Source organism: Streptomyces pseudovenezuelae (genome assembly GCF_001513955.1).
Lineage (GTDB): Bacteria > Actinomycetota > Actinomycetes > Streptomycetales > Streptomycetaceae > Streptomyces > Streptomyces pseudovenezuelae.
In genome coordinates, this window is sequence record NZ_KQ948152.1 from 436,776 (window position 1) to 479,465 (window position 42,690).

Consider the following 42,690-nt stretch of genomic DNA (forward strand, 5'->3'; position numbering starts at 1 on the left):
AGCGTCGAAGGGACTTGACCGACGGGTCGCGTGCGTCGGCGCTCCGGACGCGGCTTGCGGCGGGGCCGGGCAGGCGGGGGCGGGAAGGTGGGCGTGGCCGAGGTGCGGGCGGTTGCAGGGCGCCGGAGGTTCGCTGGCGAGGGTCGAAGGGGGGTGACGGGGCGCGTGGATGGATGTGCGGGCCGCGGCCACGGATAGGCCGGCAGATGGGGCTTGGGCGGGCGGGGCGTCTCGGGGGCGCGGGAGGGGTGCTGGCGAGAGCCGACGGGGTTGATGGGGGTGTGCATCAGCTCTCCGGCTGAGGCCTGCGTTAAGGCCGGGCATGCCGGCTTCAAAAAGAGGGGCGCCGGAGTTTCGCCGGCGAGGGCCGAGGGGGATGACGGGGGCGCGCATGGACGCTCCGGCTGCGGTCTGCAGCGAGGCGGGGCGGATGCGGGTCGGTGAGATGGGTGTGGTTGGTCGTGGTGCGGGTGGTTGCGAGGGAGCAGAAGGGCGCTGACGGGGGCTGATGGGGGCGTGCGTCGGCGCTCCGGCCGTGGTGTGCGGCGAGGCCGCGCAGGTGGGGTTCGGGAAGAGGAACCTTGCCGAGGCGCGGGCGGTGGCGGTGACCCCTGATGGGGGCCGCAAGGGGTAGTGCGCAACGAAGGTTCGCCTGGTCCCGTGGAACGCAACGATCTTGCGAGTGCGTGCAAGGTTGCTGCATTACGGCTGTGACCTCCGGGCTCATAGGGTGCTTCGCTGTACTCACCTGCAACGACGAAGGAGTCAGCGCGTGCTCGACCAAGGCGCACCCCCGCAACAGCGCACCCCACAGGCGACGGGGCTCGGCGCGCGCCTCATGCGGCGCAAGCCGGTGGAACGCCTCGTCGCCGAGGGCGGCCAGGGCGAGGGAGGGGCCCTCAGGCGCTCGCTCGGACTGTGGCAGCTGACGATGATCAGCATCGGTGCCACCCTCGGCACCGGCATCTTCGTCGTCCTCGGCGAGGCGGTCCCCAAGGCAGGCCCGGCCGTCACCCTGTCCTTCGTGATCGCAGGCCTCACCGCACTCTTCTCGGCCCTCTCCTACGCCGAGCTCGCGGGCACCATCCCGGTCGCCGGGTCCTCGTACTCGTACGCGTACGCAACCATGGGCGAACTGATCGCCTGGATCTGCGGCTGGTGCCTGGTCCTGGAGTACGGCGTCTCGGTCGCCGCCGTGGCCGTCGGCTGGGGCGAGTACCTCAACGAGCTGCTCGACGGGACCATCGGCGTCACCATCCCGGACGCGCTGTCCGCCCCGCCCGGCGACGGCGGCGTCTTCAACCTGCCGGCGCTCATAGTCGTCCTGCTCGCCATGGCCTTCCTGCTGGGCGGTGCCCGCGAGTCGGCCCGCGCCAACACCGTCATGGTGGTCGTGAAGATGGCCGCGCTGGTGCTGTTCTGCGCGATCGGGATCCAGGGCTTCCGCTCGGGCAACTACGAGCACTTCATGCCGCTCGGGATGGCGGGCGTGAGCGCGGCCGGTGCCACGCTCTTCTTCTCGTACATCGGCTTCGACGCCGCCTCCACCGCCGGTGAGGAGGCGAAGAACGCCCAGCGCGACCTGCCCCGGGCGATCATGCTGTCGCTGGTCATCGTGACCGCGCTGTACGTCCTGGTCGCCGCCGTCGCGGTCGGCGCCAAGCCCTGGCAGCACTTCAACGACTCGGAGGCCGCGCTCGCCCAGATCATGCGCGAGGTCACCGGACAGAGCTTCTGGGGCACCCTGCTGGCGTTCTGCGCGGTCATCGCCATCGCGAGCGTCGTCCTGACCGTCCTCTACGGCCAGACCCGCATCCTCTTCGCGATGTCCCGGGACGGACTGGTGCCGAAGGTGTTCGCCCGGGTCCACCCGAAGACCGGCGCGCCCCGCGCCAACACGGTGATCGTCTCCCTGTTCTGCGGGGTGCTGGCCGCGGCGATCCCGCTCGGTCAGCTCGCCGACGCCACCAGCATCGGCACGCTCTTCGCCTTCGCGCTGGTCAACATCGCCGTCGTGGTGCTGCGCCGGACCCGCCCCGACATGCCCCGCACCTTCCGGGTCCCGCTCTCGCCGGTCTTCCCGGCGCTGGGCTTCGGCTTCTGCGTGTGGATGATGGGCAGCCTGTCCACCGTCACCTGGGTGGTCTTCGGGGTCTGGATGGCAGTCGGGCTCGTGTTCTACTTCGGGTACGGCCATCGCCGTTCCCGACTCGCAACACCCGAAAGCTGATCCACCCACCGTGCTGAACGATCTCGACGAACGCATCGTGCACGCCCTCGCCGAGGACGCCCGCCGCTCCTACGCGGACATCGGGCAGATCGTCGGCCTGTCCGCGCCCGCCGTGAAACGGCGTGTGGACCGGCTGCGTGCCACCGGAGCCATCACCGGATTCACCGTACGGGTGGACCCGGCCGCCCTCGGCTGGGAGACCGAGGGGTTCGTCGAGATCTACTGCCGGCGCAACACCTCCCCGGAGACCATCCAGCGGGGCCTGGAGCGCTACCAGGAGGTCGTGGCCGCCTCCACCGTCACCGGCGAGGCGGACGCGGTCGTGCAGGTCTTCGCCTCCGACATGCGGCACTTCGAGCGCGTCCTGGAGCGGATCGCGGGCGAGCCGTTCGTGGAGCGGACCAAGTCGGTGCTGGTCCTCTCGCCCCTGCTGCGCCGCTTCTCCTCGGGCTCGCCTACCTGACCTCCTCGGCGCGGCGGCGGACCGCCGCGAGCAGCCGTCGTACGGAGAGCGCGTGCCCGTGCGTACCGATCACGAGCAGCCGGTAGAGGGTGCCGACCGGCCCCGGGAACCGTGCCCGGGTCTCGGCCCGCAGCCGGGTCCGACCGGGGCCGGCCCCGTCGAGGCGGAAGACCAGGGCGTACGTCGAGAAGTAGTGGCGGCCCACCAGGACGAGCTCCCGGCCCGGGGCGGCGGACTGCACACGGAAGCCGGGGTAGGCCGAGCCCTCGGCCAGGGGGCGCGGTCCGGCGGCCGTGCGGTCCGGGCAGCCCACCAGACGGGCGTATCCGGCGAGGCGTCCCCCGGAGAAGGAGCGGTCCAGGACCTCGCCGATGCCCTGCCACACGGTGCGGGCGTCCGCCGCCACGATCTCGGTGTGCTCGTCCACGTGCGGGAGGCTGCTGATCTCCATGAGGATCCCCTTCAGTCGGCCGTTTTTCTGGCCAGCGCGTTGTTCCCGATCGAGTTGTGCACGCTGAAGCTCACCGCGTCCGAACGGTAGCGGTCGTCCGACCACTCCACCGGCCGGCCCTCACGGGTCGTGGTCACCCGGCGGACCCGCAGCAGCGGGCTCGTGCGGCGGACGCCCAGCAGCTCCGCGTCCTGCGCTCCCGCCGCCACCGCGTCGATGACGTGCTCCCCGTAGGCGAACACCAACCCCGTGTCGTCGTACAGGCGTTGAGTGACCGAGGGGCACCCGGGCTCGATCGCCTCGACGGTCGGGGAGATCCAGTCGGCGTACACCGTCCGCTCCAGCAGTACCGGTTCGCCGTCCAGCCCGCGCACCCGTAGGACGTGCAACACCGGTGTGCCGACGGCGAGTTGGAGGCGAACCGAGTCCTCCTTGGTGGCCGGACGGTACTCCTGTGCGACCACCTGGCCCGTCGCCTCACGCCCCATCGCCCGGGCCCACTCGGCGAAGCTGCGCAGTTCGGCGAAGCTCTGACTGCGGCGGCTGGCGAGGACCACGCGGCGGGCGCCCTGCCGGGAGCCGATGAGCCCCTCGGCCGTCAGCGTCGCGACCGCCTGGCGGACCGTGCCGCGTGAGACGCCGTAGTGGGCCGCGAGCTCCGTCTCTGCGGGCAGCAGGCTGCCGACGGTGTACTCCTCGCGGTCGATCGCCCGGCGCAGTTCGTCGGCGATCTCCTCGTGTCGCGCCCCCATGCTTCCCCTCTGAGTCGGTCACTGTGCACAGCGTGACCAGCGTAGTCGACAACCAGAGCGGCTCGAATGAGCCCTGATTGTGCGGGAATTCAGGGGTCGGTGTTTCGCCAGTGTTTACGAACAGGACACCAGCGGCAGCCTTACTGAGGCCAACTTGTTCAGACAAGTTCTCTCCCTCTTGACTCCCGTATGGCTCCTGCACCCTCGCGCGTCCCCTGGAGAAGCCGTGACCGTGTCCCTGCCGAGAACCGCCGCCCTCGGTGCTCTCGCCACCCTCGCCGCCCTCACCCTGAGCGCCTGTGGCGCAGCCCCCGACACCGCGTCGACCACCGCCGACGGCAAGAACGCCGCCACCGCCACCTCCGCCGCCGACTTCGGCGGCATGGACAAGCTGGTCGCCGCGGCCAAGAAGGAGGGCACGCTCAACGCCATCGCGCTGCCCCGCGACTGGGCCAACTACGGGGCCCTCATCGACGGCTTCCAGAAGAAGTACGGCATCAAGATCTCCGTCGAGAACCCCGACGGTTCCAGCCAGGACGAGATCAACGCCGTGACCTCGCGGAAGGGGCAGAACCGGGCGCCCGACGTCCTCGACCTCGGCAGCTCCTTCGCGATCAGCGCCGCCCAGCAGGGCCTTCTCGCGCCCTACAAGGTGGCCTCGTACGGCGACCTCCCCACCGGGCAGAAGGACCCGCAGGCCCGCTGGTACAACGACTACGGCGGCTACATCTCCATCGGCTGCGACGCCAAGCGGGTCAAGACCTGCCCCACCACCTTCGCCGACCTGCTCAAGCCGCAGTACAAGGGCCAGGTCGCCCTCAACGGCAACCCCACCAAGTCCGGTTCGGCCTTCGGCGGTGTCTACGCGGCCGCACTCGCGAACGGCGGCTCCTTCGACGACATCCAGCCCGGCCTCGACTTCTTCGCCAAGCTGAAGAAGAACGGCAACTACACGCCCGTCGAGTCGACCCCGGCCACCGTCGAGAAGGGCGAGACGCCGATCAGCATCGACTGGGACTACCTGAACGCCGGGTACGCCGACGAGTTCAAGTCCAAGGGCGTCGACTGGAAGGTCACCGTCCCGAGCGACGGCCAGTTCTCGCAGTACTACTCCCAGGCCGTCAACAAGGACGCCCCGCACCCGGCGGCCGCCCGCCTGTGGCAGGAGTACCTCTACAGCGCCGAGGGCCAGAACCTCTGGCTCAAGGGGTACGCCCGCCCGGCCCTGATGACCGCGATGGACAAGGCCGGCACCCTCGACAAGACCGCCGCCGCCAAGCTGCCCGAGGTCACCGGCACGCCCAAGTTCCCGACCGAGGCCCAGCAGGACAAGGCCAAGACGGTCCTCGGACAGGGCTGGGCGAAGGCCGTCTCCGGATGACGGCCACCGCCGTACGAGTGGACACGGCGCCCGCCGCCCAGGTGAGGCGGCGGCGCCGGTCCCTCGGCTGGGTCGCGGTCGTCCCACTGCTCGCGTTCGTCGCGGTAGCCTTCGGGCTGCCCGCCCTCGCCATGCTCGACGGCGCCTTCACCGCCAAGGACCCGGCCACCGGGGCGACTTCGTACACCCTCGGCAACCTGACGACCTCCCTCAAGGGCGCCTACCTCACCGCACTGCTCGGCAGCGTGAAGCTGTCGGCCGTGTCCGCCGCCCTCGGCACCCTGGTCGGACTGCCGCTCGCCCAGGCCGTGGTGTCCTCCCGCTTCCGCGCCCTGCGCGAGGCCGTGCTCACCGCGTCCGGGGTCCTCGCCAACTTCGGCGGTGTCCCCTTGGCCTTCGCCTTCGTCGCCACGCTCGGCAACGCCGGTGTGCTGACCCGGCACCTCGGCCTCACCGACCAGGGCTGGGACCTCTACAGCTTCTGGGGCCTGGTCATCGTCTACCTGTACTTCCTGATCCCGCTCATGGTGCTCACCGTCACCCCCGCCCTGGACGGGCTGCGCGTCCAGTGGCGCGAGGCCGCGCAGAACAACGGGGCGACGACCGTGCAGTACTGGCGTTTCGTCGCCCTGCCCGTCCTGCTGCCCACCCTGCTCGGCGGTTTCGTGCTGCTCTTCGGCAGCGCCTTCGCCGCGTACGCCACCGCCGCCGCGATGGTGGGCAGCTCGATCCCGCTGGTCACCCTGCAGATCGCCGACGCCATCTCCGGCAACGTGCTCGTCGGACAGGAGAACGTGGCGCTCGCCCTCAGCCTCGACATGGTCCTGGTCGCCGGCCTGGTCATGGCCGTGTACCTGCCCCTGCAGCGAAGGAGCGCCCGATGGCTCGCCTGAACCTGTGGCGGTGGGGCGTGCTCGGCCTCGCCGGGCTGTACTTCCTGGTGCCGCTCGCCGCGTCCGTCGTCTTCACCGTCGACGTGCCCGGCCAGGGCATCACCTTCGACGCCTACACCCGGATCTTCGCCACCGACGGCTTCGTCTCCAGCCTGCTGCTCTCGCTGGAACTGGCCCTCGCCACCATCGCCGTGGTGCTGCTGCTGATGGTGCCCGCCATGGTCGCGCTGCGGCTCGGGGCGCCCCGCCTGCGGCCGGTCGTCGAGGTGGTGTGCTCGTTGCCCCTGGTCGTCCCGCCGATCGCCTTCGTCGCCGGCATCGGCACGGTCCTCAAGTGGGGGCCCGACCACCTCTCGCGCACCCCGCTGTTCGAGACCTTCGTGGCGATCCAGAACCCCGACTTCCCGTTCGTCCTGGTCCTGGCCTACGTCGTGATGGCGCTGCCCTTCGTGTACCGGGCGCTGGACGCCGGCCTGCGCGCGGTCGACGTCCGCACTCTCGTCGAGGCCGCCCGCAGCTGCGGTGCCGGCTGGCCGCAGGCCCTCATGCAGGCCGTACTGCCGAATCTGCGGGGCGCCCTCCTCAACGCCTCCTTCCTCACCCTGGCCCTGGTGCTCGGCGAGTTCACCGTGGCCCAGCTGTTGGGCTTCCGGCCGTTCGCCGTGTGGATCGTCAACGTCAGCGGCTCGCAGGCCCAGTTGTCCGTCGCCGTGTCCGTGCTCAGCCTGCTCGTGACGTGGGTGCTGCTCCTCGTCCTGGCCGGCTTCGGCGGCCGTACCCGTCCTACCTCCCGGGGATGACCCATGCCTGAAACAGCTGCCACCGTCGAATTCCGGGGACTGAGGCGGGAGTTCGGTCCGACCGTCGCCCTCGACGGACTGGACCTGACCGCCCGGCCGGGCGAACTGCTCGCCCTGCTCGGCCCGTCCGGCTGCGGCAAGACCACCGCCCTCCGGATGCTCGCCGGCTTCGAACACCCCGACTCCGGCGAGGTGCTGGTCGACGGCGAGGACGTGACCCGGGTGCCGGCCCACCGCCGGGACGCCGGGATGGTCTTCCAGTCCTACAGCCTCTTCCCGCACCTCGACGCGCTCGACAACGTGGCCTTCGGACTGCGGATGCGCAAGGTCCGTACAGTCGAACGACGTGCCAGGGCCGCCGAGTTGCTGGACCTCGTGGGGCTCGCCGACAAGGGCGGCCGGTTCCCGCACCAGCTCTCCGGCGGCCAGCAGCAGCGGGTCGCGCTGGCCCGCGCGCTCGCCCTGCGCCCCCGCGTGCTCCTCCTCGACGAACCCCTCTCCGCGCTGGACGCCAAGGTGCGGCTCAGCCTCCGCGAGGAGATCCGCCGCCTCCAGCAGGAACTCGGCATCACCACCCTGTTCGTCACCCACGACCAGGAGGAGGCCCTGTCCATGGCCGACCGGGTCGCCGTGATGCACGCCGGCCGGCTCGAACAGTGCGCGCCCCCCAGCGAGTTGTACGGCCGTCCCGCGACCGCCTTCGTCGCCGAGTTCGTGGGCACGATGAGCCGGATCCCGGGCCGGATCGCCCAGGACACGGTCGACGTGCTCGGACAGCGGCTGCCGGTCGACGGCCCGGTGCCGTCCGCCACCGAGGTCGACGTGCTGGTGCGGCCGGAGGCCGTGCGCGTGCGCGCCGAGACCGACGGGAAGTCCCGCGTGGTCGCCACGTCCTTCCTGGGCGCGGCCGTCCGTGTCACCGTCCGGCTGGCCGACGGCACCGAGGTCAAGGCCGACCTGCCCGCGCACGAGGCCGCCGGGCTCACCGCCGGTGCCGTGGTGGGCGTGTCACTGCCCGAGCGGCCGGTGCTGGTGGCGGAACGCACCCGCTGATCCCCTCGTACGACTCCCCCCACACGAAAGAGAGAACCGTGACTCGACTCCCGCTCCAGGCCGTCCTGTTCGACATGGACGGCACGCTCGTCGACACCGAGCGGCTGTGGTGGGAGGCGGTGGAGCAGGTCGCCGGGCGCACCCTGACCGAGGCGGACCGGCCGGACGTGCTCGGCCGTCCGGTCGAGCACACGGCCGCCTGGCTGGCCGCGGCCACGGGCGTCCCGGCCGCCGGCCTCGCCGAGACCCTGCACCGGGAGTTCGCGGACCGCGTCCGCACCGGTGTCGTGCCCCGCCCCGGCGCGCTCGACCTGCTGGACGCCCTCGCACGGAAGCGGATCCCCACCGCCCTGGTGACCGCGTCCCCCCGCTCCGTCGCCGACACCGTCCTGGAGGCCCTGGGCGGCGCGAGCCGCTTCGCCGTCTCCGTCACCGCGGACGACACCGAGCACACCAAGCCCGCGCCCGACCCCTATCTCGCCGCCTGCCGCGCGCTCGGCGTGGACCCCTCGGGATGCGTGGCCGTCGAGGACACGGAGACCGGCGTGCGCTCCGCCGAGGCGGCCGGCTGTGCCGTGCTCGCCGTGCCCTCACTGGCCCCCGTCGCCGCGGCCCCGGGACGCACGGTCCTGACCGGCCTCGACGACGTCACCGTGGCCGGGCTGCGCGCCCTGCTGCCGTACCGGCTCCGCGTGATGACCTGGAACCTCTGGTACGGCGGCACCAAGGTCCACGACCACCGGGCCAAGCAGCTCAAGGTCCTCACCGAGACCGACGTGGACGTGGTCGGGCTCCAGGAGACGTACGGCACCGCCGCCGAGGAGCTCGCCCTGGCACTCGGCTGGCACCACCACCGGGCCGGGACGAACCTCGGCATCATCAGCCGCTTCCCGATCACGGCCGCTCTGGGCGACCCGGACGTCGGTTTCTACGGGGCGGCCGGCGCGCGGATCGCCGTGGGGGAGCGGGAGGTCGACGTCTGGACGGCCCACCTCGACGCCGAGCGGTACGGGCCCTACGCGGCCGAGCCGCTCGCCCACGAGGAGGTGCGGCTCGGGCAGCTGCGGGACACCCTGCGCCGGATCGGGGAGGCCGCGCCCGTCGTGCTCGTCGGCGACTTCAACAGCCCCTCCCATCTGGACCGGCCGGACGTCGAGTGGCCGGTGACGAAGGCGGCGGAGGAGGCCGGCTTCCGGGACTCCTACCGGGAGGCCCGGCCGGACCCCGTGCGCGATCCCGGACACACCTGGTCGCCGGTGCACGCCCACCCGGAGCCGCAGGACCGGATCGACTTCGTCCTCCACCGCGGCCTGCGGGTCCTCGACTCGCGGACCCAGGTCAGCGGCACCCCGCGGACCTGGCCTGACGTCGAGGACAACGACTGGCCGTCCGACCACGCCGCGGTGATCACCACATTCTCGCTGGGCAGCGGGCCCGCGACTGTCTAGCATCGGTGTCATGACCTGGCGACATTGATCCACCAGCCGTGCCTCCCGAGGGCCGCCTCGGACGCCGTACCCACGACGTCCGAACCGCCCTTCCGGGAAGGCCTCATGACACTCTCACCCGCACGTGTGCCCGCGACCGGCGTCCGCCGGCTGACGACCACGCTGTACGGCTACGCGTTCCTCGACGACCTCGTCCTGCTCTACCCGGTGTACGCGCTGCTGTTCGCCGACACCGGTCTGCCGCTCTGGCAGATCTCCTCGCTGTTCGCCCTGTGGTCCCTCACGGCCGTCGTCCTGGAGGTGCCCTCCGGCGCCTGGGCCGACACCGTCTCGCGGCGCCGCCTGCTGTGGCTCGGCCCGCTGCTCACGGCCGCCGGCTTCGCGCTGTGGGTGACCGTGCCGTCGTACGGCTCCTTCGCGCTGGGCTTCGTCCTGTGGGGAGCCGGCGGCGCGCTCGGCTCCGGTTCGCTGGAGGCCCTGGTCTACGACGAGCTGGAACGGCTCGGGGCCGCCGAGCGGTACGCGCGCGTGATGGGGCGGACCCGCGCGGCACGGCTGCTGGCCACCGTGGCGGCGATGGGCCTCGCCGGGCCGGTCCTCGCCCTAGGCGGCTATCCGGCCGTCGGCGCCGCTAGCGTCCTGGCCTGTCTGCTGGCCGCGGCGACGGCGACCAGGCTCCCCGAACACCGGGTGCCCGCCGAGAAGGGGAGCACCCGCTGGTCGGCGACGCTGCGGGCCGGACTCGCCGAGGCCCGCGGCGACCGGGCCGTCCAGGGCGCTCTGCTGCTCATCCCGGCCGTCGTCGCGGTGTGGGGCGCCCTCGACGAGTACGTCTCACTGCTGATCCGCGACCTCGGTGTCGCCGACACCACCGTGCCCTACCTGGTCCTGCTGGTCTGGGCGACCGTGACCGTCGGCAGCCTGTTCGCCGGCCCCGCCGAGCGCCTCGGCACCCGCGGCCTCGCCGCCCTGATCGCGGGGTCCGCGCTCGCCCTGGCCGTGGGCGCCGGAGTCCGCACCCCGGCCGGGATCGCCCTCGTGGGCCTCGCCTTCGCCGGCTTCCAGCTGGCCGAGGTGCTCGTCGACGTCCGCCTCCAGCACCGCATCGAGGACGCCCGCCGGGCCACCCTGACCTCGGTCGCGAGCCTCGGCACGGAACTGGCCACGGTCGCCGTGTTCGGCCTCTACGCCCTGCTCGGCGCGGCCATGGCGCACAGCACGGTCTTCGTGATCCTCTCCGCGCCGTATCTGGTCACGGCACTGGTGCTGGCCCGGGGAAGCGGGCGGGCACGCAACGAATCGCCGCGGGAGCGGCCTCGTACGCAATGAACCGCTCACCGGCGCGCAACGGCTTCTCCTTGTCCGCCCCGGTGAGCCGCCCGTACCGTCTACATGGCCCTTCAGTGGCCCCCACATCCACCTTCCGCCCGGTGAGGATCCCGCATGCGCACCGCCCTGCTCCAGAGCTCCGGCCGCCCCGGCTCCGTCGAGGGGAACCTCAAGGTCCTCGACGAGGCCGCGGGCCGGGCCGCCGCCGCGGGCGCCGCGCTGCTGGCCGCACCGGAGATGTTCCTCACCGGGTACGCGATCGGTGACGACATCGGCCGTCTCGCGGAGGCGGCCGACGGCGACTCGGCGGACGCGGTCGCGGAGATCGCCGGGCGGCACGGGATCGCGATCGCCTACGGCTACCCCGAGCTGGCCGGCGGGTCCGTCTTCAACTCCGCCCAGCTGATCTCCGCCGACGGCGTCCGGCTCGCCAACTACCGCAAGACCCATCTCTTCGGCTGCTTCGAGCGCGAGCAGTTCGAGCCGGGCGAACAGCCCGTCGTCCAGGCCGAGCTGGGCGGACTCACCGTCGGCCTCATGATCTGCTACGACGTCGAGTTCCCGGAGAACGTCCGCGCCCACGCCCTCGCCGGCACCGACCTCCTGGTCGTGCCGACCGCCCAGATGCACCCGTTCCAGTTCGTCGCCGAGTCCCTGGTGCCGGTGCGGGCCTGGGAGAACCAGATGTATGTCGCCTACGTCAACCGGGTGGGCCAGGAAGGGGAGTTCGAGTTCGTCGGACTGTCCGTGCTGGCCGGCCCCGACGGGGTGGCCCGGGCGCGCGCCGGACGCGCCGAGGAACTGGTGTTCGCCGACGCCGACCCCGCCCTCCTCGCCGCCTCCCGTGCGGCGAACCCGTATCTGAAGGACCGCAGGCCCGGCCTCTACGGGTCCCTCGTCTGAACCACCCCTTTGTTCCAAGGAGTCCGTACCCCATGACGTCCACCGTGCCCAACGCCGTCGAGCACGCAGACGAGCAGCAGCCGCCGATCACCATGTTCGGACCGGACTTCCCCTACGCCTACGACGACTTCCTCGCCCATCCGGCGGGCCTCGGCCAGATACCGGCGACCGAGCACGGCACCGAGGTCGCGGTGATCGGCGGCGGCCTATCCGGCATCGTGGCCGCGTACGAGCTGATGAAGATGGGCCTCAAGCCGGTCGTCTACGAGGCCGACCAGATCGGCGGACGGCTCAGGACCGTGGGCTTCGAGGGCTGCGATCCCACCCTGACCGCGGAGATGGGCGCGATGCGCTTCCCGCCCTCCTCCACCGCCCTCCAGCACTACATCGACCTCGTCGGACTGGAGACCCGCCCCTTCCCCAACCCCCTTGCGGAGGCGACCCCTTCGACGGTCGTCGACCTCAAGGGCGAGTCCCACTACGCCGAGACCGTCGCCGATCTCCCGCAGGTCTACCGGGATGTCGCGGCCGCCTGGAACAAGTGCCTCGAAGAGGGCGCCGACTTCTCCGACATGAACCGCGCGATGCGCGAGCGGGACGTGCCGCGCATCCGTGAGATCTGGGCCGAGCTCGTCGAGAAGCTCGACAACCAGACCTTCTACGGCTTCCTCTGCGACTCCGAGGCCTTCAAGTCCTTCCGGCACCGCGAGATCTTCGGCCAGGTCGGCTTCGGCACCGGCGGCTGGGACACCGACTTCCCGAACTCCATCCTGGAGATCCTGCGCGTCGTCTACACCGAGGCCGACGACCACCATCGCGGGATCGTCGGCGGTTCGCAGCAGCTGCCGCTCAGGCTGTGGGAGCGCGAGCCGGAGAAGATCGTGCACTGGGCCTACGGCACCTCGCTCGCGAAGCTGCACCGGGGCGGCCGGCCCCGCCCCGCGGTCACCCGGCTGCACCGCACGGCCGGCAACCGGATCACGGTGACCGACGCCGACGGCGACATCCGCACCTACGCGGCGGCGATCTTCACCGCGCAGTCCTGGATGCTGCTGTCCAAGATCGCCTGCGACGACTCGCTCTTCCCGATCGACCACTGGACGGCGATCGAGCGCACCCACTACATGGAGAGCTCGAAGCTCTTCGTCCCCGTGGACCGGCCGTTCTGGCTGGACAAGGACGAGGAGACGGGCCGGGACGTCATGTCGATGACGCTCACCGACCGCATGACGCGCGGGACGTACCTCCTGGACGACGGCCCGGACAAGCCCGCCGTCATCTGCCTCTCCTACACCTGGTGCGACGACAGCCTGAAGTGGCTGCCGCTGTCCGCGAACGAGCGGATGGAGGTCATGCTGAAGTCGCTCGGCGAGATCTATCCCAAGGTCGACATCCGCAAGCACGTCATCGGCAGCCCGGTGACCGTCTCCTGGGAGAACGAGCCCTACTTCATGGGCGCGTTCAAGGCCAACCTGCCCGGCCACTACCGCTACCAGCGGCGGCTGTTCACCCACTTCATGCAGGACCGGCTGCCCGAGGACAAGCGGGGCATCTTCCTCGCCGGCGACGACATCTCCTGGACGGCCGGCTGGGCCGAGGGCGCGATCCAGACCGCGCTGAACGCGGTCTGGGGCGTCATGCACCACTTCGGCGGCGAGACCGACGCGACCAACCCCGGCCCGGGGGACGTGTACGAGGAGATCGCACCGGTCGAACTCCCCGAGGACTAGCCCCCGACGGCCCGCGCCCACCCCGTACGACACCCGGACCGACGACGGGACCGGCCGGGTAGGACCGTGCTCGGCTTCGAGACCCCGCAACGTGGGTCACTTGTCGGCGAGTTGCCGGACCAGGGCGGGCGGGGGGTCCGGGCCGCCCTCGACCCGCCAGGAGTCGGTGATCTCGTCCAGTACCCGCGCGCGTGCGGGGAAGTGGCCCGCGTCCGCGGTCGCGTACTCGTCGGTCGGCCCACCGGCGCCGAGAGGCGTCGCTCGTCGCGGACAACCCGGCGCGGGGCCCTGTGGGTTGGAACAGGCCGTGCGGAGGGGCCACCAGGACGCCGGTGCAGAGGTCGGCGGGCCGACGTGAACCCGGTGCGCCGGAGTCGGTTCAGGCCGGCAGCGGAGTGAGCAGCATGCGTCCCGCGAATCCCACCGCTGTGTCCAGGCGCTCGGTGAACTCCCCGGCCATGTCGGGCAGTCCGCGCAGGGCCCACAGCGCCCGGGCCGCGGTCCAGGTGGCGTCGCGGGCGCGCTCCAGGCTCCAGGAGCCCAGCAGATGGGTGAGCGGGTCGGCGACCTGGAGAAGGTCGGGGCCCGGCATCAGATCTTCGCGGATGCGCTCCTCCAGCGAGACGAGGAGATCGCCCACGCGGTCGAACTCGTCCTCCACGTCCGCGGGTTCGCAGCCGAGCGTACGACAGGTGTCCACCACGGCGAGCGCCAGGTCGTGGCCGATGTGCGCGTTGATGCCCGCGAGCGCGAACTGAAGTGGTCGTACGCCGGGATGACGACGGAACTGGAACAGGGGCCGCCAGCAGGCCGGCGGACGGCCCTCGCGGGCCGCCGCGTCCACCGCCGCGAGATAGCGCTCGGCGAACCGCACGTCCAGCGTGATCGCGGCCCGCGCGTCCGCGAACCGGCCCCCGTCGACGCACCGGTCGACCGCCTCGGTGACGGCGAGGTAGACGCGGTTGAAGACCGCGACGCCGTCCCGCTCGGGCAGGTCCTCCTCCAGGGCGCGCATACGGGAGACGACCGTGTCGAGGGGAGTGGTGAACTGTTCCAATTGCGCCATAGCGGCAGGGTCCCAGTCCTAAGGTGGCCGGGGTACCGGCGGGCCGGACGCTTCCCCAGAACGGGGGAACGCGCCCGTCGCGCGAGGGGGGAGCGGCAGCGTGTCAGGCTCACGTGCCCAGCGGCTGGCCGCGCGCCGCGCCGCGCGCAGGCGGGCCACGGGCCGCGGCGTGATGGTCGCGGCGGCCTCCGTGGTGGTCGCCGTCGGCACCGCGACCGGAATGCTCTCCTCGCTCGACGACCGGCAGGGCTCCGACGAGGCGAGGCCCGGTCTCGTCAGCGGCTCCCCGAGCCGGAGTTCGCCGTCCCCCGTGGCGTCGGTGTCCGATCCGGCCTCTCCCTCCGCATCTGCCCCGGCCTCGGCTTCCGCGAAGGCGAGCGCGTCCCCGTCCCCCAAGAAGGCGGGCCACGGTCCCGCGAAGGCCGGGCCCACCACCACCCGCCTCTACCGTCACCCCGCCTCCCAGGTGCTCGACTGGGTGCGGGACCATCCGCGCGACTGGCGTGCCGAGGTCATAGAGTCCCGCATCGCCGACCGGCCGGCCGCGGTCTGGTTCGCCGACTACACCCCGGGGACCATCACCTCCCGGGTCCGCGCGGTCACCTCGGGCGGTGCCGCGCAGGGCCGGGTCCCGGTGCTGGTGCCGTACGCGATCCCGGACCGCGACTGCGGCGGCGCCTCTCAGGGCGGGGCCCCGGATCTCGGCGCGTACGACGCCTGGATCGACCGGTTCGCCGCGGGGCTCGGCTCCGGCGAGGTCGTCGTCGTCCTGGAGCCCGACTCGATCGCCCAGTCCGACTGCCTCTCCGACGCGGGGCGCGCCGACCGCTTCGCCGCGCTGGCCAGAGCGGGCCGCGTCCTGAAGGCCGCGAACCCCGAGGCCCGCGTCTACTTCGACGCCGGGCACTCCGCCTGGCGTCCGGCGTCCGAACAGGCGGCCCTGCTCCGGCGGGCGGGCGCCGCCTCGGGCGCCTCCTCCGACGGGATCTTCAGCAACGTCTCCAACTTCCACACCACCTCCGCCGAGATCGCCTACGACCGCCGGGTCCTGGACGCCCTCGCCGGACCGTCGAGTCTGGGCGCCGTCATCGACACCAGCCGCAACGGCAACGGCGCCCCGTCCGACGGCGAGTGGTGCGACCCGGCGGGCCGGAAGATCGGCCGGCCTCCGAGCCTGAACACCGGCGAGGCGAGGATCGACGCCTACCTGTGGGTGAAGCTGCCGGGGGAGTCGGACGGGTGCCGGGGCACACCGGGCACGTTCAGCCCGTCGTACGCCTACGACCTGGCCTCGTCGTAGACGTACGGCCACTCCGGACGGGTTGAGCGACCGCTTAGGATAGGGGTCGTTGCCGTATACACCCAGGAGTTCCGCGTGACCGCCGAAGCCGCCCTCGCCCCCGACCTGTCCTACGGACGGCTGATCCCGGTCACCGTCCACTTCGACGATCTGGACGCCCTGGGCATGCTCCACAACGCCCGCTACCCGCTGCTCGTCGAGCGGGCCTGGACCGAGTTCTGGAAGGACCACGGCGTCCGCTTCGACGGCGACTGGGCGAGCGCCGGGGACGCCTGCAACGTCGTCAAGGAACTGCTGATCGGCTACGAGGCCCCCGTCACCCGGACCGGCCCCTACGCCGTCCACCTCTGGCTGGAGCGGCTCGGCAGCACCGGCCTGACCTACGGTTTCCGGTTCTGTTCCGCGGACGGCGGCACGACGTACGCGCGCGGCACCCGGGTACTGGTCCGGCTGGACGCGGAGACGCTGCGCCCCACGCCCTGGAGCGAGGGCTTCAGGGCCGCCGCTCAGGAACTGCTGCCGTCGCGGGGCTGAGCTTCGGGCGGTCACGGTCGCCGGCGCGCAGCACGCCCGCGAAGGCGACGAGACCGCCGGCCAGGACGGTCACCAGGACGAAGGACACCATCAGGCTGGTGGCCTGTGCCAGCGTGCCGATCGCGCTCGGGGCGATCAGCCCCGAGGTGTAGGTGATCGTCGCGACTCCGGCGATCGCCAGACTGGGGTTGGACCCGCTGCGGCCCGCCGCGGCGAAGCACAGCGGCACGACCACCGCGATACCGAGCCCCATCAGCGCGAACCCGCCCATCGCCACGGCCGGTCGGTCCGCGAGGACGATGAGCAGTCCGCCGAGCACGGCCAGGGCCCCGCTCGCCCGGACCGTACGCACCGAGCCGAACCGGTCCACGATCCGGTCGCCTACGAGCCGCGCGACCGCCATGGTGAACGTGAAACCGGTGGTGCACGCGGCCGCGAGCCCGGCCGAGGTCTCCAGCTGGTCCCGCAGATAGACCGCGGACCAGTCCAGGCTCGCGCCCTCCGCGAACACCGCGCAGAATCCCACCGCGCCGATCAGCAGCGCCGACTTCGGGGGCAGCGCGAACCGGGGCGGCGGCTCCTCGTCCTCGGTGGGCTGCAGGTCCAGTACCCAGCGGCAGAACCACAGGCCGAGCAGGGTGAGGGTGACCGACGCGAGCGCGTGGTGCAGCCGGGCGTCCGAGCCCAGATGCGCGGCCAGGGTGCCGGCCGCCGAGCCGATCAGGGCCCCCGCGCTCCACATGCCGTGCAGTCCGGACATGATCGAGCGGCCCAGCCGGTTCTCCACCTCGACACCGAGCGCGTTCATCGCCACGTCCGCCATGCCGGCGGTGGCGCCGTACACGAAGAGGGCCAGGCAGAGCGTGAGGAGGTTCGGGGCGAGGGAGGGCAGCACCAGGGCCAGCGTCCACAGGGTGATCAGACCGCGCAGGGCGTTCCGGGCGCCGAAGCGGTGGCTGACACTTCCGGCCAGCGGCATCGCCACGGACGCGCCGAGCGCGGGGAACGCGAGCGCGAGCCCCAGCTGACCGGCGCTCACCGAGGCATGGTCCTGGATCCAGGGCACCCGGGTCGCGAACGAACCGGTCACGGCCCCGTGCACGGCGAACACGGCGGCCACGGCGTACCGGGCCCGCCGTACCTCCGTCGGCGCGTACACCCCATCGCTCATGGTCAGGCCCCTCCCGGATCCTCGTCGTCCCCATGGTGCCGCCGTAAACTATCAGGAACCCTGCCTGATAGATAGCGCATATTCGGCACGGTGGATCTGAGAGGATTCCCGGCATGCCCGCATCCCCGAGCACCGCCCGGGCCATCAACGACCGGCTCGCCCTGCGCCTGCTCCAGCAGGAAGGCCCGCTGACGGCAGGGCAGTTGAAGCAGCTCACCGGCCTGTCCCGGCCGTCCGTCGCCGACCTCGTCGAGCGCCTCGCCGCCGCCGGGCTGATCGACGTGGTCGGGGAGTCGGGGGAGCAGCGCCGCGGCCCGAACGCGAAGCTGTACGGCATCGTCGCCGACCAGGCCCATCTCGCCGCCCTCGACGTCCGCACCGAGGGCGTCTCGGTCGTGGTCTCCGACCTGCTGGGAGGCGTGCTGGCCGAGGCGTCGGTGCCCATCGGCGGGGACACGGGAACCGGGCCCGCGGTCGAGCAGGCCGTCGCGCTGGTCGAGCGGGCGGCCAAGGAGGCGGGGGTGCCCGAACTCCACACCGTCGGCATCGGCGCCCCCGGCCTGATCGACCCGGCCACGGGTGAACTCCGCGACTCCGGCGGCCTGCCCGCCTGGCACCGGCGACTGGTGCTGGCACTGCAGGAGCGGCTCCCGCGGACCCGCGTCCATGTCGAGAACGAGACCAACCTCGCGGCGCTGGCGGAACAGCGCGAGGGGGTGGCCCGGGACCGGGACACCTTCGTTCTCCTGTGGCTCGGCCACGGCACGGGTGCGGCCGTCGTCCTGGAGGGCACCCTGCGCCGGGGCGCGTCGGGCGGCACGGGGGAGATCGGTTTCCTGCCCGTGCCGGGCACGGCGGGCCTGCCGTCGGCCGTGGACTGCGAGGGGGGCTTCCACTCCCTGGCGGGGTCGGCGGCGATCGTGGCCCTGGCGGAACGGCACGGGCTGACGGTCGAGGCGCGGGGGTACGAGCCGCCGGCCGCGAGCGTGGTCCGGGAAGCGGTGGCGAGCGCGGCGGCGGGGGCGGCGACGGCAGCGGGGGCGGTAACGACGGCGGTGACGGGTGCGGCGACGGGAGTGATGGCGGGGGCGGCGACGGGTGCGGTGGCGGGTGCCGCGACGGACTTCCTCGACGCGCTCGCCGACCGCCTCGCCGTGGGCGTCGCCGCGGTCGTCGCCATCCTCGACCCCGGCTGCCTGGTGCTGGCCGGGGAGGTCGGCCAGGCCGGCGGGGCGGACCTCGCGGCGCGAGTGGAGCGGCGGGTCCGCCGTATGTCACCGCTGCCCACGGAGGTGCGGGTGAGCGCGCTGGGAGGAGGGGCGGTCCTGCGGGGCGCCCTGCTCACCGCGCGGGAGAGGGCTCAGGACGAGTTGTTCGCGCCCCTCCAGGGGCGCGGGGCCCCGCCTGGTCATGCGGCTCCGCCGCGCGGGCGCGATCAGCTCCCGCCGGCCCGCAGGTAGTCCTCGAACGTCCCCTTCCCCACCGCCTGTTCCGGCGCGAGATGCCCACCCGCGCGAAACGCCCGGTACGCCTTCCCGAACAGCCGCACGCTCACCACCGGCCGCTTCCGCCCGGTGGCCCGCAGCTGGGCGCGCGCCAGATCGGCGAGCGTACGCACCTGCGGGCCGCCCATGTCCGGCACCCGCCCCGCCGGTTCCGCCGTGGCCAACTCGGCCAGCCGTCCGGCCACTTCGGCCACCTCGACGGGCTGGACCCGGACACCCGCCGGCACCGGCAGCACCGGCGGCCGGGCCAGCCCCCGGAACAGCGTCACGAGCAGATCGTGGAACTGGGTCGTCCGCAGGATCGTCCACCCGACCCCCGACTCCTCGATCATCCGCTCCACGGCGAGCTTGGTCCGGTAGTAGGGGAACGGCACCCGGTCCACCCCGACGATCGAGATGTACACGAGATGCCCCACGCCGGCCCGGCGGGCCGCGTCCAGCAGGTTCCGCGCCGAGCGTTCGTCCCCGCCCCGCTGCGTGGTAGCGCAGTGCACGATCGCCGACACCCCCGCGACGGCCGCGTCCAACCCCGGCCCGCCCTCGCGCAGATCGACCGGATGACGCGGACTGTGGCGGCTCAGCACCCGCACCTCGTGCCCGTCCGCCGTCAGCCGCTCGGTGACGAGCCGCCCCAGCGTTCCGGTGCCACCGGTCACCAGGATCGTGGTCATCTGTCCATCCCCTCGGGACGTCGGGCGCTCCCGGACGGAACGCCCTGTCACACCACAGACCGCACAGAGCTCCCGGAATGTGACATCCGCCTGGTGACGGGCCGCCCGGACACGCGCTCGGCAGGGAAGGAGACCCGGCGGCGGGCAAGGGCCGTCGTCACCGCCGCCGGGCCCGTCTCTACGGGTGTCCACGCACGGCGACCCTAAAAAGGACTAGACCATTACGTCAATGGATCTGCGCCATCCGCCCGTCGGCAATCTGGCGGCGGTCGGCCTCGACATGTCCATCGACACTGTCTGTGAGGCACCCCACACCCATCGCCTGTATGGACGTCGATCAGGCGTGGCAGACTGGCTCTGTACCAGAAGCAGCGCACTCCGGGGTCGGTGAAAGTCCGAACCGGCGGTTACAGTCCGCGACCCGACCGCTTCCAGCGGCCGGTTGACCAGGTGAAATTCCTGGACCGACGGTTAAAGTCCGGATGGGAGGCAGTGCGCGGCGGGCGGGCATTCGTGCGCGCCGCCGTATCCGTTCGTCCTGAGGGACGAGTGCGTCCGGCGTCGCCCCCGGTGTTTCCGCTCGTCCTTTCTGTCGTCATCGACAGCCCCGGAGTCCGTGCCCCAAGAGGCAGGGAGGACCCGGGAAGTGTTCACCGGAATCGTCGAAGAGCTGGGCGAGATCACCGCCGTCGAGAACCTCGGCGACGCCTGTCGCTTCCGACTGCGCGGCCCGATCGTCACCGAGGGCGCCAAACACGGGGACTCCATCGCCGTCAACGGCGTCTGCCTCACCGTCGTCGAGCACGAGGGCGACGAGTTCACGGCCGACGTCATGGCCGAGACCCTCGACCGCTCCAGCCTCGGCGCCCTGGGCGTCGGCTCCCGCGTCAACCTGGAGCGCCCCACGGCCGTGGGCGCCCGCCTCGGCGGACACAACGTGCAGGGGCACGTGGACGGCACCGGCGAGGTCCTGGAGCGCAAGCCCTCCGAGCACTGGGAGATCATCAAGATCTCGCTGCCCGCGGACCTCTCGCGGTACGTCGTGGAGAAGGGCTCCATCACGGTCGACGGCATCAGCCTCACCGTCGTGGACGCCGGCCCCGACTACTTCACCGTCAGCCTCATCCCCACCACCCTCGACCTGACCACGCTCGGCCTCAAGCAGCCCGGCGCCCCGGTCAACCTCGAGGTCGACGTCGTCGCCAAGTACGTCGAGCGCCTGCTCGCGAGCAGTCAGGGGGCGGGGAAGTGAACTCCCTCAACACCGAGGCCTTCACCCTGTTCGGCCAGCACATCCTCTGGTCGGACATGATCGGCAACATCCTCGGCCTCATAGCCCTCGCCCTCGGCTGGCGGCGCAACCTGTGGAGCTGGCCGGTGCAGTTCGCCTCCGGCCTCATCCTCTTCGGCGCCTTCTACGGGCACCTCACCGGCAGCGCCGGCAAGCAGGCCGTCGTCATGGTGGTCGCCCTGTACGGCTGGTGGCAGTGGAACCGCAACAAGGGCGAATCCGGCGACGGTCACATCGCGCCCCGCTTCGCCACCTGGCGTGAGCGCGGTGCCCTCGTCGGCGCCGCCGCCGTCGGCACCGTCGCGGTCGCCCTGCTCTTCAAGGCCTACCCGACCCTGTCCTGGGACCCCTGGCCGGACGCCTACATCTTCGTCGGCACCGTCGTCGCCATGTACGCCCAGGCGCGCGGCATGGTCGAGTTCTGGTTCGCCTGGCTCCTCGTCGACCTCGTCGGCGTCCCGCTGAACTTCGCCAACGGCTACGCCTTCTCCGGCTTCGTCTACGTCATCTACGGCGCGCTCGTCCTGTGGGGCATGCGCGACTGGTGGCTGCGCTCGCGGGAATCCGCGCGGCCCGTCCTGGAAGGAGCGCCGGCATGACCGCCGCACCCATTCTGTACAGCACCGACGGGTTCGAGGACTTCGCGCTGGACCCCGTCGAGCAGGCCATCGCCGACATCGCGGCCGGCCGCCCGATCGTGGTCGTCGACGACGAGGACCGCGAGAACGAGGGCGACCTGGTCGTCGCCGCCGAGAAGGTCACCCCCGAGATCGTCGCCTTCATGATGAGCGAGTGCCGCGGCCTGATCTGCGCCCCCATGGAGGGCGACGAACTGGAGCGGCTCAAGCTGCCGCAGATGGTCGACGACAACACCGAGTCGATGAAGACCGCGTTCACCGTCTCCGTCGACGCGTCCGGGGCCCACGGAGTGACCACCGGGATCTCGGCCGCCGACCGCGCGACCACGCTCCGACTCCTCGCGAGCGGCGACGCCGACCACACCGACTTCGTCCGCCCCGGCCACATCTTCCCGCTGCGCGCCAAGGACGGAGGCGTCCTCACCCGCAACGGCCACACCGAGGCCGCCGTCGACCTCGCACGCCTCGCGGGCCTGCGCCCGGCCGGCGCGATCGTGGAGATCGCCGGCGAGGACGGCCGGATGCTCCGCCTCCCCGAGCTGATCCCCTTCGCCCGCAAGCACGGCCTGACGATCATCTCCATCGAGGACCTGATCGCCTACCGCCGCAGCAGCGAGCCCACGGTCCGCCGCGAGGCCGAGACCCGGCTGCCCACCGCCCACGGCACCTTCACGGCGTACGGCTACCGCTCCACCGTCGACGGCGTCGAGCACGTCGCCCTGGTCCACGGCGAGATCGGCGACGGCGAGGACGTCCTGGTCCGCGTCCACTCCGAGTGCCTCACCGGAGACATCTTCGGCTCCCTGCGCTGCGACTGCGGCCCCCAGCTCGACGCCTCCCTGGAGCGCATCCGGACCGAGGGCAGGGGAGTGGTGGTCTACCTGCGCGGCCACGAGGGGCGCGGCATCGGCCTGCTCTCCAAGCTGCGGGCGTACGAACTCCAGGAACAGGGGCACGACACTCTCGACGCCAACCTGGAGCTCGGCCTGCCCGCCGACGCCCGCGACTACGGCGCCGGCGCGCAGATCCTTCAGGACCTCGGCGTCAGCAGCCTGCGCCTGATGACCAACAACCCGGAGAAGTCCGACGCCCTCCTGCGGCACGGCCTCAAGGTCACCGGCCGGGAGCCGATGCCCGTGCAGGCGGGCGAGCACAACCTCCGCTACCTGCGCACCAAGCGGGACCGGATGGGCCACGACCTTCCCTGGCTGGACACCGCCCCGGTGTCCACCTGCAGCAACCAGTAAGCACTTCGAGGAGAGTTCGAGAACGTGAGCGGCAAGGGTGCACCGGAGCTGTCCGTACGCAACGTGGGCGACCTCAGGGTCGCCGTCATCGCGGCGCAGTGGCACGAGAAGGTGATGGACGGACTGGTCGACGGCGCCCTGCGCGCCCTGCACGACCTGGGCATCGACGAGCCGACCCTGCTCAGGGTCCCCGGCAGCTGGGAGCTCCCGGTCGTCGCCAAGGTCCTCGCGGGCCGCGGCTACGACGCGATCGTCGCCCTCGGCGTCGTCATCCGCGGCGGCACCCCGCACTTCGAGTACGTGTGCCAGGGCGTCACCCAGGGCCTCACCCAGGTCTCCGTCGAGACCGGCGTCCCCGTCGGCATGGGCGTGCTGACCTGCGACACCGAGGAGCAGGCCCTGGACCGGGCCGGCATCGAGGGCTCGAACGAGGACAAGGGGCACGAGGCGGTGACCGCCGCGGTGGCCACGGCGGCCACCCTCCGCTCAGTATCTGAACCGTGGCACTAGGTGGTGCGGGCTTACGCGTAAAGTGGGCGCCACCATGTCCAATAAGACGTTCGAGGAGCTCTTCACCGAGCTCCAGCACAAGGCAGCCAACGGGGATCCCGCCACCTCCCGCACCGCGGAACTGGTCGGCAAGGGCGTCCATGCCATCGGCAAGAAGGTCGTCGAAGAGGCCGCCGAGGTCTGGATGGCCGCCGAGTACGAGGGCAAGGAGGCGGCCGCCGAGGAGATCTCGCAGCTGCTCTACCACGTCCAGGTGATGATGGTCGCGCGCGGGATCTCCCTCGACGACGTCTACGCCCACCTGTAAGCCAGTCGCCGAAACCACCCCTCAGAGCAAAGGAAGCCGACCTCATGCTGCGCATCGCCGTCCCCAACAAGGGTTCCCTGTCAGGACCTGCGGCGGACATGCTGCATGAGGCCGGCTACCAGCAGCGCCGCGAGTCCAAGGAACTGCGGATCGTCGACCCGGTCAACGACGTGGAGTTCTTCTACCTCCGCCCCCGGGACATCGCGATCTACGTCTCCTCCGGCCGGCTCGACATCGGCATCACCGGCCGCGACCTGCTGATCGACTCCGGCGCCCAGGCCGAGGAGATCCTGCCGCTCGGTTTCGCCCGCTCCACCTTCCGCTTCGCCGCCAAGCCGGGCACCGCCAACGGCGTCGAGGACCTCAAGGGCAAGACGGTCGCCACCTCCTACGAGGGGATCGTCGCCGGGCACCTCGCCGACCACGGCGTCGACGCCGCCGTCGTCCACCTCGACGGTGCCGTCGAGACCGCCATCGAGCTCGGCGTCGCCGAGGTCATCGCGGACGTCGTCGAGACCGGCACCAGCCTGCGCAACGCGGGCCTGGAGGTCTTCGGCGAGCCCATCATGAAGTCCGAGGCCATCGTCATCCGCCGTACCGACGCCGACGCGGACGACGCCGCGGAGTCGAAGGTCCAGCAGTTCCTGCGCCGCCTCCAGGGCGTCCTGGTGGCACGGACATACGTGATGATGGACTACGACTGCCGCGTCGAGCAGCTGGAGAAGGCCGTCGCGCTCACGCCGGGCCTGGAGTCCCCGACGGTCTCCCCGCTGCACAACGAGGGCTGGGTCGCCGTCCGCGCGATGGTCCCCGCCAAGGAGGCGCAGCGGATCATGGACGACCTGTACGACATCGGCGCGCGGGCCATCCTGACGACGGCCATCCACGCCTGCCGTCTGTGAGGGGCGTGCCGCACATGTCCTCCGAACTGCCCACTCTCCCCGTCACCTTCCGGCCGGGGCGCACCCGGGCCGTCCTGCTCACCGCGGGTGTCGCGATCTTCGTGACGATCACGGTGATCGCGCTCCTGCTGGAGCAGCTGGGGCCCGGCGAGCGCCTGAGCTTCATCTTCACGGCGGCCCTGCTCGCCGGTGTGCTGTTCCTGCTGGCGCGGGTGAAGGTCGTCGCCGACGAGTCCGGTGTCACCGTCCAGAACATCGCCGGCCGGCGGCATCTGGAATGGGCCGAGATCATCCAGGTGAACCTCCGCCCGGGCGATCCATGGGTCTTCCTCAACCTGAGTGACGGCACCAGCCTGCCCGCGCTCGGCATCCAGCCGGGCATCGCGAAGCAGCAGGCCATCACCGACGCGAAGGCCCTGCGGGCGCTCGCCGAGGCGCATTCCACAGCCCGCTCCGACGAAGATCAGGGCTGACTCGGGGGCTTCCACCCTGCCGCAGTCGGCCATGTCTTGATTAATCTGTTGGCGGAGGCGTTTTTCCTTGCGCCTCCGCCTCTCGTTGTTCCTGCTACCCGAGGAGTGACTCCCTCCAGCGATGGACGGATCGTCCTGTAGTACCTGCGCCGCCCCCTCCCGGCATATCGAGGCGGCGGCATGACCATCCCCCTGCTGCTCCTCGGAGCGGCGTTCCTGCTGATTCTCGCCAACGGCTTCTTCGTGGCGGCCGAGTTCGGCCTCGTCACCGTCGAGGCCACGGACGCCGAGAAGGCAGCCGCGGAAGGCGACCGACGTGCCCGCAGGGTCGCCGAGTCGCTCAAGGAGCTGTCCTTCCAGCTCTCCGGCACCCAGCTCGGCATCACCATCACCTCCCTGGTCGTCGGCATGCTCGCCGAGCCGGCCCTCGCGGAACTGCTGCACGGCCCGTTCACGGCCGTCGGCGTCCCCGAGGGCGCGGTCTCCGGCGTGGCCGTGGTCGTGGGCATGCTGCTGGCCTCGGCCGTGCAGATGGTGATCGGCGAACTCGTGCCCAAGAACTGGGCGGTGTCCAAGCCGATGCAGGTCGCCCGCTTCGTCGCCGGCCCGCAGCACGCCTTCGCCCGGCTGTTCCGGCCGGTGATCGCCGCGCTGAACGCGGTCGCCAACCGCCTCGTCCGCGCGCTCGGCATCGAGCCCGCCGAGGAACTGGCCTCCGCCCGCACCCCCGGCGAGCTGGTCTCCCTGGCCCGCCACTCGGCCCAGGCGGGAACCCTGGAACAGGACACCGCGGACCTGTTCGTGCGCACCCTCTCGCTCGCCGAGCTGACCGCGCAGCACGTCATGACCCCGCGCGTGAAGGTCAGCTCGCTCCAGGCCTCGGCCACCGCCGAGGACGTCGTCAACCTCACCCGCGCCACCGGCCTGTCCCGCTTCCCCGTCTACCGGGAGAAGATCGACGAGATCGTCGGCATGGTCCACCTCAAGGACGCCCTGGCGGTCCCGGTCCAGGACCGGCTGCGCACCCCGGTCGTCCGCATCGCCCGCCCGGCGCTGCTGGTGCCCGAGACCCTCCCCGTCCAGCCCCTCCTGGCCCAGCTGCGCAGCGAGCAGCCCATCGCCGTCGTCGTCGACGAGTACGGCGGCACGGCCGGAGTGGTCACCCTGGAGGACATCGTCGAGGAGATCGTCGGCGAGGTCCGCGACGAGCACGACGGTCAGGACGTCCCCGAACTCGCCGCCGCCCCGCCCGAGGACGGCCGCCTCGCCTGGGACGCCGACGGCAGCTGCCGCGTCGACATCCTCCAGCGCATAGGCCTCGACGTCCCCGAGGGGCCGTACGAGACCGTCGCCGGGCTGGTCGCCGACCTGCTCGGCCGTATCCCCGCCGTCGGCGACCGGGCCGAGCTGCCCGGCTGGCGGCTCACCGTCCGCCAGGTCGGGCACTACCGTGCCGAGCGGGTCCGCCTGGTCCGCACGGTTCCCGCGGTCAACGTCATGGAGGCCGCCCGATGAGCGTGCTCCAACTCCTCTTCGCAGCCCTGCTCGTGCTCGCCAACGGGTTCTTCGTCGGCGCCGAGTTCGCGCTCGTCTCGGTGCGCCGCAGCCAGATCGAACCGCTCGGCACGGCACGGGCCCGCCAGGTGCTGTACGGCCTGGAGCGGCTGCCCCAGATGATGGCGGCGGCCCAGTTCGGCATCACCGTGTGCTCGCTGACGCTCGGCGCGGTCGCCGAACCGACGGTCGCGCACCTGCTGGAGCCGGTCTTCGAGTGGATCCACCTGCCGCACGGCATGATCCACCCGCTGGGCTACGTCATCGCCCTGGCCGCGGTCGTCTTCTTCCACCTCGTCATCGGCGAGATGGTCCCGAAGAACCTCGCGATGGCGGCTCCGGAGAAGGTCGCGCTGTGGCTCAGCCCCGGCCTCGTCTACTTCGCCCGCCTCTGCAAACCGATCACCCTCTCCCTCGGCGCCTGCGCCCGGGCCATCCTGCGGCTCTTCCACGTCGAGCCCAAGGACGAGGTCGAGGCCGTGTTCACCAGCGAGCAGCTGAACCGGCTGGTGGAGGACTCCGGCCAGGCGGGTCTGCTGGACCCCGAGGAACAGGAACGCCTGGAGGACGCGCTGGAACTGGGCTCGCGCCCCGTGACGGACGTCCTGCTGAAGCGCGAGTCCCTGGTGACGGTGCGCCCCTCGGTGACCCCGGGCCAGATCATCGAGCTCACCGGCCGCACCGGGTACTCACGCTTCCCGGTCGCCACGGAGACCGGCGCCTTCATGGGGTACCTGCACGTGAAGGACGTACTGGATCTGGAGGACTCGCAGCGGGCGGTACCCCAGCAGGTCTGGCGGCCGATGACGAAGCTGCGGTCCGACCTGCCGCTGGACGACGCGCTCACCGTGATGCGGCGCGCGGCGACGCACCTGGCGCAGGTGGCGGACGGGTCGGGCAAGGTGCTCGGGCTGGTGGCGCTGGAGGACGTACTGGAGCTGCTGGTGGGCGAGGTGCGGGACCCCGCGCACCGGGACCTGCCGGAGGTTCGGGTCACCGAGCCTCGCAGCAGCGAGGAAGCGCTGGCGTCGTAGTTCTTCGGCTGCGGGCCGGTGGGGGCTGGTCGCGCAGTTCCCCGCGCCCCTAAAAGCAGTGGGTACAGCTGGGCATGCATTGACTGCACCCACCCAGGGGCGCGGGGAACTGCGCGATCAGCCCCCACTCGGCCGCAGCCGAACGACTCACATCGCCGACGGATCCTGCGGCCCCCGACCCGACAGAACCTCCCCGTACGCCTGCATCAGATCCGGCAGCCGCAGTGTCGACAGGTCGTCGCGACTCAGCATCCCCGGATACGTCGACAGCCGAAGATCCCGGTACGCGCAGCTCTTCTCGTAGAGCGTCCGCAGGAACCGCCCGTTGCCCAGTTCGTCGATCCAGCCCTGGTCCACCACGTGCCCGGCGATGGAGCGCAGCTCGTCCAGCGCCTCCTCGTCCCAGACGTCACCGTTCTCCGCCGCCAGCACCTCGCCGATGGAGGTGAGTTCGAGGGGGCGGTACGACGGGAAGTCGACGCGGGTGGTGAAGCGGGAGGAGAGCCCCGGGTTGGCGCTGAGCAGCCGGTCCATGCCCTCCGGGTAGCCCGCCAGGATCACGACCAGGTGGTCCCGGTTGTCCTCGGCCCGCTTGAGCAGCACCTGGAGTGCCTCGTCGCCGTACGCGTCCCCCTTGCCGTAACCGGAGTTGGAGAGCGAGTAGGCCTCGTCGACGAAGAGCACCCCGCCGAGGGCCGAGTCGATCAGTTCGTTGGCCTTGACCGCCGTCTGGCCGAGGTACTCCCCGACCAGATCGGCCCGCTGCGCCTCCACAAGGTGGTCGCCGCCGAGGAGTCCGAGAGCGTAGAAGACGCGGCCCAGGATGCGGGCCACCGTGGTCTTGCCGGTGCCGGAGGGCCCGGAGAAGACGAAGTGACGTTTGGGCGGCTGGACCGGCAGGCCCTGCCCGGCGCGCAGGCGGGCCATGTTCAGCTGGGCGGACAGGGCTTTGACCTGGCGCTTCACGGGCTCCAGCCCCACCATGCGCTCCAGCTCGGTGAGCGCCTCCTCCAGTAAGACGGGATCGGTGGGTCCCGCGGGCAGCGGTCCCGCAGGCCGGCCCGACCTCTCGCGTCCGCCCGGGTCGGTCATCGAGGGCAGCGGACCGGTCGGCGGTTCCGGATCGGAGAGCTTCAGCTCCCGCCCCTCGATGCCGAACAGCGGATCGATCCCGTCGGGTCCCTCCAGGACGTCCTGGCCGAACCCGGTGAGCGTGATCGCCGCGAGGTCGGCCGGGTCGTCGTACCCGTCGCCCTCGGCGATCGCGGCGAGCCGGGCCGAGGTGTCCATGAAGGCGGGGTCGACGCGGTGCACGGCCCGGTAGAGGGGGAGTGCGGCCGCCGACCGGCCCGTCCCCTCGTGGGCCCGGGCCAACCAGTACCGCAGCTCCTTGCGCTGGGGCTGCTCGCTGCGACAGCGCATCAGGGCCGCCGAGAGCAGCGGTTCGGCCTGGCCGTACATCTCCAGGCGGACCCGGGCCATGCCGCCGAACAGACCGGCCTCGATGCCGAGCATGGCGTCGTCGATCAGCGGGTCGGTGTGCCGGACCAGCTGGTCCCAGTCCTTGACGAGATAGGCGCGGCAGGCGTGCAGAAAGCGGACCTGGTGGTCGGTGTCCACCGGCGGCAGGCCCGCGAGGGCCCGGTCCAGTTCGGGGACATGGCGGCCGTCCAGCCAGTGCGAGGCGTGCGCGAGCAGCAGGTCACGCGGGCTCTCCAGCACCGGTTGCACCCACCAGCCCAGCCAGTACCAGGAGTTGAGGGTGCGTCGGTGCCGTGCGCGCTGTTCGCCGAAACGCTCGCGGTGCCGGAACATCCTGAGCAGCGCGGTCGTCGTGTCGACGCGCAGCGCGTGCAGTCCGAGCCAGCCGTCGGCCATCCCGGGATCGATCCGTACCGCGGCCCGGAACTCCTCCTCCGCCTGTGGATAGGCGCCCATCGTGTAGGCGTCCACACCTCGCAGCCAGGCGAGGTCGGCCGGGGCCTCGGGGCCCTGCGTGCCGAAATCCATCACGTCCCCCACAAACCGTGCCCCCGTGGTTTCACCACCGGGCCGACGCCCGGTGGCCGCCTTCGTCCAACCGCTGTGCCGCGGACCGGAGTTGCAACGGTGCGCAGAGCAGTCGTCCGTAGGTCGCACCGAGGGCATCGTACCTGCGGTGGTGTCGCCCGCCGTAGGGTGCCGCACAGGCCGTTTGGCGAGGTGGGAGCGGATGAGGCGCTCTGCGGATGGTCACCGAGGGTGAGCGAATCGAGCCTCACGGCGTCCGGAAATCCGTGTGAGGGCAGAACGAAGCCCCCGATCACGGGGGAACAACCGGGGGCTTCGCGACTGCGGGCGGCCTCGAACGGCCGCACATTGAGAACGTAGGACCTGTATGGCCCCTCGGTCAAGCGGAGTTGGGCGACTCAGGCAAGTTCCTACTGGTGGGTCTTCACAGGTTCAACACATCGCCGTCGGGCCGTCACCGTGGGTGACATCGTGGTCCGGTCCAACGGTCCCGGCAGGCCCTGTGGTGATCGTGTACCCCTTCCGACACTGCCGTACCAGGAGGTCGGCGAAGGGTCTGGAGGGGTCTTCGGCGAAATGCCGTTCCTCCGCCGTGACCCATCCCTCCCAGAACTCCCGCTGCTCCGCCCCGTCCCGCAGGCGGCCGCGTGCCCAGGACTCCTCGGGGGACAGCTCCATCCACAGCAGTCGCGCCAGGTGGGGCCGCAGCGCGCGCCGGCCCGCACCGACGCCCTCCAGGAGGATCACCGGCGCCGGCGGCAGGGCGCGGGACGGTCCGAAGCGGCGGGCGTGCCAGTCGTAGACGGCGTAGTGCGCCTCCTCGCCGCGGCCGAGCGGGATGATCACCTCGTCCAGCAGCCGTCCGGTCCAGTCGAACAGCTCCGCGTGGCTGGCGATGTCGTCGAGGTGCAGCACCGGCGCACCGCCGAGGGCGTCGGCCAACTGCCCGGCGAACGTGGACTTTCCGGAACCGGCGTGCCCGTCGACGCCGATCAGACGGACCGGGCCGCAGGACGGGGGCAGCCGGCAAAGCCGGGAGGCGAGGGAGTGGATGACGAATTCCTGAAGGTGCTCATACGGATGGGCGGTCGGGTCCGTCCAGTCTAGTGAGGGGCCTGTGATCACCGCCGGAACCGCAGCTTCCCAGGTCATGCCAGTGGACGAGACCAATATTCATGGGCGTGGCATGGGCCGAAGTGCTGGCAGGCGCATGCCGCCTCGTTCATAGTTGGCGCACAACCGAGCACTGGCCCGCCCGAATCGGACACCTGGGGGCTTCCCACCCATGAGCAGAGCCGAACAGCCGTCCCGCAGAACCGTTCTGGCCGTCGCGGTCGCCGCCGCGGTGGCAGGCGGCACGGGCACCGCGACCGCCGCGGGAGCCACGGCCGGCGCGGAACCCGACGAGACCGCCGGCCGCCCCGTCGACAACCACGCCTGGATCACCTGGAGCGACTGGCGCGCCGGCACCGCCGAGGGCGCCCGCGCCGTCGCCGGCAGCCGCCCCGGCATCGTGATCGGCGCCCCCGCGGGCACCACCGAGTACACCGACCCGCACACCGGGACCACCGCCACCTGGGAGTACGCGACCTGGACCGCCCCGGTCCACCCGCTCGCGGTGCCCTCGACCGAGGTGATCGCCTCCTGGAACGCCCACACCCCGGCCGGCACCTGGATCCAGATCGAGCTCCAGGGCACCTACTCCGACGGCACCGCCACCCCCTGGTACGTGATGGGCCGCTGGGCGGCCGGCGACGGGGACATCAAGCGGACCTCGGTCGACGACCAGACCGACGGCAGGAGCACGGTCTGGACGGACACCTTCGCGATCGACGACCCGTCGACCGGGCTGCGTCTGGCCGCGTACCGGCTGCGGCTGACCCTGTACCGCAAGCCCGGTGCGAGGAACACGCCGACCGTCTGGCGGCTCGGCGCGATGGGCTCCGACGTCCCGGACCGCTTCACCGTGCCGGCGTCCACGCCGGGCCTCACCCGGGAACTGATCGTCCCGCGCTACTCGCAGGAGATCCACAAGGGCCAGTACCCGGAGTACGACAACGGCGGCGAGGCCTGGTGCAGCCCCACCTCCTCGCAGATGATCATCGAGTACTGGGGCGGCCGGCTCACCCAGGAACAGCTCGCCTGGGTCGACCCGTCGTTCGCCGACCCCCAGGTCTGCCACGCGGCCCGGTACACCTACGACTACCAGTACGCGGGCTGCGGCAACTGGCCGTTCAACGCGGCCTACGCGGCCACCTTCAAGGACCTCCAGGGCGTGGTCACCCGGCTCGGCTCGCTGACCGACCTGGAGACGCTGATCGCGGCCGGCATCCCGGCCATAACGTCCCAGTCGTTCCTCAAGGAGGAGCTCACGGGGGCCGGTTACGGCACCTCGGGCCACCTCATGACGGTCATCGGCTTCACCGCCGAGGGCGATGTGATCGCCAACGACCCGGCCTCCCCGGACGACGCGGCGGTGCGGCGCGTGTACAAGCGGCGCGAGTGGGAGAACATCTGGCTGCGCACCAAGCGCTACAACGCCAGTGGCAAGGTCGTCTCCGGCACCGGAGGCGTCTGCTACCTGTACTTCCCTGCCTGCCCGACCCCGCGCCAGCGCAAGGCGCTCGCGGTGGTGGGCGTGCGCTGAGCCGCCGAGCGACGGCCCCCGGCAACCGTCGGGGGCCGTTCGCTGTGACCAAGGTCTCGGCCGCAAAAGCGACGGGGAGTGGCAAGGTGGACGGATCGGCGGGGGGATCCGACCAGTACTCCGAGATCAGCGAGACGCCATGACCGCACACTCTGCCACCGCAACCCGCACCCGTACCGGGGGCCCCGAGGACCACGGTCCGAAGATCCTCGAACAGGTCGCGGGCTGGGCCCTCGTCGCGGTGATCGCGATGCTCGTCACGCAGCTCGGTCTGCTGTGACCTGACGCATAAGTGACCTGACATACTGCGGATGTCCCGCCGCCAGCCCGAGACCAGGGGCGAAATTTGAATATCAGTGATCAGCGTGAAGCCGCCCGGCCGCGGGCCCGCGGCACCGAGCGCTCGGTTGCGCGCCGCGCCGAACTCATCGCCATCGGGCGGAAGTTGTTCGCGGACACCTCCTACGACGCGCTTTCCATGGACGACATCGCCAAGCAGGCGCATGTCGCCAAGGGGCTGATCTACTACTACTTCCAGTCCAAGCGGGGCTACTACCTGGCGATCATCCAGGACTCCGTCGCCGACCTGGTCACCTACGCGGCGAGCGGCCTCGAGATGGAGCAGGTGGACCGCGTCCAGCGCACCCTGGACAGCTACCTGCGCTACGCCGAGCACAACCAGGCGGCCTACCGCACCGTCGTCAGCGGCGGTGTCGGTTTCGACGCCGAGGTGCACGCCATCCGGGACGGGGTGCGCGATGCGATCGTCGCGACCATCGCCGAAGGGGCGTACGGCCGTACCGACATCTCCCCGCTGGCCCGCATGGGTCTGCTCGCCTGGGTGTGCAGTGTCGAGGGCGCCACCCTCGACTGGATCGACCGTCCGCCCCAGCTCTCCCGCGACACCATGCGCGACCTCCTGGTGAAGACGCTCGGCGCCTCGATGCGCGCCATCGAGGAGCTGGACCCCGCCCACCCGGCGCCGGAACCGGCCCGCCGCGACGACTGACGGCCGGACCGGTCGGGGCGGAGGCTCGTGGTCCCCCGCCCCGACTCCCCCCGTGGGACAGGTCAGTTCATGACCTGATCCCGGCTAGTTGATCGCCTTGATCAGCTCGCCGCCCGAGGTGTCCCCGCTCAGCTCCCAGAAGAAGGTCCCGCCCAGGCCCTGCTGGTTCTTGTACGTCATCTTCGTCGCGATGGTCGCGGGGGTGTCGTAACTCCACCAGTTGTTGCCGCACTTGGCGTAGGCGGTGCCGCCGACCGTCCCCGTCGCCGGGCACTTGGACTTCAGCACCTTGTAGTCGTCGATGCCCTGCTCGTAGGTGCCCGCCGCCGGGCCCGTCGCGGTGCCGCCCGGCGCGGACTGGGTCACGCCGGTCCAGCCGCGGCCGTAGAAGCCGATGCCGAGCAGCAGCTTCGAGGCCGGGATGCCGAGGCCCTTGAGCTTGGCGACGGTGGCCGAGGTGTAGTAACCCGCCCTGGGGATGCCGGAGTAGGAGTTCAGCGGCGAGTGCGGGGCCGTCGGCCCTGTCGCGTCCCAGGCGCCGAAGTAGTCGTACGTCATCGGGTTGTACCAGTCGACGTACTGGGCCGCGCCCGCGTAGTTCGCCGCGTCGATCTTGCCGCCGGCCGTGGCGTCCGCGGTGATCGCGGCGGTGACCAGCGCACCGCTGCCGAACTTCGAACGCAGCGCCGCCATCAGGTTCCTGAACGCCTCCCTGCCGCTGGTGTCACAGGTGTTGCCGCAGGCGTTCGGGTACTCCCAGTCGATGTCGATGCCGTCGAAGACGTCGGCCCACTTGGAGTTCTCGACCAGGTCGTAGCAGGACTGGGCGAACGCGGCGGGGTTGCGGGCGGCCTCGCCGAAGCCGCTCGACCAGGTCCAGCCGCCGAACGACCAGATGACCTTCAGGCCGGGGTGCTTCTTCTTCAGCTCCCGCAGCTGGTTGAAGTTGCCCCGCAGCGGCTGGTCCCAGGTGTCCGCGACCCCGTCCACGGACTCGGCGGCCGTATAGGTCCGGTCGGTCGCCGCGTAGGCGTCGCCCATCGCGCATTTGCCGCCGGTGACGTTGCCGAAGGCGTAGTTGATGTGGGTCAGCTTCGCCGCCGAGCCGGAGGTCTCGATGTTCTTGACGTAGTACTTGCGGTCGTAGGTGCCCCATTCGGTGAAGTAGCCGACGACCTTGGAGCCGACCGCCCTCGGTGTCGCCTCGGGGGCGGCCGCGGTGGCGCTGCTCGCGCCGGCCAGCAGGCCCGCGCCGAGGACCGCGCAGCACGCGGCGGAGATCAGCGCCCGGAAGCGGGCGCGGTGGGGGAAGTGCATCGGTGTCTCCTCGTGGGGGAGAGGGGAACGCCAGTCGATTGGCATGAACGCGATGAAGCGCTGCCGGAAGAGTAGGAGGACTAGACCACCCGGTCAATGGTTCGGACCAATCCCGGGTCGAATCCGGGCGGGTTGTCGGCGGCCTGAGATATCTTGAAGTGAGCGGTCGTTAACCAGTGACCGGGTGTCTCCTTTCGGGCATACTCACAGGGCGCAGCCGCTGGTCAGCAGCTTCCGAGACCCGGGAGACGCGAGCAGCGGCCGGCGCCCAGTGAGACCGGCGGAGCCGCCCCACCCCACGGCGTGCGCCCGCCAGCGCCCTACAGGGAGGAGAGCGTCGCATGCCCGACCGCGCCCCGCAGCCGGTGGACCGGCAACTGCCCACGGACGAGGCCCGGGATCTGATCTCGCTCGTCCGCGACATCGCGCAGCGAGAGATCGCCCCGAAGGCGGCCGAGGAGGAGGACGCCGGGCAGTTCCCGCGCGAGGTCTTCACCCTGCTCTCCCGGACCGGCCTGCTCGGTCTGCCCTACGACTCCGAGCACGGCGGCGCCGACCAGCCGTACGAGGTCTACCTCCAGGTCCTCGAAGAGCTCGCCGCGGCCCGCCTCACCGTCGGCCTCGGTGTCAGCGTGCACACCCTCGCCTCCTACGCCCTCGCCACCTACGGCAGCAAGCAGCAGCAGGTCGAGCACCTGCCCGCGATGCTCGGCGGCGGACTGCTCGGCGCCTACTGCCTCTCCGAGCCCTCGTCGGGTTCGGACGCGGCTTCGCTGCGCACCCGAGCGATCCGGGACGGCGACGAGTGGGTGATCACGGGTACCAAGGCCTGGATCACCCACGGCGGGGTCGCCGACTTCTACACCGTCATGGCGCGCACCGGCGAGGACGGCCCGCGCGGGATCACCGCGTTCCTGGTGCCCGCCGACGCGGACGGCGTGAGCGCCGCGGCCCCGGAGAAGAAGATGGGCATGAAGGGCTCGCCCACCGCCCAGGTCCACTTCGACGGGGTGCGCGTCCCGGACGCGCGGCGCATCGGCGACGAGGGGCAGGGCTTCGCGATCGCCCTGTCCGCGCTCGACTCGGGACGGCTGGGCATCGCGGCCTGCGCGATCGGAGTGGCCCAGGCGGCCCTGGACGAGGCGGTCGGCTATGCGACCGGGCGACAGCAGTTCGGGCGGCCGATCGCCGACTTCCAGGGGCTGCGCTTCATGCTCGCCGACATGGCGACCCAGATCGAGGCGGGCCGGGCGCTGTACCTCGCGGCGGCGCGGCTGCGGGACGCCGGGCGGCCCTTCGCCAAGCAGGCGGCCATGGCCAAGCTGCACTGCACGGACACCGCGATGAAGGTCACCACCGACGCCGTCCAGGTCCTCGGCGGCTACGGCTACACCGCGGACTTCCCGGCCGAGCGGTACATGCGCGAGGCCAAGGTCCTCCAGATCGTCGAGGGCACCAACCAGATTCAGCGGATGGTCATCGCCCGCCACCTAGCGGGTCCGGAGACGCGCTGAACTGACCGGGCCTGACCTGCGGCGCCGCGAGCCGTACCCACTCCGGGTCGTGGCGCCCCGGCAGAGTGCGCCCCCCGCTCGCCCAGGTGCGCATCAGGTCCCGGTAGATGGGCGGGTCCTGGGGCGCCGGCGGGGCCGGGCGAAAGGGTGACGGGTTCGACGGGTTCGACGGAACCGATTCTGCGACCGGTGCATACGTACGGGTCATACCGGGGCAACGCGGCAGCCGACGACCGGGTCACGGTGTCCGCAATCGCGCGTGAGTTCGCGGGGGGTCCGGCCGAACATCTGGCCAGCCGCCACGGCCTGACGTACCGTCAGCCAGCCGCCGGCAGGGCAACTGGCTGCATGCCGCGAGCTCCGCCGAGCGGGAGCGCCTGGAGGCGGCCACCGTCGGTTCTGTTGGCCCGCCTGCACGATCAAGTCCCGGTGGCGCAGGCCGCGTTCCTGGAACGTCCCGGCGAGGGCGACGCGCTGCGCCGCCACGGCACCGCCCAACGCGCCTACTACGACTGGGTGGTCGACGGACTCGCCCACTCACCCCTCGGACCCGCCCGTCCTGGACTGGGAGATGGCGGCGGTCGGCATCGGCCGGCCCGAGCTGCCGGACTTCCTGCGCCGCGACCACGCTGTACCCCGCGCTGCGGCACGCGATCGTCATGCCGCGCATCGCCTACCGCCAGGGACACTTCGGCGAAGTGGCCGTACCGGCGGACCCGGACACGCTGATCCTGCACCACGGCAGTCTGCGAGCCATGGTGCAGGGCAGCTACTGGGACCGAGCGAGGCGGCTCAGGCGGCCGCGCGGCGGAGCACCGGCACGCGCAGGGGGCGCGAACCCGGGCCGCCGACGTGCGAGAACGGCTGGGTGCGCCAGTCGAGTCCCTGAGGAAGCGTCAACAGCAGCGCCGTGTCCTGCTCCTGGGGCTCCGCCGACTCGTCCGCCGACCGGGCCTCGGAGGCCCTGCGGCCCGTACCGGCGCAGACCGTGAGGCCGAACGGGTTCCACGGGGAGGCGCACAGCGCGTGCTCCGGCAGGACCTCCTCGTCGGCCAGCAGAGCGATGGGCTGCGCGCAGTCCGGGCAGATCACCCGGTACATCTCGAAGGTGTCGTACGCGTCGAAGTCGTCGTCGAGGGAGTCGGGTTCGACGCCCTCCGGCTCGAACTCGACTACCGCCTGGAGGCGCTTGGGCGCGGTACGACCAGGACGCTGAAGACTCTGCATTGGGTTCTCCCCCTCGGGCTGGGCCGTGAAGGCACTGCGGCCTCGACCACAGCAAGCACTTCCCGTCCCGTCATGGAGGTAATCACGAGAACATCACAGGGGCCGTCCGGAGGGTGTGGCCTTCGTCACATGCCGCTCGCAGATGCCCGTGGCGGTCGCTTTGTCCCTCAGGAGACGCACAGGCGCCCCTCGGTCACATCACGAACCGGGCATGACCTGGGGCGCTCAGGTATCCGAGGAGATCAGGCGCACTGTAGGTTCTTGCGCCATGGAGGAGCTGGACCGACAAATCGTGCAGCTGCTCGTCAAGGACGGGCGGATGAGTTACACGGACCTGGGCAAGGCCACGGGCCTGTCCACCTCGGCCGTGCACCAGCGGGTGCGACGGCTGGAGCAGCGTGGTGTCATCCGCGGCTATGCCGCGGTGGTCGACCCGGAGGCGGTGGGCCTGCCCATGACGGCCTTCATCTCGGTGAAACCGTTCGATCCCAGCGCCCCCGACGACATCGCGGACCGCCTGGCCGGCGTCCCCGAGATCGAGGCGTGCCACAGCGTCGCGGGCGACGAGAACTACATCCTGAAGGTGCGGGTGGCGACCCCGCACGAGCTGGAGGAGCTGCTGGCCCGGGTGCGGTCCCTGGCGGGGGTCTCGACGCGTACGACGGTGGTGCTGTCGACCCCGTACGAGGCAAGGCCGCCGCGTATCTGAACGCACGGAGACCGGTGTTCCGAGGGGCGCGGGGAGCTGCGCGACCGGCCGCACGGGACCGGCGTCCGGCAACGCAACCCGCACCCGTGCGGCGGGAAGCCTCCTGCGAAACTGTCCCTCATGAGCGATCCGAAGACCGTCCTCCTCCGCCGCGGTGAGGTCCACAGCCCCGCCGACCCCTTCGCCACCGCCATGGTGGTCGAACGCGGACAGGTGGCCTGGGTCGGTTCCGAAGGCGCCGCCGACGCCTTCGCGGACGGTGTCGACGACGTCGTGGACCTGGACGGAGCCCTGGTCACTCCCGCGTTCACGGACGCACATGTGCACACGACCGCCACCGGCCTCGCCCTCACCGGCCTCGACCTCTCCGACGCCCCCTCCCTGGAGGCGGCCCTGGCCCTCGTACGGGAGTTCGCGACCGCCCGCCCCGACGACCGTGTGCTGCTCGGCCACGGCTGGGACGCCGCCCGCTGGCCCGGCGGCCGCCCGCCCACACGCGCGGAACTCGACGAGGCGACCGGCGGCCGACCGCTCTACCTCAGCCGGATCGACGTCCACTCGGCGGTCGTGACGACGGCACTGCTCGACATGACGTCCCTGGGCCCCGTGGACGGCCCCCTCACGGCCGACACCCACCACGCGGTCCGCGCCACGGCACTGGGCTCCGTCACGCCCCTCCAGCGCGCCGAGGCCCAGCGGGCCGCCCTGGCCCACGCCGCCTCCCTCGGCATCGGCACCCTTCACGAATGCGCAGGCCCCGAGATCTCCTCGGAGGACGACTTCACGGGGCTGCTGCGGCTCGCGGGCGAGGAGCCGGGCCCGAGGGTGGTCGGCTACTGGGCCGAACAGGACGTCGACAAGGCGCGCGAACTCGGCGCGCTCGGCGCCGCCGGGGACCTCTTCGTCGACGGCGCCCTCGGCTCCCACACCGCGTGCCTGCACGAGCCGTACACCGACGCCGACCACACCGGCCGCGCCTACCTGGACGCCGCCGCCGTGGCCGCCCATGTCATCGCCTGCACCGAGGCGGGCCTGCAGGCCGGCTTCCACGCGATCGGCGACGCGGCGGTGACCGCCGTGGTCGAGGGGGTCCGCACCGCCGCGGAGAAGCTCGGCCTCGCCCGCGTCCGTGCCGCCCGGCACCGCGTCGAGCATGTCGAGATGCTCACCCCCGAGGCCGTCGCCGCCTTCGCCGAGCTCGGGCTGACCGCGTCCGTCCAGCCCGCCTTCGACGCCCTGTGGGGCGGCGAGGACGGCATGTACGCCCGACGGCTGGGCAAGGCGCGGGCGAGCCGTCTGAACCCCTTCGCGGCCCTCCTGCGCGCCGGGGTCCCGCTCGCCTTCGGCTCCGACAGCCCCGTCACCCCCCTCGACCCGTGGGGCACGGTCCGCGCGGCCGCCTTCCACCGCACCCCCGAGCACCGCGTCTCCGTACGTGCCGCCTTCACCGCCCACACCCGGGGCGGCTGGCGTGCGGTCGGCCGGGACGACGCGGGCGTCCTGGTGCCCGGCGCCCCCGCCGACTACGCCGTGTGGCACACCGGCGAACTGGTCGTGCAGGCCCCCGACGACCGGGTCGCCCGCTGGTCCACCGACCCCCGCTCCGGCACCCCCGGCCTGCCCGACCTGACGCCGGGCCGTGACCTGCCCGTCTGCCTGCGCACCGTGGTCGGCGGACGGACGGTCTTCGTACGGCCGGGCGAGTGATCTCCGGGGGCGGCGAGGTATCGATCGGCCCTCGCCCCGCTGTCGCGCGACCTGCGAATCCTCGGCCCTGACCAGGGCGTTGTCGGAAGATGCGCAGGTCGAACGACTGTTGACAGCCGACGGCAGGAGGCCGGTAGGTTCGGCCGGGTCCACCACCGGACGCCCGACCGGGGAATGTCCACCCAGTCGTCGCAGCGCCGCTGGGTCAGGGACGGTGTGCCGCACCGGAACACCGCCACTGGGAGCCAGGCTCAGCGCTCGCGCCACGACGAGGGAACGTTCCCTCCGGCCGGGGAGGTGTGACCCGGGTGGGGCCCGGGCGCTCAGTAGACAACGGCTTTCGGTCGACCCGCAGCCAGCGGGCCCCAGGTCGGCCCGAAGAGCGCCGGGCCCCCATCCGCAGCGAGGGGGGCGATTGCGTCACAACGGCCGAAAACTCTTAGCCTTACCCCGTTCTTGTGGAAACGACACCAGCATACGAACGCCTTGTCACGTCATCGCAGGCCGTGCGCACTATGGTGGACGCCTGCGTAATGACTCGAAGGGGCAGCGGTGAACGACGGCGACGGGACCCACACGGGCCAGGAGAGGCGATTCGGCCCGCTCGGCACGGCGTTGGTGATCATTCCGACCTACAACGAGGCGGAGAACATCAAGGCCATCGTCGGCCGGGTGCGCCAGGCCGTCCCGGAGGCACACGTCCTGGTGGCCGACGACAACAGCCCCGACGGCACCGGCAAGCTGGCCGACGAACTGGCCGTCGAGGACGAGCACGTCCAGGTCCTGCACCGCAAGGGCAAGGAGGGCCTCGGCGCCGCCTATCTTGCGGGCTTCCACTGGGGCCTGGAGCACGGCTACGGCGTCCTCGTCGAGATGGACGCCGACGGCTCCCACCAGCCCGAGGAACTGCCCCGTCTGCTGACCGCCCTGAAGAGCGCCGACCTGGTTCTCGGTTCCCGCTGGGTGCCCGGCGGCCGGGTCGTGAACTGGCCCAGGTCCCGCGAGTTCATCTCCCGCGGCGGCAGCCTCTACTCCCGTGTGGCCCTCGACCTTCCGCTGCGCGACATCACGGGCGGCTACCGCGCCTTCAGGCGCGAGACCCTCGAAGGGCTCGGCCTCGACGACGTCGCCTCCCAGGGCTACTGCTTCCAGGTCGACCTCGCCCGCCGCGCGGTCAAGGCCGGCTACCACGTCGTCGAGGTGCCGATCACCTTCGTCGAGCGCGAACTGGGCGACTCCAAGATGAGCCGCGACATCCTCGTGGAGGCCCTGTGGCGGGTCACCACCTGGGGCGTGGGGGAGCGGGTCGGCAGACTCACCGCACGGGGAAAGCGCGCACAGCCGTAGCCCCACGACGCACAGCCGCGGTCGATCGTCCGCTTATGCCGTGCTGAGCCGCGCCCAGGCACACTGGAAGCATGACGACAGGCGCTTCGACCCCCACGTACCCCGCCCGGCCCCGCCGCTCCCGTCTACGCACCTTCCTGCCGCTGGGCATCGCCGCCTGGCTGGTGCTGGAGATCTGGCTGCTGACCGTGGTCGCGGGCGCGGCGAGCGGCTTCGCGGTGTTCCTGCTGCTGGTCGCCGGTTTCGTGCTCGGCTCGGTGGTGATCAAGCGGGCCGGCCGTCGTGCCTTCCAGAACCTGAACGAGGCGCTCCAGCGCGGCGACGCCCCGTCGGGCTCCGGCAGCGGTGGCAACGGCCTGATGATGCTGGGCGGCCTGCTCCTGATGATCCCCGGCCTGCTCTCCGATGCGGTGGGGCTGCTCCTGCTGATCCCGCCGGTCCAGAAGGCCGTCGGCCGCTACGCCGAGCGCACCTTCGACCGCAGGATCCGCGCCGCCGCCCCCGGTACCCTGGGCGACGCGTTCCAGCAGGCCCGGATGCAGCGTCCCGACGGCAAGGTGGTCCAGGGCGAGGTGATCGTCCGGGACGAGCCGGGCGGTGACACCCCGCGGGACCAGCGCCCGCCGCTCACCCGCTGACCCGGGCGCGGACAGCGCAAACCGCGGGCGCGGTACGTGAATCACGTACCGCGCCCGCGGTTACTTGTTGTATGCGCTTGTTCCCGCTCAGGCCGACTTGCGGCTGTCCCGGGGATGAACAGCGATGTTCATCGCGCCGGAACGCAGAACCGCCAGACGCTCCTCAAGGACCTCTTCGAGTTCCTCTCGGGTGCGTCGCTCCATCAGCATGTCCCAATGTGTACGCGCGGGCTTGGCCTTCTTTTCCTCAGGGCCGTCGCCGTCCACGAGGAGTGCCTGGGCCCCGCAGACCTTGCACTCCCACTCCGGCGGGATCTCCGCCTCGACCGAGAAGGGCATCTCGAAGCGGTGCCCCTTCTCGCATGCGTACTCCACGGCCTGGCGCGGGGCCAGGTCGATGCCGCGGTCCGTCTCGTAGCTGGTCACCACGAGGCGCGTGCCGCGAAGAGCTCGCTCACTCATGAATCGTGCCTCCCGGGCTTGTCGCCCACAGGACAGGTGTCGCTGTCGTCGTCATCCGGTCAACGTCCGGTCGGCGGTAAAGATTCCCGTTCCGGGTCCCGTCCCGGGCAATGCGTCGCCGTCGTAGCCGCCCCTTGTTGTACCCACCAGCGCCCGGTTTGTCACATCTGCTAGCAGATGTCACCCAGCGTTTCGGTATCTTTGACGCGCAGTAACGGTACGCCTGGCAGGCCAAACGCGTACACTACAGCGCTTTGGTGTTGAACGCTAAATCCTTTCAGGTACGGGATTGCCCGCGTCGCCGATCGCCCGCCGCACCGGGACCCGTGCGAGCAGCGCGAACCCGATGACGAAGAAGGCCACGAGCGAGATGATCGCGTCCCGGTAGCTTCCGGTCACCTGGTAGGTGATCCCGAAAAGGAGCGGGCCCAGCCAGCTCATGCCCCGGTCGCTCATCTCGTATGCCG

Annotated in this window: 41 protein-coding genes, 1 pseudogene and 1 riboswitch; of the genes and pseudogenes, 31 read left to right on the top strand and 11 right to left on the bottom strand. The window is 71.5% G+C overall.

Annotated elements, in window-relative coordinates; all coding sequences use genetic code 11:
* The first annotated feature begins 772 nt into the window (after positions 1-772).
* Both AQI94_RS36335 and AQI94_RS36340 read left to right on the top strand, forming a co-directional pair.
* Positions 773-2,230: an amino acid permease gene (locus AQI94_RS36335; RefSeq protein ID WP_031049311.1), complete on the top strand. Its 1,458-nt coding sequence runs from the start codon at positions 773-775 to the stop codon at positions 2,228-2,230.
* A gap of 10 nt (positions 2,231-2,240) precedes the next feature.
* Positions 2,241-2,693, top strand: coding sequence for an Lrp/AsnC family transcriptional regulator (locus AQI94_RS36340; RefSeq protein WP_007380661.1), 453 nt, complete (start codon positions 2,241-2,243; stop codon positions 2,691-2,693).
* On the opposite strand, the gene AQI94_RS36345 is transcribed toward AQI94_RS36340, so the two are convergent.
* Together AQI94_RS36345 and AQI94_RS36350 are read right to left on the bottom strand one after the other, a co-directional pair.
* Positions 2,686-3,144 (bottom strand): hypothetical protein, encoded by a 459-nt coding sequence (locus AQI94_RS36345; protein ID WP_031049309.1) that lies wholly within the window; start codon positions 3,142-3,144, stop codon positions 2,686-2,688. The genes AQI94_RS36340 and AQI94_RS36345 overlap by 8 nt on opposite strands.
* A gap of 11 nt (positions 3,145-3,155) precedes the next feature.
* Positions 3,156-3,896 carry a GntR family transcriptional regulator gene (locus AQI94_RS36350; RefSeq protein WP_031049307.1) on the bottom strand — a complete coding sequence of 247 codons (741 nt, stop codon included), beginning with the start codon at positions 3,894-3,896 and terminating at the stop codon, positions 3,156-3,158.
* Between the two features lie 226 nt (positions 3,897-4,122).
* On the opposite strand from AQI94_RS36350, the gene AQI94_RS36355 reads away from it, so the two are divergent.
* From AQI94_RS36355 to AQI94_RS36390, 8 genes are all read left to right on the top strand, one after another.
* On the top strand, positions 4,123-5,277 hold the full coding sequence (locus tag AQI94_RS36355) for an ABC transporter substrate-binding protein (protein ID WP_031049305.1): 1,155 nt from the start codon (positions 4,123-4,125) through the stop codon (positions 5,275-5,277).
* Positions 5,274-6,170, top strand: coding sequence for an ABC transporter permease (locus AQI94_RS36360; protein WP_031049303.1), 897 nt, complete (start codon positions 5,274-5,276; stop codon positions 6,168-6,170). Before AQI94_RS36355 ends, AQI94_RS36360 begins: the two co-directional genes overlap by 4 nt.
* Positions 6,158-6,970, top strand: coding sequence for an ABC transporter permease (locus tag AQI94_RS36365; protein WP_031049301.1), 813 nt, complete (start codon positions 6,158-6,160; stop codon positions 6,968-6,970). Before AQI94_RS36360 ends, AQI94_RS36365 begins: the two co-directional genes overlap by 13 nt.
* Before the next feature lie 3 nt (positions 6,971-6,973).
* Positions 6,974-8,023 carry an ABC transporter ATP-binding protein gene (locus AQI94_RS36370; protein ID WP_031049299.1) on the top strand — a complete coding sequence of 350 codons (1,050 nt, stop codon included), beginning with the start codon at positions 6,974-6,976 and terminating at the stop codon, positions 8,021-8,023.
* Positions 8,024-8,061: 38 nt separating this feature from the next.
* Positions 8,062-9,471, top strand: coding sequence for an HAD-IA family hydrolase (locus AQI94_RS36375; protein WP_031049297.1), 1,410 nt, complete (start codon positions 8,062-8,064; stop codon positions 9,469-9,471).
* A gap of 105 nt (positions 9,472-9,576) precedes the next feature.
* Positions 9,577-10,800, top strand: coding sequence for an MFS transporter (locus tag AQI94_RS36380; RefSeq protein WP_062230139.1), 1,224 nt, complete (start codon positions 9,577-9,579; stop codon positions 10,798-10,800).
* A gap of 114 nt (positions 10,801-10,914) precedes the next feature.
* Complete coding sequence (locus AQI94_RS36385; protein WP_031052695.1) at positions 10,915-11,703, top strand: carbon-nitrogen hydrolase family protein; 789 nt, start codon at positions 10,915-10,917, stop codon at positions 11,701-11,703.
* Positions 11,704-11,735: 32 nt separating this feature from the next.
* Positions 11,736-13,433, top strand: coding sequence for a flavin monoamine oxidase family protein (locus AQI94_RS36390; RefSeq protein ID WP_031052693.1), 1,698 nt, complete (start codon positions 11,736-11,738; stop codon positions 13,431-13,433).
* A gap of 379 nt (positions 13,434-13,812) precedes the next feature.
* Here AQI94_RS36390 and AQI94_RS36395 read toward each other — a convergent pair whose 3' ends face one another.
* Positions 13,813-14,499, bottom strand: coding sequence for a DUF5995 family protein (locus tag AQI94_RS36395; protein ID WP_031052692.1), 687 nt, complete (start codon positions 14,497-14,499; stop codon positions 13,813-13,815).
* Between the two features lie 172 nt (positions 14,500-14,671).
* On the opposite strand from AQI94_RS36395, the gene AQI94_RS36400 reads away from it, so the two are divergent.
* Both AQI94_RS36400 and AQI94_RS36405 read left to right on the top strand, forming a co-directional pair.
* Positions 14,672-15,799, top strand: a complete 1,128-nt coding sequence (locus AQI94_RS36400; protein ID WP_031052791.1) for a glycoside hydrolase family 6 protein — start codon at positions 14,672-14,674, stop codon at positions 15,797-15,799.
* A 75-nt stretch (positions 15,800-15,874) separates the two neighbouring features.
* Positions 15,875-16,333 (top strand): acyl-CoA thioesterase, encoded by a 459-nt coding sequence (locus AQI94_RS36405; protein ID WP_031052793.1) that lies wholly within the window; start codon positions 15,875-15,877, stop codon positions 16,331-16,333.
* Here the strand turns inward: AQI94_RS36405 and AQI94_RS36410 are convergent.
* The gene (locus tag AQI94_RS36410) at positions 16,293-17,504 is read right to left on the bottom strand and encodes an MFS transporter (RefSeq protein ID WP_031052796.1); all 1,212 of its coding nucleotides are present in this window, start codon (positions 17,502-17,504) and stop codon (positions 16,293-16,295) included. The genes AQI94_RS36405 and AQI94_RS36410 overlap by 41 nt on opposite strands.
* Positions 17,505-17,617: 113 nt before the next feature.
* Here AQI94_RS36410 and AQI94_RS36415 point away from each other — a divergent pair, with 113 nt between their 5' ends.
* Positions 17,618-18,964, top strand: coding sequence for an ROK family transcriptional regulator (locus AQI94_RS36415; RefSeq protein ID WP_062230141.1), 1,347 nt, complete (start codon positions 17,618-17,620; stop codon positions 18,962-18,964).
* Here AQI94_RS36415 and AQI94_RS36420 read toward each other — a convergent pair.
* Positions 18,940-19,680, bottom strand: coding sequence for an SDR family oxidoreductase (locus AQI94_RS36420; protein WP_031061198.1), 741 nt, complete (start codon positions 19,678-19,680; stop codon positions 18,940-18,942). The genes AQI94_RS36415 and AQI94_RS36420 overlap by 25 nt on opposite strands.
* Before the next feature lie 369 nt (positions 19,681-20,049).
* A riboswitch (FMN riboswitch) is annotated at positions 20,050-20,180 on the top strand.
* Between the two features lie 146 nt (positions 20,181-20,326).
* Between AQI94_RS36420 and AQI94_RS36425 the strand changes: the two genes are divergently transcribed.
* The 9 genes from AQI94_RS36425 to AQI94_RS36465 all read left to right on the top strand — a co-directional run bounded on the left by AQI94_RS36425 (position 20,327) and on the right by AQI94_RS36465 (position 27,636).
* Positions 20,327-20,932: a riboflavin synthase gene (locus AQI94_RS36425; protein ID WP_031061195.1), complete on the top strand. Its 606-nt coding sequence runs from the start codon at positions 20,327-20,329 to the stop codon at positions 20,930-20,932.
* Complete coding sequence (locus AQI94_RS36430) at positions 20,929-21,570, top strand: nicotinamide mononucleotide transporter family protein (RefSeq protein ID WP_031061192.1); 642 nt, start codon at positions 20,929-20,931, stop codon at positions 21,568-21,570. Before AQI94_RS36425 ends, AQI94_RS36430 begins: the two co-directional genes overlap by 4 nt.
* Positions 21,567-22,856 carry a bifunctional 3,4-dihydroxy-2-butanone-4-phosphate synthase/GTP cyclohydrolase II gene (locus AQI94_RS36435; RefSeq protein ID WP_031061189.1) on the top strand — a complete coding sequence of 430 codons (1,290 nt, stop codon included), beginning with the start codon at positions 21,567-21,569 and terminating at the stop codon, positions 22,854-22,856. Before AQI94_RS36430 ends, AQI94_RS36435 begins: the two co-directional genes overlap by 4 nt.
* A gap of 24 nt (positions 22,857-22,880) precedes the next feature.
* Positions 22,881-23,366, top strand: a complete 486-nt coding sequence (ribH, locus tag AQI94_RS36440) for a 6,7-dimethyl-8-ribityllumazine synthase (RefSeq protein ID WP_020117407.1) — start codon at positions 22,881-22,883, stop codon at positions 23,364-23,366.
* A 34-nt stretch (positions 23,367-23,400) separates the two neighbouring features.
* Entirely contained in the window at positions 23,401-23,673 is a 273-nt protein-coding gene (locus AQI94_RS36445; protein ID WP_020117406.1) for a phosphoribosyl-ATP diphosphatase, read from the top strand.
* Positions 23,674-23,717: 44 nt separating this feature from the next.
* Positions 23,718-24,575 carry an ATP phosphoribosyltransferase gene (gene hisG / locus AQI94_RS36450; RefSeq protein ID WP_031061185.1) on the top strand — a complete coding sequence of 286 codons (858 nt, stop codon included), beginning with the start codon at positions 23,718-23,720 and terminating at the stop codon, positions 24,573-24,575.
* A 14-nt stretch (positions 24,576-24,589) separates the two neighbouring features.
* Positions 24,590-25,048: a PH domain-containing protein gene (locus AQI94_RS36455; RefSeq protein ID WP_031061182.1), complete on the top strand. Its 459-nt coding sequence runs from the start codon at positions 24,590-24,592 to the stop codon at positions 25,046-25,048.
* Between the two features lie 180 nt (positions 25,049-25,228).
* Positions 25,229-26,563, top strand: a complete 1,335-nt coding sequence (locus tag AQI94_RS36460; RefSeq protein ID WP_031061179.1) for a hemolysin family protein — start codon at positions 25,229-25,231, stop codon at positions 26,561-26,563.
* Positions 26,560-27,636, top strand: coding sequence for a hemolysin family protein (locus tag AQI94_RS36465; protein ID WP_031061175.1), 1,077 nt, complete (start codon positions 26,560-26,562; stop codon positions 27,634-27,636). The genes AQI94_RS36460 and AQI94_RS36465 overlap by 4 nt, the downstream gene beginning before the upstream one ends.
* 147 nt (positions 27,637-27,783) lie before the next feature.
* Here AQI94_RS36465 and AQI94_RS36470 read toward each other — a convergent pair whose 3' ends face one another.
* Both AQI94_RS36470 and AQI94_RS36475 read right to left on the bottom strand, forming a co-directional pair.
* On the bottom strand, positions 27,784-29,646 hold the full coding sequence (locus AQI94_RS36470; protein WP_031061172.1) for an AAA family ATPase: 1,863 nt from the start codon (positions 29,644-29,646) through the stop codon (positions 27,784-27,786).
* Positions 29,647-30,078: 432 nt separating this feature from the next.
* Positions 30,079-30,699, bottom strand: a complete 621-nt coding sequence (locus AQI94_RS36475) for a uridine kinase family protein (RefSeq protein WP_031061170.1) — start codon at positions 30,697-30,699, stop codon at positions 30,079-30,081.
* A 232-nt stretch (positions 30,700-30,931) separates the two neighbouring features.
* On the opposite strand from AQI94_RS36475, the gene AQI94_RS36480 reads away from it, so the two are divergent.
* The 3 genes from AQI94_RS36480 to AQI94_RS36485 all read left to right on the top strand — a co-directional run bounded on the left by AQI94_RS36480 (position 30,932) and on the right by AQI94_RS36485 (position 33,302).
* Positions 30,932-32,293, top strand: a complete 1,362-nt coding sequence (locus AQI94_RS36480) for a peptidase C39 family protein (protein WP_062230144.1) — start codon at positions 30,932-30,934, stop codon at positions 32,291-32,293.
* Between the two features lie 139 nt (positions 32,294-32,432).
* The gene (locus AQI94_RS44380; protein WP_107064342.1) at positions 32,433-32,573 is read left to right on the top strand and encodes an SCO1431 family membrane protein; all 141 of its coding nucleotides are present in this window, start codon (positions 32,433-32,435) and stop codon (positions 32,571-32,573) included.
* A 66-nt stretch (positions 32,574-32,639) separates the two neighbouring features.
* Positions 32,640-33,302: a TetR/AcrR family transcriptional regulator gene (locus AQI94_RS36485; RefSeq protein ID WP_031057789.1), complete on the top strand. Its 663-nt coding sequence runs from the start codon at positions 32,640-32,642 to the stop codon at positions 33,300-33,302.
* 84 nt (positions 33,303-33,386) lie between these two features.
* On the opposite strand, the gene AQI94_RS36490 is transcribed toward AQI94_RS36485, so the two are convergent.
* Positions 33,387-34,619 carry a glycoside hydrolase family 18 protein gene (locus AQI94_RS36490; protein WP_031057786.1) on the bottom strand — a complete coding sequence of 411 codons (1,233 nt, stop codon included), beginning with the start codon at positions 34,617-34,619 and terminating at the stop codon, positions 33,387-33,389.
* A gap of 341 nt (positions 34,620-34,960) precedes the next feature.
* On the opposite strand from AQI94_RS36490, the gene AQI94_RS36495 reads away from it, so the two are divergent.
* Both AQI94_RS36495 and AQI94_RS46110 read left to right on the top strand, forming a co-directional pair.
* Entirely contained in the window at positions 34,961-36,133 is a 1,173-nt protein-coding gene (locus AQI94_RS36495) for an acyl-CoA dehydrogenase (protein WP_031057784.1), read from the top strand.
* Between the two features lie 281 nt (positions 36,134-36,414).
* A pseudogene (locus AQI94_RS46110) lies at positions 36,415-36,912 on the top strand (phosphotransferase family protein); the annotation flags it as partial.
* A gap of 13 nt (positions 36,913-36,925) precedes the next feature.
* Here AQI94_RS46110 and AQI94_RS36500 read toward each other — a convergent pair.
* Complete coding sequence (locus AQI94_RS36500) at positions 36,926-37,360, bottom strand: hypothetical protein (RefSeq protein WP_031057780.1); 435 nt, start codon at positions 37,358-37,360, stop codon at positions 36,926-36,928.
* A 268-nt stretch (positions 37,361-37,628) separates the two neighbouring features.
* Between AQI94_RS36500 and AQI94_RS36505 the strand changes: the two genes are divergently transcribed.
* From AQI94_RS36505 to fxsA, 4 genes are all read left to right on the top strand, one after another.
* A complete protein-coding gene (locus AQI94_RS36505) occupies positions 37,629-38,069 on the top strand; it encodes an Lrp/AsnC family transcriptional regulator (RefSeq protein ID WP_006136660.1) in 441 nt (146 codons plus the stop codon).
* A 120-nt stretch (positions 38,070-38,189) separates the two neighbouring features.
* The gene (locus AQI94_RS36510; protein WP_031057776.1) at positions 38,190-39,776 is read left to right on the top strand and encodes an amidohydrolase; all 1,587 of its coding nucleotides are present in this window, start codon (positions 38,190-38,192) and stop codon (positions 39,774-39,776) included.
* Positions 39,777-40,328: 552 nt separating this feature from the next.
* Positions 40,329-41,123, top strand: a complete 795-nt coding sequence (locus AQI94_RS36515) for a polyprenol monophosphomannose synthase (protein WP_031057773.1) — start codon at positions 40,329-40,331, stop codon at positions 41,121-41,123.
* Positions 41,124-41,194: 71 nt separating this feature from the next.
* Entirely contained in the window at positions 41,195-41,761 is a 567-nt protein-coding gene (fxsA, locus tag AQI94_RS36520; RefSeq protein ID WP_031057770.1) for an FxsA family membrane protein, read from the top strand.
* A gap of 87 nt (positions 41,762-41,848) precedes the next feature.
* On the opposite strand, the gene AQI94_RS36525 is transcribed toward fxsA, so the two are convergent.
* Positions 41,849-42,223, bottom strand: a complete 375-nt coding sequence (locus AQI94_RS36525) for an RNA polymerase-binding protein RbpA (protein WP_003977404.1) — start codon at positions 42,221-42,223, stop codon at positions 41,849-41,851.
* A gap of 267 nt (positions 42,224-42,490) precedes the next feature.
* Positions 42,491-42,690 (bottom strand): MFS transporter (locus tag AQI94_RS36530; protein ID WP_167364541.1); only part of this gene is annotated, 200 nt, incomplete at its 5' end.

What these genes read in the sequence shown, in the direction of transcription:
- AQI94_RS36345 (WP_031049309.1), bottom strand. Translation starts at nt 3,144, where the DNA reads ATGGAGATCAGCAGCCTCCCGCACGTGGACGAGCACACCGAGATCGTG.
- AQI94_RS36350 (WP_031049307.1), bottom strand. Translation starts at nt 3,896, where the DNA reads ATGGGGGCGCGACACGAGGAGATCGCCGACGAACTGCGCCGGGCGATC.
- AQI94_RS36360 (WP_031049303.1), top strand. Translation starts at nt 5,274, where the DNA reads ATGACGGCCACCGCCGTACGAGTGGACACGGCGCCCGCCGCCCAGGTG.
- AQI94_RS36365 (WP_031049301.1), top strand. Translation starts at nt 6,158, where the DNA reads ATGGCTCGCCTGAACCTGTGGCGGTGGGGCGTGCTCGGCCTCGCCGGG.
- AQI94_RS36370 (WP_031049299.1), top strand. Translation starts at nt 6,974, where the DNA reads ATGCCTGAAACAGCTGCCACCGTCGAATTCCGGGGACTGAGGCGGGAG.
- AQI94_RS36380 (WP_062230139.1), top strand. Translation starts at nt 9,577, where the DNA reads ATGACACTCTCACCCGCACGTGTGCCCGCGACCGGCGTCCGCCGGCTG.
- AQI94_RS36385 (WP_031052695.1), top strand. Translation starts at nt 10,915, where the DNA reads ATGCGCACCGCCCTGCTCCAGAGCTCCGGCCGCCCCGGCTCCGTCGAG.
- AQI94_RS36390 (WP_031052693.1), top strand. Translation starts at nt 11,736, where the DNA reads ATGACGTCCACCGTGCCCAACGCCGTCGAGCACGCAGACGAGCAGCAG.
- AQI94_RS36395 (WP_031052692.1), bottom strand. Translation starts at nt 14,499, where the DNA reads ATGGCGCAATTGGAACAGTTCACCACTCCCCTCGACACGGTCGTCTCC.
- AQI94_RS36400 (WP_031052791.1), top strand. Translation starts at nt 14,672, where the DNA reads ATGGTCGCGGCGGCCTCCGTGGTGGTCGCCGTCGGCACCGCGACCGGA.
- AQI94_RS36410 (WP_031052796.1), bottom strand. Translation starts at nt 17,504, where the DNA reads ATGAGCGATGGGGTGTACGCGCCGACGGAGGTACGGCGGGCCCGGTAC.
- AQI94_RS36415 (WP_062230141.1), top strand. Translation starts at nt 17,618, where the DNA reads ATGCCCGCATCCCCGAGCACCGCCCGGGCCATCAACGACCGGCTCGCC.
- AQI94_RS36420 (WP_031061198.1), bottom strand. Translation starts at nt 19,680, where the DNA reads ATGACCACGATCCTGGTGACCGGTGGCACCGGAACGCTGGGGCGGCTC.
- AQI94_RS36435 (WP_031061189.1), top strand. Translation starts at nt 21,567, where the DNA reads ATGACCGCCGCACCCATTCTGTACAGCACCGACGGGTTCGAGGACTTC.
- AQI94_RS36445 (WP_020117406.1), top strand. Translation starts at nt 23,401, where the DNA reads ATGTCCAATAAGACGTTCGAGGAGCTCTTCACCGAGCTCCAGCACAAG.
- hisG (WP_031061185.1), top strand. Translation starts at nt 23,718, where the DNA reads ATGCTGCGCATCGCCGTCCCCAACAAGGGTTCCCTGTCAGGACCTGCG.
- AQI94_RS36455 (WP_031061182.1), top strand. Translation starts at nt 24,590, where the DNA reads ATGTCCTCCGAACTGCCCACTCTCCCCGTCACCTTCCGGCCGGGGCGC.
- AQI94_RS36460 (WP_031061179.1), top strand. Translation starts at nt 25,229, where the DNA reads ATGACCATCCCCCTGCTGCTCCTCGGAGCGGCGTTCCTGCTGATTCTC.
- AQI94_RS36465 (WP_031061175.1), top strand. Translation starts at nt 26,560, where the DNA reads ATGAGCGTGCTCCAACTCCTCTTCGCAGCCCTGCTCGTGCTCGCCAAC.
- AQI94_RS36470 (WP_031061172.1), bottom strand. Translation starts at nt 29,646, where the DNA reads ATGGATTTCGGCACGCAGGGCCCCGAGGCCCCGGCCGACCTCGCCTGG.
- AQI94_RS36480 (WP_062230144.1), top strand. Translation starts at nt 30,932, where the DNA reads ATGAGCAGAGCCGAACAGCCGTCCCGCAGAACCGTTCTGGCCGTCGCG.
- AQI94_RS44380 (WP_107064342.1), top strand. Translation starts at nt 32,433, where the DNA reads ATGACCGCACACTCTGCCACCGCAACCCGCACCCGTACCGGGGGCCCC.
- AQI94_RS36490 (WP_031057786.1), bottom strand. Translation starts at nt 34,619, where the DNA reads ATGCACTTCCCCCACCGCGCCCGCTTCCGGGCGCTGATCTCCGCCGCG.
- AQI94_RS36495 (WP_031057784.1), top strand. Translation starts at nt 34,961, where the DNA reads ATGCCCGACCGCGCCCCGCAGCCGGTGGACCGGCAACTGCCCACGGAC.
- AQI94_RS36500 (WP_031057780.1), bottom strand. Translation starts at nt 37,360, where the DNA reads ATGCAGAGTCTTCAGCGTCCTGGTCGTACCGCGCCCAAGCGCCTCCAG.
- AQI94_RS36505 (WP_006136660.1), top strand. Translation starts at nt 37,629, where the DNA reads ATGGAGGAGCTGGACCGACAAATCGTGCAGCTGCTCGTCAAGGACGGG.
- AQI94_RS36510 (WP_031057776.1), top strand. Translation starts at nt 38,190, where the DNA reads ATGAGCGATCCGAAGACCGTCCTCCTCCGCCGCGGTGAGGTCCACAGC.
- fxsA (WP_031057770.1), top strand. Translation starts at nt 41,195, where the DNA reads ATGACGACAGGCGCTTCGACCCCCACGTACCCCGCCCGGCCCCGCCGC.
- AQI94_RS36525 (WP_003977404.1), bottom strand. Translation starts at nt 42,223, where the DNA reads ATGAGTGAGCGAGCTCTTCGCGGCACGCGCCTCGTGGTGACCAGCTAC.